We start from the raw sequence: 57,671 nt of genomic DNA on the forward strand, positions 1-57,671 counted from the left end.
ACGTTGCAGGATTATATTGATGGGCAGGGGTTTACGAGTGATGCTGAGGTGGCTTCCGGGCCTGGAGTAGTGAGTAAGCAATAGTCTTTTTTGGAAAAATATGTTTTCTGATCGCGCTGAATCTTTTAGATTCTGAGGCTTGATCATGAAAACATATTTTTCTTGGGTGCAGACCTGGTTGGTGTAATAGCTTGATTTTGCGTTTTGCTATCACCTCTCAACCCGTCATTCTGAATTTTTCAGTAGTCTCTATTGATTTTTTGCCTTCAAGAGTACTACGTAGTTTATTTCAGGATCCCGGATTAGAAAGGCCATAATTTGGGTACAGAAAACCCGCAGCGGGCAGCAATGCTCTGTTCTGCGGGTTTTTATTTTTTAATCAATTTTAAACTTAAATATTAATGAATAACCAATTACGATTGAACATGTATTTGATGAGGAAGAACCGGGCTTGCCTGGTTTTTAAAAAGGGTGGGATACTTTTTAGGGTGAACCGCTTGGTTAAGGCGCTGGAGTTTGTGGCGGAGATGGAGCAGCTGGCTAAGGCGATTGCTGCTGGTGCGGTACAGGAGTGTTATTATGAGTTGCTTGATGATCGGGGTGTGCAACTGGTTTTTGAGTGTGGCTTTGACCTGGAGGTGTTGTCTTTGTGTGTGTGGAGGCCTGATGGTACGCCTTCTGGATTGATGGTTAAGGTGTTTAGCTGGGAAGGCAGTAGTGTAGAATTTAGAAAAGCAGTGCGGGATTTAACCCTGATGGCCAGTTGTGCCAGGACATTTAATGTATACAGAAAGGGGTGAATGTTATGGCAAGGTTGTTTGTGTATACAAAGGACGTGCAGGTTTTGACGGGTAAGGGCAGAACTGCTGCGCATCGGTTAATTATGGCTATCAAGAAGTCACTTGATAAGCAGAAATATCTGCCGCTTACGGTGCAGGAGTTTTGCGAGTATACGGGTTTGCCTTTGGATATGGTGGTAGAGCAGTTGAAATAAAGTACCGGATTGTATCCAATAATACCGGATGATATCCTATTGTACCGCTTTTCTAGGATGCTGTAAGTGGCTGATATACTTTTGTTTCTTAGGCTTTTGAAATCGCCGTGGCGCCGCGGTTGATTTTAGGGATTTATGAATTAACAAGTGTATTTAACAATTTAAAATTTCAAGAAAATGGGAAGATATAAAGACGGAATAAATGGTCCTTTCTCTGGGAAAGTTGGCCGGGTTATCGGATCAAGCTGCAGGGGGATTACTTATTTGCGCAGCATGCCAAATAAATCTAAAAAACGAGCAACGCAGGCGCAAAAGAACCAGCGCTTAAAGCTGGCTATAGTAAGTGGCTGGTTACGGCCAATTCTGCATTTGATTAATATTGGTTATAAAGCTTTAATTAGTGAAAAGACGGCAATGAACAGTGCGGTATCTTATCACATGAAGCAGGTATTAACTGGTATCGGGCCTAACTATAGCTTAGACTTTTCTAAAGCCATTTTTAGCAGGGGGGAGCTATTGGTGTCTTTTGTTAAAGAGGTGGTTGTATTGGCTGATCAGGTTCTGCATGTAAAATGGGATAATGGGCCTGAATCTGCTTTTTGTGCAGGTACTGATCTGGTCACTTTTATCCTTTACAATCCGGAAAAAGAAGAGTTTGTAACTTATGAGAATGCTGTGCTCCGTTCTGCAAAAGAGGTGGATTTAAAAATGCCAAAGAACTTTGCGGGAGATGCTTTACATGCTTGGATGCATTTGACGGATGCACAAGGCGATAAGGTGAGTACTTCGGTTTATTTAGGGCTTGTCCCCCTTTTATAGTTTCAATCGTCATTAGGCAAATAACATTTATTGGCTAATTAATTTGAAACACGAAAACAAATGAAAAACAAACGATTCTATTACTGGCTGTTGACTGGACTGCTGTCTTTTTACATGCTGTTTGCTGCCTGGTTTGCTGAAACACATCAGGCAGAGTTTACCGGGCGTATGGGCTTTCCGGCCTATTTTCGGGTGGAGTTGACTATTGCGAAGGTACTTGGTGCATTGGTATTGTTGTTCCCTCAAACTCCTCAGAGAATCAGGGAATGGGTATATGTTGGCTTTTGCATTTGTATGATCTCTGCATTTATCGCGAAGTGCAATAGTGGCTATGGTTTTATGGAGGCTGCACAGCCAGCATTCTCGCTGCTCTTTTTCCTGGGGGCTATATTTCTGTTGAACAAAGTAAACAAAGTTTAAAGAAAATAGTCTTATTATTACATATATCTATTTATAATTTAAACTTTATACAAGAATTATATGAAAGTAATTAACCTTATACTGGCAGGTGTCGTTTTGTTATCGCTGGCAAGCTGCAATTCTTCTGAAAGAAACAAACAACAAGCGAAGCTTGCAAAAGATAGTTTGGTTTCGGTTAAACCTGGTGTAATTGATTCTACAGGTGGTAACCATGATGCAAATACGGGTGATCAAAAAACAGTAGTTGCCGTAAGGGCTTATTTACAACAGAGTTTTAAAAGTGAACTTGAGAAGGGAATAATTGACTCAACAAGTAGAAAGTTTGGTGTTTTTGAATATGATCTTAATAACGATGGAAAAAATGAAGTCTTTGTAGGGCTAACAGGATCATATTTTTGCGGCTCGGGTGGTTGTACCTGGTTACTTTTAGATGATCATGAAAAATTATTAACCAGATTTACAGTATCGAAATATCCGGTTATCATATCTCAGACAGCAACAAATGGTTGGAAGGATTTAATCATTTATAGTAATGGTAAAAATCACCTTGTGAAGTTCAATGGCAAGAAATATCCTTCCAACCCAAGTATTGAATCGGCAATTGATTCGCTGCCAAAAGATGGTTTGGTAAAGGCTTTAGATGTTTTTGACAAAACGTATTAAGTATTGATGATAGACAGTATTTTGGGACATTGCTTTATCAATTTTTATTTGGTGTGTGTCTCGGTAGTTTGAACTTCAAAATAAAAAAAGCCTGAAATCTTGTGATTTCAGGCTTTAATTTTTCTGGGCGGGGAATCGGATTACCCACTGCAACATCTACAGGAACTTTTCAGAATAATCAGGGAAATTTATAAGAATAAGGAGCGAATGGATAATGAGTAGTAGATTTTTAGAATCTAATTGTTTGATAGTTAACGAATAAGTTGAGATCAATCCCTAGTAGAGATTTTTGGAAATTACCTACTAGGGATATTTTGATTGATGAAATAGGGTTGCCACAGGAATTGTTGTTAAGAGGCCTAAATAAAAATTTAAAAGAATTCTGTTAAAAGTATAATAATGACATGTTATGATTTCTATTGGATAAACCACGCCAAACTGATCCCCCTTCGCCAATTTTGCATTGACCCCCCATTGGCACTAATGATCAGGATATTAAATGCTGTTTGAAAATGGTGGAGAGGGGTCAATTAAAATGGTTTGTCCACAAGACAACGGAACGGCAAATATTTTCATAACCTGCGTGGATTCGGTATCAGCCCGCAAGGAAATTGCCGAAGTATTAATGGGATTTTATAAACAGAATTCACAAGGCAGGTACAGGCCGTTTTACTGGATGGATTACGGAAACAGCAGATATACGGGTCAGGTCATGCTATCTACCATAGGAGAAATTGAACAGCCAAAATCAAAACTATACAGGCCAATAGGGAAATTGCCATTCCTTACCGATGAATTTGCTGACTTGCTTGAATCGTCGGAAGCGCAAGACGATACGCCAAGCTGTTCCCACAGGGAAGCACTGGAAAAACAGGATTTGTTCATCAATGGTGCTTTGGTGCAATTCGGCTCTACCATGCTTTTACACCTGTTCCGCAACATGATGATTTCAAGCAGGGGAGTGTTTATGAATCTTGCCGACTATAAAACACAACCTTTGGCGGTGGGCTGAAGCCCGCAGCCTCCCAATTCCTTCCGCAGGGAGGTAATTGGGAGGCGCCTGAAATCGGTGCGGCCTATTATGAAAACTCCTCAGTTACCATAATAGGCCGCGCTTTTTCATTGTAATTACCCAGGCTAGTTAAAATTTATAGAGGTAGCCTATAGAGGCAAAACCACCTGCTGATAATTTTGATACTGTTACGTTCTCTGGTTTTGCTGAAAGTTCTTCGTCTTCACCAGTATAGGCAGAGCTTAAGCGGTCAACGTAACCGAAAATACCGCCAACATCAAAGGTGAACATATGTTTTACCCCAACTGAGAATCCAATACCTGTAAGCAATCGTGGTTTCACCTTATCAGCTATTGAAATACCAGGGCCTATGCATTAGGGCAATCAGTAACTGTTTCATAAGGGTTAATTTAGAATGAGAGATAAGGTGAATTTTTAAGAATATCACCAATTTAATAAGAATATCCTTAAGTTAATGGGTTGATGATAAGATATTTATATTAAATCTTTTAAAGTGTCAAAAAAATCGATTATTTCGGGTGCAATCCAATTTATGTGTTTGCGGAAATTTTATATAGTATCGTTATATTAGCATTTATGAGAAAGATTTTGATTGGCTTGGCCTTGTCAACCCTAATTTTCATCAGCTGCAATCAAAAGCAGCAGAGCAAAACTGCAGACAAAGCTCACGATGTTCCAACAGCCCGATCTATTTCGGAGAAACAAATTCCTACTGCTGATGAGGTTTCAATGCCTCAAAGCAATGATTCACTATTGTATGAGGGCAAATCTTTTTCCTCGTACATTGACGCTGAGCATAGAGGTGCGGGTGTCGTTTCCTTCACCCTGGAAGTAAATGACAGACTGGATATCTGGAATACTGATGATAGCAAGTTTGGCGAAATCGTCTTAAATGAGGATTTTACCTTTTTTACCTTGAATATGCCGCAAAAAGTGATTGCCCGGAAAGTAGTTCCGGAATACGATTTTGCAGCTTTTGATTTTGATGCTGAAGAAGTCGCAACAAACAAGGATTACCTGATCATTTACGTGAACAAAGAAAAGCGAAAAGTAAAGAAGTCAGAAGCCAAATTTACCTTCAGTCCCTGGAATGTATATTTCACCAAAAGTGGTCACTTTTGGTGAAAACACCTAGTTTGAAATTTATCTTACCTAGCAGACTAGCTTTTAAGTCACCTTTTAGTGAACCAGAATAGTCTCATAATAATGAGAGTTTAATTCTTCACCAAAAGTGAAGAACCACTATCTGCGAAATATACAATTTAACACCTTGCTTGATTTATTATTTTACTTTTTGTTTCGCCTGATGTTTTCTTTAGTTTAGATTTGAAAGTTCGGCGCTGCCTTTGAGGGGTAAGCCATTCTTAATATGCACTAATTATACAAAAATGTTTTTTAAAAATAGCGCTCTTTCTATTCTGGTAATTTTACTTATGAATTGTGCTTTGTTCGCACAAACCGATAAAAGGAAGACGAAAGAAGTTCAGGAAACTATCGATGTTGCGGCTGCAGGTTTGTATTTTCAAATTGCGGATACGATGCAGGCGCAAAAACAACCTTCCAGTGCACTATGGAACAGTTTTTTTAATATGCCAATTAATCAAATGTTAATTTCCGGACAAAGATTGGATAGTGGGAGCTTCAAGAAAGAGATGTATGGGGTCTACAGTTCATTAGACAAAGGTGCTGGTACAATGACGGAGTCTGAGCTTTACCACTTGGAGTACAAAAAGATGTTGCCGGAATTAAAAGCTTATTTGGCCAAATTACAATCGATGGGTATCGCTCAAAAAGTGAAAAAGTATTTATATCCTTACATTCCTGCTGCCTATCGGAACGACCGTTTTTTACCAAAGCAGTATTATATTTTTTATGGAACTGAGGATGCAACTGGTATGAATGGGATGGTGATTAATGACCTGTTGCTTTCTTATAAGCTGGATAGCTATGTGCCTGGTACACTTAGTGCTCATGAAGCTTATCATGCAATTAACAATAAGGAGTTTAATGATAAGATCCGCAAATCTATTGATTGGGGAGATACCAGAAGTCAGGTTTTTATGTTCATTAACCTGCTGGCTGAAGAGGGGGTAGCCGACCAGATAGATAAGAAGTTGATTTTTAGTTCCAGATCCCCGGCAAAAGCAAGCTGGAATGACATTAATGAAAACTATGAAAACAATTCAAAAGCATTCATCGAAAGAACAGATTCGCTGTTTAGGAGACTAAACAGGGATTCAGCTCATCGGGTTTCTCAAAATGATTTTTTTTCGTTGTACAGTAAATTTGGCGGCCACTGGCCTGGAAGACTTATGGGGGAAGTAATCCTCAACAATGGAATGATAAAGGATTTGTTTGTGAATTTTAAGGATCCTTTTCACTTTATACTGGTCTATAATCAGGCAGCAAAAAAAGATCGTTCTAAACCACCATATTTTTCAGACGAAGCTTTGGAATATTTAAAAAAGGTGAAAAAATACTGCCTTAAATAATATTTTAATACTAGTTGACAAGCTCGTGATTAGAAATTTCCCCTAGTTATGCTTGTTTGTTGATTTCACTAAGAAGACAAATGACAGCTTCAATAATTGCTGAGCTATAGGAATCCGGCCATTGTTGGGAATAGCCCTGAAATGCAGGATGTTTATAAACGGCTGGACCGGTTTTCTTCCTCTGATACTACAGGACTGATTCTAGGCGAAACGGGAACAGAAAAGGAGTTAATTGCCAATGCAATCCATAATGAATCTTGAATCGGTGCATTTTGAGAAAAATTTGATTTACCTTAAGTGAATTCTTCAAATTTTCCGCAGGTAGTCAATTAAGATAAATGATTCTTGTAATTCGCCTTTTAAGAAAATGTAAACATTTATTTAATATGTGAAACGGGGACAATTTGGGGATAAAATGGTATATTTAGGAATAGAATTTTAAAAAAAATAAAAGGAAGAATCGGCTCAAATAACCCTGAGGCCATATTTTTATTTGGCTGTCAAAAGTTTTAGAAGATTATTTTTTCGTCGGACATCGTTACTTCGTGTATTAGAGTTGTTTTTATTAAACGGGGACAAAACTGGGATATTTTTTTTATTAACTAAAAAGAAAATCATGTCAAACTTCACACATTCTGAACCCTATATTTACAGCAAAGATAAGAAAGCCACTAAAAAAGTGGTGTATCAGATATTCACTATAGCAAAAGCAGTCATTTAGGCACAGTACTATGCTTTCTCAATCTGATTTTACCATCAAAGATTAATAAAACTATGCAGGATGACTGCTATCAGCAAGTTGTTGAAAACCCGGCCTTATTTGAAGAAAAAAATGACTTTTTGAAATTATGCACTTTAAATGCTTATGATAGCATCATAATATCACGTGAGATTGTTGACATCAGCGAATACAATTTCTTAAAAGTCTTTGAAGAAAAATTTCTAGGAAGAACCAGCAAACTGGCTCGGGTGATTTACAACTTACTTCTAATTTTATTGTTTTGGGGCCTATACAAGGTCTTAATTAAGTACCCTAACATTCAAGAAGCAGTTGGTGATTTTGGTTTAATTGTCGGACTTGCTGGGGTAAGTGCGGCAAATTTTCTAAGTTCAGTCTGTAAAAAGATCGAAATAGTTATTCGAAAGCTATTAGGCTATCGATAGAATCATGACCTGAGCAGGTGCATCAGTAAGTTCGCAGTCTGACCATTAATTAATTAATTAACTTTGGTTACAACCAATTATACCGGAATCACTATATTATAGGGTGCAAGCTAAGCTAAACGGAAATAAAAGAGGAAAGGAATCTAAGCCAAAAGATGAATTTCCACTGAAGGGAATTCTTAAAAGCCCTTGCTGTGGCAGAAACTTAACCGCCGGATGGAGTACGGAAAGGTTAAAAAAATATATGTATTACCGTTGTTGAGATCACTCCAACGTAAATATATCTGGTATGGAGTTGCACGAAAAATTCGAGGAGTTGTTGCGGCATATAAGCTTTACCCAAGCCTTTGTAGATGAAATTGTGGAGTTGGTTTCAGGGAAAGTAAAAGAGATCCTTAAATCAAACGAAAATAGGCTAAAAGTGCTTAGGCAACAATTACAGGGGGTAGAAGTAATGATAGCCAATGTAGAAGAAAAACTTTTTTCTGATGTGATTAATGATGATACCTACAAAAGGAACATGCAAAAATTTAGAGGGGAGCAGGGTAAATTGAATGATGAAATTGAAAGTCTGAATAGCATGGCCGATAACATTCAGCAGGATTTATTGGTATTACCATATATGTTGAACTTGCATCAAGTCTATGTGGATGCGCCACTAGGACAGAAGCATGCGATGATTAGAGAGGTGTTCAAAGATAATCTCACATATAAAAATGGGATGTTTAGAACACCTTCGATTAATCCAGATTTAAAATGTAACTTGTTGTTGTTAAAGCAAATAGGGTTGCTCGATATCGAGCAACCCTATGAGTTTGAGAATAGATTCTCCTACTGCGGAGAGTGGGGGATTCGAACCCGCGGACCTGTAACAGTCAACAGTTTTCAAGACTGCCGCAATCGACCACTCTGCCAACTCTCCGGCGCAAAAGTACAAATACCGTCTGATTTTACAAATTATGATATTAATTTTTTAACGTAAAATTGATAACTAGTTAAAACAGAGTTAGAAAAATTTTATTCTATAGCCGTTTTTAGTCTGTAGAAGAGGTTTTTTTGAACAAATTAAAGTTTGGCCGGATGATCTTGACGCTTCTTTTGGACAGATCAATGCTTGCATTGAGTTCAAAACCCATCAGTAGAATGAAGGAATTTAGATAGAGCCAGATCATAATCACAATTAAAGTACCTATGGAACCATAGACTTTATTGTAAGAACCGAAATGGTTAATGTAAAAAGAGAAACCCCAAATGGTAAGAAAGGCGAGTATGGTGGCCAGCCAGGAGCCGGCACTGAAAAGGCGCCATTTCTTGGCGTGGGCAGGTCCGTAACGATACAGGATGGAAATGGTGACAAAATATAAAATACCCAAAAGCGCCCACCTGGTAAGTTGGATCAGGTAATACATAAAGTTGCCTTTGATATGCAGGCCGCTTTTGATATAGTTCAGGGCAATCTCGCCAATGGTCATTGCACCAATGCAGATAATGATAGAAATAAAAATTACCAGGGTAAGCACAAAGGCAATCAGTCTTCTTTTTAACCAGCTCCTGGTTTCCATAATAAGGGATGATTTGTTAAAAGCGATCATCAGGTTGTGCACGCCGTTGGTGGCGAAGTATACAGAGACTATAAAACCGAAGGAAAGTAATTTTCCATTCTGCTTCTTAATGATCTCGGTTAAAGTTGTTTCAAAGGCATCAAAAGCTTTATGGGGTAGGATCAGTTCAATTAATGACATGAGTTGGTCCTGGAAGCCGTTGGGCAGGAAAGGAATCAGCGTAAACAAGAAGATGATGCCGGGAAATATAGCCAGCATAAAATTATAAGCCAGGGAAGAGGCTTTATTGACTAAAGCCTCTTTTTGTATTTCCTTTAAAAAAAAAGAAGCAACAGTATAAAGTGGGATAGGGCTAAACCCAGGAAGTATATAAACTTTGGTCCATTCAATAAACAAGGCATAAAGCCTTATTTTTAATAAATGCCGGTGTACCCATTCCATTAATTAAAGTTAATATTTCATCATGATCTTACCAATGTACAAAATACATCAGAGATCTGCTCTTGTTGGCTTGCGTTATTACGAAACTATCTGAATATGTTACGTTTGTTTAATGCGTCTCTATACTTCTTCGCATTAATTTCGTGCTGCTCTTTGGTTACCGCGAAATTGTGATAACCGGAGAAATCATCTTTGGCGCACATATATAGGTAATCATTATTTTCTTTGTTTAGCACGGCATCGATGGCATTAATGCTTGGCATCATCACTGGTCCCGGAGGTAATCCGGCATATTTATAGGTGTTGTATTTTGAATCTACTCTTAACAGGGCGCCTGTTACTCTTTTTACTGTAAAATCACCATTGGCAAAGATTACCGTAGGGTCGGCCTGCAGAAGGATTCCTTTGTTTAACCTGTTGATGTATAATCCGGCTATGATGGGCATTTCTTTGTCAAAAATGGCTTCTCCGTCTACAATAGAGGCAAGGATAGTGACCTGGATTGGGGTCATTTTTAGAGCTTCTGCTTTCTTCTTACGTTCAGGATTCCAAAACTTAACGTATTCCTTTTGCATTTTGTCGAAAAACTCAACTGGAGCGGTGTTCCAATACATATCGTAGGTGTTTGGGATAAACATCGTATAGATATTGTCTGTATTGAATCCATATTTTTCAACCAGGGCAGCAGAATCCAGTACATGGATAAAGGCCAGGGAATCTGACTCGAGGTTTTTGGCAAGGTAGCCTGCAAATTCTTCTTTGCGGCGTATGTTTTGGAATTTTAGTTTAACAGGGTCCTGGTTTCCCGATTTAATTTTATTGATCAGGCTCCTGTTGTTCATTCCTTTTGATAATTTATAGCGGCCGGGTTTAATGCGGTCTGTCAAATCCATCTTTGCCGCGGCCTCGCTGAAAGAGTTCAGGTCTGTCAAAATATCTTTTTTCTTGATCTCTGCTACAAGGTTTTCCAGGTTGTCGCCCGTTCTGATGTATAGAAACTTTTCTTTTTCTGTAACGTTAGGGGCGAAGTATACTTTGTAGAATTTTAAGCCAAAAAATCCACCTACTATTATTAAAATTAAAACTACGGCTAAAATAATTTTGGTTTTCGCGGTAGCATTCGTTTTCTCGCTGGTCATATATATTATAAAATGGAGTTCTAGTTTTGTTTATTGGATAGGGTAATGTTTATTGGTGTGCCGATTTTTACTTTGGTTAAGGTATCTGAAAGTATTGGTGTCTGCATCACAATTACGGCATTTGCACTGTCTGTAATGGTGCCTTCGTAGGTGATATTGCCCAGCATAAGCATAGCGCCTTTGAGGGAGAACCTGGCTTCGTCTTTGGTTAAACCCAGGAGGTTGGGAATGTCTACTTCTTCGTTACCTCTGCCATCGCCTAATACCAGGTCTATTCTTGATCCTTTTGGTAAAATATCTCCTGCTTTTAAAGGTCTTCCTCCAAAATTGGCTTGCAATACCACATCTCTGGCCACATCAGCTTTATACGTTGTATCACCAATTTTCAAGCCAAAGCTTTCTAGTGTAGGCTGAACTTCCCGCAGGGATTTGGATTCGATATCCGGGAATTTAACATTAGGGGCCTGGGCGGTATTGATGGTAAGGTAAATGGTCCGGTTGTCTTTAACAAAAGTGTTAGCGTCGGGATCCTGATCGATTACGATTCCCGGAGGTTTATCCATAATGTATACGGAATCTACTTCATAACGCAGTCCAAGGCCTTCCAGTTTACTCACTGCCTGGTTAAAGGAAAGCCCTTTTAAAGCAGGAACATTTAAGCCTTGTCCGTGTTTGGTGTAATATCTTAAGCTGAAGAATGCAATAAATAGAATAGCAACTACTGTGAAAATAGCAGCAATAAGGTTGTTTCTAAAGGATTTTGTTTTTAGATAGGTAATGAACTTGCTCATTGAGTTTTCTTATGTTCGAATGTATTTGTTCCAAAAATAGACTAAAAAAATATTTTATCGGAATTTAAATAACATCTGCATGAACTAATTTATATTTTTGGGTGTCATCTTTAAGCTTTCTGGATTAACTCCAGGACTTTAGGTAAAACGACATAAATGCCGATAAATTGGACGTTGTGGAAGAAATACCTGTGGGTGACTAAGATTTAAAAGAACGATATGAAGAAAATAATAGCATTGCTTACAGGAGGCACTACCGGAGAATGGGTGGTGTCTGTTAAAAGTGCAGCAACAATAGCTCAAAACCTCGATCCAGATAAATTTGAGGTGTATAAGATTATGCTTACCCAGCAGGGCTGGTTTTATGAGCCTGCCGATTCGGTGAAGATAGAAGTGGACCGTAATGATTTTTCTGTGAACATTAAGGGACGGAAAGTGAAATTTGATGGCGTTTTTATTGCGATACATGGATCTCCAGGTGAAGATGGAAAATTACAGGGCTATTTTGATATGCTGGGCTTGCCTTATACGACTTGTGATGCACTGACATCGGCCATTACGATGAATAAAGGCTATACGAAGGCTATTGTTCAAGGTATTGATTCGCTTCATGTGGCCAAGTCTGCGCAGATATTTAAGAATGGTCCGTATCAGCTTGACCAGATTAAGAAAGATCTGGTGCTTCCCTATTTTGTAAAACCGAATAATGGGGGAAGCAGCATTGGTATGAGTAAGGTAACCAATCAGTATGATTTGAAGGATGCATTGGACAAGGCATTTCAGGAAGATTCCCAGATTTTGATTGAAGAGTTTATTGCGGGCAGGGAGTTTACGGTTGGTGTTGTAAAGTTAGATGGAAAAATTACCGTTCTTCCGGTTACGGAAGTGGAAACAGCTAAAGAGTTTTTTGATTTTGAAGCAAAATATACGCCTGGTGTAGCCAAGGAAACTACTCCTGCACCGATCAGAGCGGAGACACGACTGCGTGTGGAAAAAATTGCGGCAGATGTGTATCAGAAGTTGAATTGCAGGGGGGTTGTCCGTATTGATTTTATCCTTAAGGGAGATGAAAGTGATTTCTATTTTATTGAGATCAATACGATTCCAGGTCAAACGGCGACCAGTTTTATACCGCAACAGGTTGCTGCTGCAGGAATGAAGCTGAATGATTTTTATACCAAACTGATTAGGGAAACAATTGGTTGAGGTTTGGTTCTTTATAAAAAAGGCCTTCTATAGTTTTACATAGAAGGCCTTTTTATTGGGCTGGGATTTATACTTTGACCGTTTTCCACTTGCCTCGTTTAAACAAAACGAAACTGGCCAGGGCTATTCCGGTTTCTGCTACTGGAATTGCGATAAAAACGCCTGTTGGCCCAAGTTCAAAATGCTTCGCTAAAACGAAGGCCAGGGGGATCTGAAATAACCAGAACCCGAAAAAGTTGATCCAGGTTGGTGTCCAGGTATCGCCAGCTCCGTTGAAGGTGCTCATGAGTACCATTCCTATACCATAAAATAGATACCCGATGCTCAGGATGTGCAGGGCGTGTATGGCAACGTCCTGAATGAGTGGGTCGTTGGTGAAAAAGTCGACAAAGAATTGCGCGCCTGCAAAAGTGAGGATCATCACTGAACCCATATATATCATACTGTATTTTATGGTTTTTAAAACGGATTGTTGTGCCCTTTGTACTTCTTTTGCACCCAGATTCTGGCCTACAAGTGTTGCAGCAGCATTACTCATTCCCCAGGCCGGGAGCATAAAGAACATCATGAGCCTTAATGCAGTTTGGTATCCGGCCGAGCCGTGGTCTCCTCCGGTAGTAGCCACCAGCTGCGCCAGAAAGATCCAGCTACAGGATGCGATTACAAACTGGAAGATACCAGGGGTTGCTATTTTTAACAGTGCCTTTATTTGTTCCCAATGTGGTTTGAAATAAGAAAGCTTGATTTTAAGGGCACTTTTTCCTCCGGTTAAATGGTAGATCTGGTACAATACGCCAATCCCACGGCCAATAGTAGTGGCCATAGCTGCCCCGGTAAGCCCGAAGGCAGGAACAGGGCCCAGGCCATTGATCAGGATAGGGCAAAGGACAATGTTGGAAAGGTTGGCCAGCCATAAACTTTTCATGGCTATTGCTGCATTTCCGGCTCCTCTGAAAATTCCGTTGATCAGGAACAAGAGCATAATGACTATACTACCGCTCATCATGATTTGCATAAAGGGGGTTCCTTGTCTGGCGGTTTCTGCTGATGCCCCCATGAAAAGTAGCAGGTCTGTAGCAAAGATAAATCCAGCTATGCTAATGGCAATGTTCAGGGCTATGGCGATAATCAGGGCCTGCATACCTGCCTTTGCTGCAGCTGCAGGATCTTTTTCTCCAATTCTCCTGGCTACAACTGCTGTGGCGGCCATACTCATTCCGATGGCCAGCGAATAAATAATAGTGAGTACAGATTCTGTAAGACCAACGGTTTGTATGGCGTGGCTGCTGTTGTGCAGGTGGCCTACAAAATAAAGGTCTACCAGTGCAAAAATGGATTCCATGGCCATTTCCAGCATCATGGGGATGGCCAGTAGAAGGAGGGCTCTTCTGATGCTTCCCTGGGTATAATCTAATTCTTCGCCCTTAAGAGCTTGTTTTAAAAGTGTAAATATTCTGAATAGCTTGCCTTGGGCAGCTGTTTGATGTTCTGGCATAAAAATAAGTAAGATGGATTAAACGCTATAGGTTTTGATCATTTCTTCGCTGACTTTACAGCCTCTGCCAGTACTGATGTCAATCATAACATAGTCGAACCAGCCATCGGAAGCGATCTTTTTGGTGCGTTTGTTCTCTATTTCGAATTGTACCCGGCAGCCTTTTTCGTTGATGGTTAAAATTCCGGTACGGATGGCGATCACATCTCCCAGGATTAAAGGACGTTTGAAATCTACATAAGCTGTTTTTACTACCCAGCCATAACCACTCTTGAGAAAGTCTTCCATGGGCATTTTGTAGAATTTTTCCATTTGTTCGTACCTTGCGGCCAGTACATAATCAAAATACTTGCTGTTGTGCACGTGGTTAAACATATCGATGTCATCGGGTCTCACTTTCAGTTCGCTTTCAAATATGCTGTAGCCGGTCTTTTCCATGAAAAATCTTTTTTGCAAAAGTAACAGAAATGAATGAGTTATTATTGCTTATCATCAAAACTTACACTATCTTTGCATCCAATTAATTAATTTATAAACACTTTAGTATCATTCAAGAAATGTATTTAAGTAAAGAAAAGAAAGCCGAAATCTTTAAACAACACGGCGAAGTAGAAACCAATACTGGTTCTGCAGAAGGTCAGGTAGCGTTATTTACGTATCGTATTGCGCATTTAACAGAGCACTTAAAGAAAAACCGTAAGGATTTTTCTACTCAGCTGGCTCTTCAAAAACTGGTAGGTAAACGCCGTGGTATTTTGGCATATCTATTCAAAAAAGATATTGGTCGCTATCGTGCTATCATCAAGGCTTTACAGCTTAGAGATATCATCAAATAAAAGTACTTATATCATTAAAAGCCATTCTGTAGGGATGGCTTTTTTACTTTAAAAATAAAATAACCACATAAATCCGGTGTGTAGAAAGAGGAAAACACACCACAACAAGTTTTAAATGAATGTAATAAAAAAATCGTTCGATCTGGGTGACGGAAGAACAATTGAAATCGAAACAGGAAAGTTAGCTAAACAGGCAGATGGTTCTGTCGTTGTCAGAATGGGCGACACCATGTTATTGGCCACTGTAGTTTCTACAGTAGGTGCTAAGGCAGGTGTTGATTTTCTACCTTTATCAGTAGATTATCAGGAGAAGTATGCTGCTGCAGGACGTATTCCTGGCGGTTTCTTACGTCGCGAAGCAAGATTATCAGATTACGAGGTATTGATCTCTCGTTTGGTAGACCGTGCTTTGCGTCCAATGTTCCCTGAAGATTACCACTCTGATACCCAGGTGATGATCACGTTGATCTCGTCTGATAAAAATATAATGCCAGATTGTTTGGCTGGTTTGGCAGCTTCTGCTGCTATCGCAGTTTCAGATATTCCTTTTAACGGACCAATCTCGGAAGTGCGTGTAGCTAAAGTTGATGGCAAATTGGTGATTAACCCTTATGTGAGTGATTTAGAGCGTGCAACTTTAGAATTCCTGGTTGCAGGAACTGAAAAAGACATCGTGATGGTTGAAGGTGAATGTGATGAGATCTCTGAAACTGAAATGGTTGAAGCGATTGAATTTGCACACAAAGCAATCATTATCCAGGTTCAGGCGCAAAAAGAATTGGCCGAACTGGTAGGCAAAACTGTAAAACGTACGTATTCTCATGAAGACAGCAACCCTGAATTAAAAGAGAAAGTATATGCTGCAACTTACGATCAGGTTTATGCTGTAGCCAAAAGCCAAACTTCTAAAGGTGAACGCAGTGAGAAATTTGCTTCTATCCTAGCAGATTTTGTAGCTACTTTAGGAGAAGAGGTAGATGATGTAACCAACTTCCTTGCTAAAAAATATTTCCATGATGTACAATATGATGCGATCAGGAATTTAGTATTGGATGAAGGTATGCGTTTAGACGGACGTGATGTACGTACAGTACGTCCTATCTGGAGTGAAGTTGGTTATTTGCCTTCTGCTCACGGTTCTGCAGTATTTACACGTGGTGAAACTCAATCTTTAACTACAGTAACTCTGGGGTCTAAAGATGATGAGCAAATGATTGATGGCGCTTTCATCAATGGTTACAACAAATTTCTGTTGCACTATAACTTCCCTGGTTTCTCTACTGGTGAGGTTCGTCCGAACAGAGGTGCTGGCCGTCGTGAGATTGGACACGGTAACCTTGCAATGCGTTCATTAAAGAAAGTATTACCTGGACTGGAAGAAAATCCATATACAATCCGTATTGTTTCTGATATTCTGGAATCTAATGGTTCATCATCTATGGCAACAGTTTGTGCGGGTACACTTGCACTGATGGATGCCGGTATTAAAATCAAAGCTCCTGTATCAGGTATTGCTATGGGATTGATCACTGATGAGAAAACTGGTAAATATGCCATCCTTTCAGATATCTTAGGAGATGAGGATCACTTAGGAGATATGGACTTTAAAGTAACTGGTACTGAAAAAGGTATTGTTGCTTGTCAAATGGACTTAAAGATCAATGGTTTGAAATGGGAAGTGTTAACTGCTGCCTTACAACAAGCTAATGAAGCCCGTTTGCATATCCTGAATGAAATGAAGAAAACTATTGAGCAGCCTCGTGAAGATTACAAAGATCACGCGCCTCGTATTGTTTCTTTAACTATTGATAAAGAATTTATTGGAGCTGTAATTGGCCCAGGTGGTAAAATCATCCAGGAAATGCAGAGAGAAACCGGTGCTACGATCTCTATTGAAGAGGTTGGAAACAAAGGTATCGTAGAGATCTTTGCTGATAATAAAGCTGCTATTGATGCTGCTGTTGGCCGTATCAATGCCATTGCTGCTAAACCAGAAATTGGTGCTACTTACGAAGGTAAGGTGAAATCAATTATGCCATTTGGTGCTTTCGTGGAAATTATGCCAGGAAAAGATGGTTTACTGCACATTTCTGAGATTGACTGGACACGTTTAGAAACGATGGACGGTGTATTTAAAGAAGGTGATAAAGTAACGGTTAAGTTATTGGATGTAGACAAACAAGGTAAAATGAAGCTTTCCAGAAAAGCTTTAATGCCTCGTCCACCAAAACCAGAGACTACAGAAAACAAACCTGCTTAGTCTTTTGTTGAAATAATCTTTTAAAACCCTGCTTTTTGCAGGGTTTTTTGGTTTAAAACAGGTTTTGATTATCTTTACCTTCATGAACCATTTAATAGCACCTTCTTTACTTGCTGCAGATTTTGGTAATCTTCAGCGGGATATAGAAATGATCAACGCCAGCGAAGCCGACTGGTTTCATGTAGATGTAATGGATGGCGTTTTCGTGCCAAATATCTCTTTTGGTTTTCCGGTTATGGAGGCAATTAAAAAGCATGCGAAGAAACCTTTGGATGTGCATTTGATGATTGTTAACCCGGATCAGTATATTGAGCGTTTTGCAGAAGCGGGTGCTTCAAATATTACCGTACATTACGAGGCTTGTGTACATTTACATCGTACCATTCAGTCAATTCATCTGGCTGGTTGTAAAGCAGGCGTGGCGATCAATCCGCATACGCCTGTTGGTTTGCTGAAAGAGGTTCTTCCGGATCTTGACCTGGTTTTGGTCATGTCGGTTAACCCAGGCTTTGGCGGGCAGAAATTTATTCCAAATACATTGAATAAATTGAGGGAATTACGGGCTATGGCTTTAACTTTAAATCCCGAATTGATTATTGAGGTAGATGGAGGAGTGGGTGCGCATAATCTGGCCAGCCTGGCAGAGGCGGGCGCAAATGCTTTTGTGGCCGGAAATGCAGTGTTTGCTGCAGACTCGCCTGAACAAATGATTTCTGAATTAAAAAACATCAGAACAGACAGCGTTCAGGCTTAAAAGACGATTATTTCTATAGAATAAAGGCTATTTGCCTTTAAATGGGCGTTCCTGCGCCATAATGTGGTTATTTTTAGAGGTTTCGGTTAAAAAAAATGAACTTAAAGTTTGAGTTTTTCAACCAATTACTGATATAAAACTATTACATTTACCGTCAATAAAATTAGTATAAAACATGAGACATAATTTTGGCGCAGGCCCCTGTATTTTACCTCAGGAAGTATTTAAGCAAGCATCCAGGGCGGTTTTAGATTTTAAAGACGGCCTATCAATTTTGGAAATCTCACACCGTACACCTGAATTTGAAGGTGTGGTGGAAGAGGCCGAAAGATTAGTTAAGGAATTGTTAAATGTACCAGAAGGTTATTCGGTTTTGTTTTTGCAGGGAGGTGCCAGTTTGCAGTTTGCAATGGTTCCAATGAACTTGCTTCCAGACGGTAAAACCGCCAGTTACCTGGATTCGGGCGTTTGGGCAAACAAAGCAATTAAAGAAGTATCTACTTTTGGTAAGGCGAATGTTGTGGCTTCTTCGAAAGATGCCAATTATACTTTCATTCCTAAAGACTTCGCTATTCCTGAGGACAGTGCTTATTTCCACTGTACTTCGAACAATACGATCTATGGTACTGAAATGTTTTTCCTGCCGGAAACTAAGGTTCCTGTAGTTTGTGATATGTCTTCAGACATCATGAGCCGAGTAATTGATGTATCTAAATATGATCTGATCTATGCAGGTGCACAAAAAAATATTGGTCCTGCGGGTTTGACTGTTGTGATTGTAAAAGATGAAATTCTGGGCAAATCAGGCAGAAAGATCCCATCTATGTTAGATTTTAAAGTTCATATTGAAGGTGGATCTATGTACAATACACCGCCGGTATTTTCTATATATGTAGCGATGCTTAATCTGAGATGGTTAAAGTCTAAAGGTGGTGTTGCTGAAATTGAAAAAGAAAACATTGCTAAAGCGAATGCTTTATATACTGAAATTGACAGGAATCCATTATTTAAAGGAACTTGTGCTGTTGAGGATCGTTCCAGAATGAATGTTTGTTTTGTAATGAACAATCCTGAGCTGGAAAAACCTTTCCTGAAATTTGCAGAAGAGAATGGTATTGAAGGTATCAAAGGGCACAGAAGTGTTGGTGGTTTCAGGGCGTCTATGTATAACGCTTTGCCAATTACCAGCGTACATACTTTAATTGAATTAATGCAAGTATTTGCAGAAAAACACCAATAAATAGATTAATGACAAAGATATTAGCGAACGACGGGATTGATCCTGTTGGTAAATCATTATTAGAACAGGCAGGTTTTGTAGTAGATACAGAAACAGTGCCTCAGGATAAACTTATAGAAGCCCTTCAGTATTATGATGGTTTAACTGTAAGGAGTGCGACTAAAGTCCGTAAGGATGTTATTGATCAGTGTCCAAATCTAAAGTTAATTGGACGTGGTGGAGTTGGTATGGATAATATTGATGTTGAATATGCCAGAAGTAAAGGCATTGCGGTTGTGAATACACCGGCAGCTTCTTCATTATCTGTTGCTGAACTTGTTTTTGCACACCTGTTTACAGGAATCAGATTTTTGCAGGATTCTAACAGAAAAATGCCTGTTGAAGGTGGCACGAATTTCAACAACCTGAAAAAGGCTTATGCTAAAGGAATAGAACTTAAAGGGAAAACTTTAGGGGTGATTGGTTTTGGCCGCATTGGAAGGGAAACTGCTGCAATTGGTTTGAGACTGGGAATGAACGTGGTGGCTTATGATCTGTATCCGTTTAGCGGAAATATTTCATTGAGTTTTCAGGGAGGTATTTCGGTTGATATTCCTGTTCAGACGGTTTCACTGGAAGAAGTGATCAGTCAAAGTGATTTCATCAGTTTGCATACTCCATTTGCTGACCGACCAATTTTAGGAGAAGAGGAATTTAGCAAAATGAAAAAAGGTGTAGGAATTGTGAACTGCTCAAGAGGCGGAACTATTGATGAAACTGCTTTAATTGCAGCTTTAGACAGTGGTAAAGTAGCCTTTGCAGGACTGGACGTTTTTGATAACGAACCAACTCCTCAGCAGGCAATTTTGCAGCACCCTAAAATCTCTCTTACCCCGCATATTGGTGCTTCGACAAATGAAGCGCAGGAGCGGATAGGTACAGAGCTTGCTACTTTAATCATAGAGCACTTTAATAAATAAGTTTAAACGCATAAAGGAGTCATTTACAGACTCCTTTATGCGTTATTGATCGTCACATGCCAAATATAAAGCCGTTTAATGCATTGATTCCTGCAGTTGATCTACAGGAACAAGTGGTCACACGTCCGCTTGAAAATTACAGCACCGGGGAAGCTAAGCTGATTGCGTCTGAAAATGACTGCAGCTTTTTACATCTGATTAATCCTGAACTGGAAAATCCTTATCTGCGGGGGACCCGGCAGGAATTAATTTTTAAAAAGATTGGTGAAAACCTGGATGTGTTCTTGGAAAGAAAAGTGCTGGTTAGACAGGGAGAGCCAGCGATATTCGTCTATCGCACAACTCATGATGGGCTTGTACAGACAGGAATCTGGACATTAACTCATATTAATGATTATCTGGAAGGTAAGATCAAAAAACATGAGCATACTGTAGAACGCCGGGAAAGATTGCTTGCAGATTATCTTCAGCAAACGGGGCTGGATGCCAATCCTGTCCTGATTACTTATTATCCGGATGCTGTTGTAGATACCGTGATTTCGAAAACAATACAGCAAAAACCGATTCTCGATTTCACTTTCGCGGATAGAACGGTGCATCAGGTTTGGGCTATAACGGATCAGACGGATCTTGAAGCGCTGGTGTCTGCCTTTGCTCAAATCCCTGCGGTGTATATTGCAGACGGCCATCACCGGATTGCCTCTATGGCAAAGATGGGGCTTCATAAAAAAGCATTAAATCAGCATAAGCATACAGGTACCGAAATGTACAATTACTTTACTTCAGTATACATGAATACTAATGAGGTTAAGGTTTTGGAATTTAACCGTATGGTTAGGGATTTGGGTAACTTAACGGAAGCTGAGCTTCTGGAAAAAATCGCGCTTTCTTTCGTCGTGGAGAAATCTGAAGTATTGGTTAAGCCACAAAGCTTACATGAAATTGGCATGTATGTACATCAGCAGTGGTATCGTCTTAAACCTAAAAAAGGGATTTACAGAGAAGATGATGCGGTGGAGCTTCTGGATGTTAGTATTTTGCAGGATCATATCCTGGAGCCTGTTTTGGGGATACACGATCCAAGGACAGATGCAAGGATCACCTTCGAAGGGGGGAGAATTCCTATTTCAGATTTGCAAAAGCAAGTAGATAATGGCTTGTTTGCACTTGCTTTTACGTTGTTTCCAACCTCTGTAGAGCAATTAATTAATGTGGCTGATGCAAATGGTGTCATGCCGCCTAAATCTACGTGGGTAGAGCCTAAATTCCTTGTCGGTTTAATTACGAATTGCTTTAATCTTCCTTAGTAGGATATAGGCCATTCCTGCACATATGATGACAAGCAGTCCGCCAATGTAATAGAATATGTTCTGCCTTAATACTTGTTTCTGGAGTTGCACTTTTAATTCATAATTTCTGTCCTGGAGTTTTTTTATGGCCAGCATATATTTCTGAATGCGCTCATTGTTGATGGCGGCTGTATTTTGTACCTGTTGTACCTGCACGTCTTTATAGTCCATAAGTACTTTGAGCTCTCTGAATATGTTGTTGTCGTTCAAAGCGATTTCTCTTAAGATCTCATTGGAGTTTTTGATGTCGTCTTTGGTCTGAAATCCGAAGATACCCGTTCTTGCCGTGAGGCTTTGTTCGTATTGTCCAAACTTGGCGCTTCTTTGCATGAGCAGCGCATTTATTTTAATGCGTTGCAGCTGGTATGCCGCACTGTCAGTCTGGGCAAAAGTTTGTGCCGAAAGGGCGATAAGGAACAGTAAAAGTGCCTGTTTAATCATTTTTTTCATTGTTTAATAATTAAGCAAATTTGATGCCTTAGCTTATTTTCTGGAATTTTGTCAGATCAGGGATGGAATTCGACCCTTAAGATATCGCCCAGGTGCAGGCCCAGCAAACCGCTTGCTTTTCCCTTGTTTATAGCGATTTCCAGGTGGTTACTGATGCCAAACAGGCACAACTTTTCACCTTCGGGTACTTCATTGTAATGCCAGCTGAGCTGGGTAATGGTTTCACTTTTTCTGAAATACAAAGTGAAGTCGCGGTTGCGCTGTACTTTGGTGAATAGATCTTTGGTAATGTTTGTGATAACGTTGCAGAAGGTGTCAATATAAATGACACTTCCTCTGATGATATCTCTTTCTATAACAGGGTGCAGGAGCATCCTTTCTTCTATGTTTTCTGTAGGAACGCCAATGTCTTTAAGCTTACCACCTTTAGCCAGATGGATCGCAGCTTTAACGAAAATATCTACGAGTGGAAAGTGTAGATATTTGAGATCCTGCATAATATTGAGCTCTACAAGTTCTTCAGGTTTTTCATCAAACAGTAAAGAGAAAATACCATTATCTGCGCCTACAAAATAATGATCTCTGAATTTCATGGCCACGTATTTTGTGTTTTCACTGAAAACAGAATCAATTCCAACCAGGTGTACAGTGCCTTTTGGAAAGTAGGGATAGGCGTTCTTTAGAACGAATGCGGCGTAAGAAATATTGAAAGAAGGAACATCATGGGTAATATCAACAATATTGGCAGTAGGCAAGATCGTCAGGATACTGCCTTTTAAGGCAGCCTGATAGAAATCTTTAGAACCTAAATCTGTTGTTAAAGTGATAATAGCCATTAAAAATTGAATATTTATTCTTAATCTTGCGTAAGCGGCAAATCGCGTACAAATATTCAATTTTTATATCAAAATATACACCTCAATCTAAAAAACAATATTTTGAACGAATTAAAACTAACACTAGAATCGGTAGATCCGGCACAACTTTGGGGAACCAACAACGAGCATTATGAAATATTAAAGCATGCTTTCCCAAAGCTTAAAATTGTAGCCAGAGGCAATGAAGTTAAGGTATTGGGTGATGAGCAGGAGCTGGGGGTCTTTGAATCTAAGTTTAATTTGCTGGTAGCCCACCTTGAAAAGTACAGTTCTTTGAACCCGAATGAAGTAGAATCTGTATTGTCTGTAAAAGCTAAGGCAGGAGCCGTGGAACCGGTAGCTGAAAAAGTAATTTCAGGTGGCGGAGGAGAGGTGATTGTTTTTGGCACCAACGGATTGATGGTAAAGGCCAGAACGGCCAACCAGCGCCGTATGGTAGATAGCATTGTAAAGAATGATGTGTTGTTTGCCATTGGACCAGCCGGAACCGGAAAAACTTATACTGCAGTGGCTTTAGCGGTACGGGCTTTAAAGAATAAAGAAATTAAGAGGATTATATTAACCAGGCCAGCTGTTGAGGCAGGGGAGAACCTGGGGTTTTTACCGGGGGATCTGAAAGAGAAGGTTGATCCTTATCTGCGTCCTTTGTATGATGCCCTGGATGATATGATTCCTGCTGAAAAATTAAAATTGTATCTGGAGAACAGGACAATAGAAATTGCTCCGCTTGCTTTTATGCGGGGAAGAACGTTAGACAATTGTTTTGTGATTCTTGATGAAGCGCAAAATGCAACGGATCTGCAGTTGAAAATGTTTTTGACCCGTATGGGACCAAGTGCAAAATTTATAGTAACCGGAGATGTTACTCAGGTGGATCTTCCAAAAAAGCAGATGTCTGGCTTACACAATGCCTTGAGGATTTTGGATGATATTCCTGGAATAGAGATCATTTACTTAACCGGCGAAGATGTAGTGAGACATAAATTAGTAAAACGAATCCTTAAAGCCTACGGCGATATTCAATAATTAATAACATATGCGATTTGCATAACCATGAAAGCAATAAAAGAAACAAAATTTAATTTTCCAAAGCAAACCAGCTTCTATAAAGGTAAGGTGAGAGATGTGTATACCATAGACGAACGTTTTATGGCAATGGTGGTTACAGACAGGATCTCTGCATTTGATGTGGTATTGCCTGAAGCGATTCCTTTTAAAGGGCAGGTCTTAAATCAGATCGCTGCTAAGTTTTTATCTGGAACAAAAGATATTGTACCTAACTGGGTCGTTGAAGTTCCGGATGAGATGGTTACTGTGGGAAGGATCTGTGAGCCGTTTAAAGTGGAGATGGTGATCAGAGGATACCTTGCCGGACATGCCTGGAGAGAATATAGTGCAGGAAAAAGAAGTGTGTGCGGTGTTTCTTTGCCCGAAGGTTTGAAAGAAAACGACAAACTGCCTGAACCGATTATTACACCAACTACAAAGGCGTCTGTTGGGCATGATGAAGATATTTCCAGAGAAGATATTCTTTCTAAAGGAATTGTGTCTATTACTGATTATGATGCTTTGGAGAATTACACCAGGGCTTTATATCAGCGGGGAACGGAAATGGCTGCAGAACGCGGATTAATCCTGGTGGATACGAAGTATGAGTTTGGTAAAGTTGGAGACACCATCTATTTAATTGATGAGATCCATACACCAGATTCCTCGCGTTATTTCTATGCTGATGGTTATCAGGAAAGACAAAATAGCGGAGAGGCTCAAAAACAGCTTTCTAAGGAGTTTGTTAGAAGGTGGCTGATTGAAAATGGTTTCCAGGGAAAAGACGGACAGTCTGTGCCAGAAATGACACCTGCAATTGTGGAGTCGATCTCTGAGCGTTATATCGAGTTGTACGAACAAATCACCGGAGATAAATTTGTGAAAAACGAGGCTGAAAACGTAGTTGTAAGGATTGAGCAGAATGTTTCTGCTTGCATAGAACGGCTTCTGGGTTAATTTCGGATTTTCAGGTAATAGATTAATATTAAGTAGATTAGAAACAAATACGAATAAAAATATTATTTTCGTATCATATAAAAACCAATACTATGAAGTTTTCGATAGATAAACATGAAAAGTATGTCGTTATTTCATTAAATGAAGTAAAATTCAGTAATGAGATAACGCCAAAGTTGAAGTCTGAGTTTATTTTATTGAACGCAGAAGGATATTGCAATATTGTGCTGGACTTGTCCATGGTTGAAGAGTGTACAGATTGCCAGGATTTAAGTAGTTTACTGGTGGGAGACAGGCTTTGCAAAAATGCAAACGGCTTGTTTATTGTAACGGGTATTAACCAACAGATTGCGCAGATTATAGAGATTTCAAATTTAAATCAATCGCTGAATATTGTTTCAAAACTTGATGAAGCTACAGACCTGATCTTCATGGAAGAGATAGAGAAAGAGTTATTGGGAAGTTTTGATCAGAAGGATTAATGAAGTTTGAAGTTACCATTTTAGGAAGCAGTTCTGCAACCCCTGTTTACAACCGGAATCCAACAGCACAGCTTTTAAATTGCAATGAGAAATTTTATTTAATTGATTGTGGTGAAGGTACGCAACAGCAATTGATTCGATATGGCATAAAGGCAAGTAAAATTGACTATGTGTTTATCAGTCATTTACATGGCGATCATTATTTCGGTTTAATTGGCTTGCTGTCTAGCATGCATTTGAATGGAAGGGTAAAACCTATTGTAATTTTTGGCCCTCAGCCTTTATTGGAAATTCTGGAATTGCAGTTTAAATATTCGGAAACGGTAATCCGTTATCCTATTGAATTTACTGCTGTTGAGGCTGATACCTCAGTGAAAATATTCGAAAATAATGATTTAACAGTAGAGACCATTATTTTGAATCACAGGATACCTTGTACGGGATATCAGTTTAAGCAAAAGAAAAGACTACGAAAATTAATCATTGATAAGCTTGAAGAGGATAATATTCCGCATGAGTATTTTCCTTTATTGAAAAGGGGAATTGATTTAAATTTACCTGATGGAAGGGTTTTTCTTAACAAAGATTATACCCTGGATTCTGATGCACCTAAAAGCTATTGTTATTGCTCGGATACTTTAGCAGATGGAACTTATATGGAACAGATTAAAGGCTGTACCATGTTGTATCATGAGTCTACGTTCTTGCAGGAAATGTTGGATCGGGCAAATCAAACACATCATACGACCGCTTTGCAGGCTGGTCAGATTGCTGCAGAAGCAGGGGTGGAGAAATTGCTTATTGGGCATTTTTCTTCAAGATATAAAGTACTTCAGCCACTGCTGGAAGAAGCGCTTAGTGTTTTTGAACATACAGAACTGGCTATAGAGGGAAATACTTATACGATTTAGTGTTGTTTATACCTCATAAAAAAAGGAGTGTCACACCTAGTGACACTCCTTTTTTTATGATCTTATTGTTGAAGGTTATTTGTCTTTTTTATTTCCTCCGCCAAATACAGAGAAGTGTACATAACGTTTAGGATTTTCTTTAAGGTCAATCAACAGATTGTCTAGATTTTTGGAAGCATTATTTAAATTGTCGTACATTTTGGTGTCATTGATTAACAAGCCAAGGCTACCATTGCCATTGTTAATTTTACTGACTACACCTTGAAGTTCGAGCATGGCCTTATTCGCATTGTCTACCGTTTGTTTAAAGTTAGCTGCAGCAACCTGATCTGTCACGCTGTGGAGATTGGTCATAATGGCATTGATTTGCTGGTTGTTGTTTTTAAAGTTGCTGGATATGGCTTCTACATTGGCCAGAATTGCAGAAATTCTTGATCCTTCGGATCCCACCAGGTTATCTACTTTTTTAGAGGTGTTTTCCAGAGAGCCTAAAGTAGCTGCAATGCTATTGAAACTTTTATTGACATTCTTTTGGAAGTCTGGGTTCATGATTGCATTTACGCTTGTTAAAATGGAGTCCATTTTATTAATAATAAGTTCGGCCTTTTTTTGTACTGGTTGTACGGCCTCCATCAAATTCTTTTCTACATTGGCATTTAAGGTATCTCCATCTTTAGCGTAAATTTTTCCGTTTCCAAGTGCCATTACGATAGCTTTGCTTCCCAAAAGATCTGTGCTTTCCAAACGGGCAATACTGTTTGTAGGGATTTCATATTTACCTTTAATCTTTAGTGTTGCCAGGATTGATCCATCAGGCTGGAGTTGTAATTTATCTACCCGGCCAATCTGGTAACCATTGATCAGAACTGGTTTAGACACATTAAGCCCATCAACACGTGAATATCTCGCATAAAGAACAGTTTCATTAGAAAATATTGCATTCCCCTTTAGGAAATTGTAGCCGATAATGAGTAAGGCTATGGAAAAGGCAGCCAGTATGCCTACTTTGGTTTCGTTTGCTATCTTCACGTATGTATTGTTTACTTAATTTAATTCGTTTTCTTTCTTATAAGTTTTAACAGCATTGAATATGGAATGTACAATTTCTGCCTGTCCTTTCGCCGAATTCATATAACGTTCCTCTTCCGGGTTGCTTATAAAACCAATTTCTGTCAAAACCGCCGGCATGCCGCATCTTTGTAAAATCAAAATACCCTGCTCTTTTATTCCTCTGCTTAGTCTATGGTCAACTTTGGAATAATTGTGCTGGATCAATTTGGCCAGTTCCATACTTTTATCCCTGAACTTATTTTTAAACAAAGATAATATAATAAATGTTTCGGGATCACCGGGATCATATCCATCATAATTTTGTTTATAGTTCTTTTCAAGCTTAATATCGGCATTTTCCCGGATCGCCACATCTTGTTCATTGATCCGGTGCATACCTGCCACAAAGGTTTCTGTTCCTCTGGTTGATGTATTTTTAGATGATTTGTATATGGGCACTTTTTTTCCACGTTTCTTGCTGTACCCTGTAATGACACGATGATCTGGCATTGAATTGCAGTGGATAGAAATAAAGATATCGGCCTTGGCGTCATTTGCAATTTCAGCCCTTTTATAGAAGTCTACATCTACATCTTTCTTTCTGGTGTAGAGTACTTTTACTCCAGGCATATCTTCTTCAAATTTTTTCCCCAATTTTAAGGCGACTTCTAAAGCGATATCCTTCTCATAAGAAATGGCACCTCTGGCACCAGGCTTGCGGCCACCATGACCGGCATCAATCACGATGGTCCTAACTTTATAATGACTTTGAGAAAAAGCAACAGAGGTATAGATAAGTGATACTAAAAGAACTATAGATGTCTTTACGCGTTGGCTCATTTCTAATTTGCTTTTTTTAATTGATGAGTGAATTAACGCTCAACAGAAGCCTTATAATTTTGTATTGCCTTTAACAGACAATTGGTAATTTCAATCTGGCCAGCTTCTGAATTCATATAATCTTCTTCAGTTGGGTTACTGATAAAACCAATTTCGGTCAGAATTGCAGGCATCCCGGCGCGTGCTAAAACGGCAAGGCTCTTTTCTTGTACACCACGGTCTATACGTCCCACATTAATATATTGATCCTGGACCATTTTTGCGAGTTTAAGACTTTGGGTACGATATGCATTTTTCATCAGGGATAGAATGATGTAGTTCTCTGGATTGTTCGGATCAAAACCTTCATAGTTTTCTTTATAGTTATCCTCTAACAATATGGCTTCGTTCTCCCTTTTGATCACTTCGTCCTGTTCGTTCATTCGTCCCATACCTGAAACGAAGGTTTCTGTACCTCGTGTTGAGGTGCTTTTTCTGCTTACTGTTTCTGTGATCGGAATCTTCTTGCCCCTTTTTCCTTTTCTATAACCAGTAACTACACTAGATCTGTATACCGGCATGTCGTTGCAATGTATGGAAATGAAAAGGTCGGCCTTAACTTTATTGGCAAGGCCAATTCTATCATATAGCGGAATAAAGACATCTTCAGATCTGGTATAGACCACTTTAACATCTGGTAAGCTTTGCTCTATCGCTTTTCCAAGCCGTAAAGCAGTTTTTAAAGCTACATCTTTCTCTGTGGAATAAAGACCTCTCGTACTCCCGTCTTTACCTCCGTGACCTGCATCGATAACGATAGTTTTTATTTTATAATCTTGCGTAAAGGCTTGATAGCCAGTTGATGTGATGATAAATATAGAAATAAATGCGATCAATATTACATTTGGTCTAACCAATGCTATATTTTTCATTAATTTTGGACGTTTTGGATTAAACATTAATGCAAAAATAACATTCACAGACGAATTTGAAACTTTTACGCCACATCATTTTATTTAATTCCATTCTTTTACTGTCTGTCGCCAGTAGTAGTGCTGCTGCTTTTTCCGGTTTTTCAGCCTTCCAGGTGCGCCAGCAGACCGATACAACGAAAAGAGATACCACAAAAAATAAAGTTAAAAATAATAAAGACGTTGATTCAAAAATAGAATATTCGGCTCAGGACTCTACAAAATATAGCAAAGACAAGAGTATTATCTACCTGTATGGTAAGGCTCGTGTTATTTATCAGACCTTTGAGCTGGATGCGGATTACATTCGTTATAACTCTAAAACCAATGTTGTTTTTGCCAGTGGACGTAAGGATGCTAAAGGAAAATACATAGGAAAACCCATTATTAAAATGGATAAAGACGGTTCGTCCATTGCCGATTCTCTATATTATAATACAAAATCGGGTAAGGGGACTATATTCAATACCTTTACGGAGCAGGAGGGCGGCTTTTTCTCCGGAGGGCAGAGTAAAAAGCAACCGGATGATGAGATTCATGTTAAGAACATGATCTATAGTACATGTAACCTGCCTCATCCCCATTTTGGGTTTTTTATTACCAAGGGTATTGTAACCAAGAATCAGGTAATTACCGGGCCGGTATATCTGGAAATTGAAGATATCCCTTTGCCATTGGCGCTTCCTTTTGCCTTTTTTCCAAAACCCAATAAAAAATCATCCGGGGTTATTGTACCAAATATTGGTGAAGACGGGACGCTTGGTTTCTTTTTAAGGGACGGAGGATATTATATAGGGATCAGTGATTACTGGGATGCCAAAATCCTGGGAACGATCTATACCAGGGGATCGTATGTTTTAAATACGTATACCAATTATATGAAGCGGTATAAGTATAACGGAAGTATTAACCTGAGTTATACCAGTACCAAACAAGGGGTAGAGGGAACGATAAGCAATTCTGCCAACAAGGATTTTCATATTTATTGGTCACATTCACAAAATCCAAATGCAAATCCGGGAACTACCTTCAGTGCACATGTGGATGCGGGTACAGGATCTTATTTTGTAAATTCCAGGAATAATGGAAATTATAATCCAGGAGGGATCTCAAGAAATGCTTTGGCATCCTCGGTCAATTATGGTAAAACCGGTACTTGGTATAATTACAACGTTACTTTAAGTTCCAGCCAGGAGTTACAAGCCAAAACAATCAGTTTAACTGCGCCGAGTTTCACCTTTAACGTTCAGAGTTTCAATCCTTTTGATTCCAAGACGAGGGTAGGTGAGCAAAAATGGTATCAAAAACTGAATGTTGGTTATGCCATGCAGGCTTCAAATACGATTAATACGACCGAAAGTGAGTTGTTTAAGCCAGATGCTTTCAAGAAATTTCAAAGTGGTATGAGCCATGACATGACGGCTTCTCTGCCTTTTACATTGGCTAAATATTTCAACCTGAGCATCAGTTCTGGTTATACGGAGCAGTGGAATTTTCAGACTTATCGTCAAACGATGCTGAAGATCATTAACCGTTCAGATTCGCTGGTATATGATACTATAGCTGGATTTAAGCGTTTTGGGGTGATTAAGCCGATCTCGTTTAGTGCTTCAACTAAGATCTACAATACCGCGCAGTTTAAAAATCTTGGAAAAATACAAGCCATAAGACATGTGATGACGCCTAGCGTGAGCATGAGCTATACGCCGGCAAATTCAAGCGGCATGAAGGATTTGCTCTATCAGGATGGAACGAATGTTTATGATCCGATATACAAACAAAACAGGACCTACTCCATTTTTCAGGGCTCCCGATTTTCGGGGTCTTCAGGAGCGAAGTCGGCCACGATGGGATTCAGTTTGAATAACGATGTTGAATTAAAGGTGGCTAACCCCAAAGATACAACCGGAACGGGAACCAAGAAAATTCCAATCATTCAGGGGTTGAATTTCTCGAGTGGTTATGATTTCTTACGACCGGCGTTTAAACTTTCCAATATTTCCTTTTCTGGAAGGTCGCAGTTTACGGAAAAAATCGGTATCAATTTTAGTGGCTCCTTTTCTCCTTATGCAACGATGCCGGACACATTGAATACCGGAAAAAAAATATTACAGGATAAATATACCTGGTCAAATGCACAACTGCCTCGTCTTACGCAGTTTGGTTTTTCTTTTGACTATAGCTTTAATCCAACCACTTTTCAAAAAAGGCAGGATAATATGGATAAGTTAAACCAGGCTTCGCAGATTAAAGGCATTACACCAGAACAAGCCAATGCGCTTGCTGCGATCAGCAGGGATCCAAATGCTTTTGTCGATTTTAATGTGCCATGGAATCTTTCCTTTTCTTATTCCTTCAATTACAATACCGATGATGCTGGAAATACACCAACAAGGAATAGTAATTTGACTTTCAGGGGGGATTTTAGTCCAACCAATAAATGGAAAGTTACTTACGAATCTGGTTATAACTTCCAAACCAATAAGCTTGCATTAACTACTTTTACCATTTACAGGGATCTTCATTGCTGGGATCTTCACTTTACATGGGTGCCATTTGGTGCTTTTAAAATGTATCAGATGACGCTGAAAGTTAAAGCATCTATTCTTCAAGATTTAAAATTAAGTAAACAGGCAAGTTCATACTACAATAACTAATCATCATCAACTATGTTAGCTGAAATTATTACTATAGGCGACGAAATCCTTATCGGGCAAATCGTTGATACGAATTCTGCATGGATGGCGAAGCAGCTTAATCTGATCGGGATTAAAGTGAAACAAATTACTTCTGTTTCAGATGATGTAGATCATATTATTGAAGCGCTGGACGAAGCAAGGAAAAGAGCTCAGATTATCCTGATTACAGGGGGCTTAGGGCCTACAAAAGATGATATTACTAAAATAACACTGGCCAGGTATTTTAAAATGGGTTTCAGAAGAGATGAAGAAACCTTAAAGCATGTGGAAGGTATTTTTGAGCGGTTTAAACGGCCTATGCTGGAAGTGAACAGAAAGCAGGCTGATGTTCCGGATGGTTGTACGGTGATCAAAAATAAAAATGGAACTGCACCCTGTATGTGGTTTGAAGATCATGGAGACATATTTGTGTCTATGCCTGGTGTACCTTTTGAGATGATGTATTTAATGGAGGATGAAATCCTTCCCAGGTTAAAGAAATCGTTTAAATTGCCGGTGATCTACCATAAAACAATTTTAACAGCCAACATAGGGGAGTCTTTTCTGGCGCAGGAGATAGAAGAGATAGAGGATAGCCTTCCAGCCGCGATTAAACTGGCCTATTTGCCGAGATTAGGACAGGTTCGCTTAAGACTTAGTGCTTCAGGGGAAAATGAATCGGCTTTAAAACATGAGGTTGATCATTATGCTGATCTGATTATACAAAAAGTTAAGCCTTTTGTTGTTATTGATGAGGACGTACCCTTGGAAAAAGCTTTGCTTGATCTTATGGAGGCTAAGAAACTTACCTTATCCACAGCAGAAAGTTGTACTGGCGGTTATATTGCTCATCTGATTACCCAACACCCCGGTTGTTCAAAGGTATATGAGGGGGGCGCAGTTACCTATTCTTATGAATTAAAGGAATCTGTACTAGGAGTTCAGAAAACAACCTTAAATGATTTTGGAGCGGTGAGTGAGCAGACCGTAAAAGAAATGGCTGAAGGAGCTGTAAAACACTTTAAAACGGATTATGCTGTTGCTGTGAGTGGCATAGCTGGTCCTGATGGAGGTACGCCCGATAAACCGGTTGGTACCGTATGGATTGCAGTGGCAAGTAAGAATGGTGCAGAGGCTAAAGTTTTCAATTTTGGAAATAAACGGGCGCAAAATATAGAGCGGTCTGCCATTGCAGCATTGAACATGCTGTTTACTCGGGTAAAGGCAGAATCTTCCAAATAAAAGTCTGCATTGGGTCTGATTTGTAGAATAAATGAGATTGAATTCAAAGTTAACTATCATTAAGTGTTCAAAAAGATTTACTTTTGCAGCGGATACCGAATTTTAAATTTACTGTAAACCAAAATGGCTCAATACGAATTACTGTTACCCAAAATGGGGGAGAGCGTTGCAGAAGCAACCATTATTAAATGGGTTAAACAACCCGGTGATATGATACAGCTGGATGACACAATATTGGAAATTGCTACCGATAAAGTAGATTCAGAGGTACCGTCGCCAGTTGCAGGTAAACTGGTTAAACAGTTGTTTAAGGAGGATGAGGTTGTACAGGTGGGTGCAGTTATTGCTATTATCGAAACCGATACTGCTGCAGTTGCATCTTCCCCGGCAGAAGAAAAAATTGCAGAAGATACTCAAGAAGAGATAATAGAGAATATTCCGGGAACAGAACAATTACCATCTGCACCTTCGGTTGTTGATTACCAAAGTTCTGATCGTTTTTATTCTCCTCTTGTGAAGAGCATAGCCTCACAGGAAAACATTAGCCTCGATGAATTAAATACAATTAAAGGCAGCGGTGCTGACGGGCGTTTAACAAAAGACGACCTGTTAAACTATATTCAAACCAATAGAGGTGGTGTACAGCAGCAGACTTCTGCACCAGCAGTTCCTTTATCAAAAACTGAAATTACACCTGCAGTTACAGCGGCTAAACCTGCACCTGCAGCGGTGAATAGTGTGAGTGGCGGCGACGAGATCCTGGAAATGGACAGGATGCGCAAACTTATCGCAGAGCATATGGTGATGAGTAAACAAACTTCACCTCACGTTACCTCCTTTGTGGAGGCGGATGTGACCAATATGGTACTCTGGAGAGAAAAAGTGAAAAAGAATTTTGAAAAACGGGAGAACGAAAAGATCACTTTTACACCAATTTTTGTAGAAGCTGTAGCTAAGGCCATTAAAGATTTTCCGATGATCAATGTAACCGTTAACGGAAATCAGATCATTAAAAAAAGAGATATTAATATTGGAATGGCAGCCGCTCTTCCAAGCGGTAACCTTATCGTTCCTGTGATCAAAAATGCGGACCAGCTGAACCTGGTTGGATTAACTAAATCTGTAAATGATCTGGCCAATCGTGCGCGTATTTCAAAGCTGAAACCAGATGAAACTCAAAATGGAACATTTACTTTAACCAATGTTGGTTCATTCGGTAATGTAATGGGTACGCCCATTATTAACCAGCCTCAGGTTGCCATATTGGCCGTAGGTGCGATTAAAAAGAAACCTGCCGTATTGGAAACGGAATTTGGTGATGTGATTGCGATCCGTCATATGATGTTCTTATCCTTATCCTATGACCATAGAGTTGTAGACGGTGCATTAGGTGGTTCATTTGTGAGACGCGTTGCTGATTATCTGGAAAACTGGGACGTGAACCGTGAAATATAAGAAATAGCCATAATCAAAAAGGCCCTTCATGTGTGAAGGGCCTTTTTTTTATCAAAACAAAAACTAAAAATGTAATTAACTTAATGCACAGCGGCTTCTTCTTCAGCAACAGCTTTGATTTGCTGCTCTGTATAGTTGTATTTTCCTGTATGTGCAATAAAGATGTCTTTTTGCTGTAGCAATTCTCTGTTTGCTAATAAATCTTTAAGACTCACACTTCCGATGACATATTTATAATCCTCGCGTGAGAAACGTTCCACAATATTTTCGATTTTCAGCTTTTCGATAGTGTATTCATGTACATAACGGATATAGACTTCTATATTTACATTATCTGTGTGGCTTAAACCATTGTGCTGGTTGTACTTTTTATATTCGTACTTATAACCATAACGTAAAGCAGCAATATCCGACAAGACCGCAGCACCGGTAGGATGACCACCAGCTCCCTTGCCAAAAAAGAATTGTTTATCTGCAAATGCTGCCTGTACAGTTACTCCGTTGTATTCATTCTCTACGTTAAACAGGAAATCGTCAGACTTTACAAATTTTGGCAATACATAAGTAATGATCTGGCGTGTGCTGATCTTTCTTGCTGTAGGCACTAATTTTATCTTGAAATTCTTTTCCCTTGCGTAATTAATGTCATTGGCAGAAAGGTGCTGAATACCCACATTTAAGATTTTATCCGGATCAATGAATAAACCATAAGCATGTGCTGTGGCAATGGCCAGTTTAAACTTAGGATCATAACCTCCTACGTCCAGAATAGGATCGGTTTCAGCGAAACCAAGATCCTGAGCTTGCTTTAAAGCAACGTTGTAATCCAATCCTTCATTAAAGATCTTAGACAGGATATAGTTAGAAGAGCCATTGAAAATACCACTGATGCCATGTAGTAATTCATTGTCATAATATTCTTCCAGGTTTCTGATGATTGGAATACTTCCACATACAGCACCTTCATACAATAAAGATGCACCATATTTTTCCTGTAGTTCAACCAGTTCCGCCAGATTATTGGCAATCATTTTTTTATTGGCTGAAACGACGTGTTTTCCGGAGGTTAAGGCTCTCTTTACAATATTGAAAGCAACTTCTGCATCATCAATTAATTCAACTATAGTATTGATTTCCGGATTGTCCAGTAATTCATTATGGTCTGTTGTAAACAGGCGGGCATCCAGATTCCTTTTTTTGTCCGGGTTTTTAATGGCAATCTTTATAATTTCCAGATTAAGGTCTTGTCCTTTAATAATGTCGTGCAGTCCCTGTCCAACCACTCCAAAACCAAATAATCCAATTTTAAGCTTCTTACTCATCTATGCTGTTTTATGTAGTTTAATTATTTTTTTATTTATACTTTCTTTTAAAAAATTGCCAATAACATTTGTTAAAGTATCGGTCTCTATTAAAAAGCCATCATGGCCATATGCTGAATTGATGCTATGAAACTCTGCTCCTTTAATATGGTCGCCAAGGAACTTCTGTTCATTGATCGGAAACAGTACATCATTTTCTACACCAATAACCAGTGTATTTGCCTTTACATCATTTAAGGCATCGGTAATGCTCTTTCTGCCACGGCCAACATTATGGCTGTCCATGGCTTTGCTCAGGTACCAGTAACTATAGGCATTGAAACGTTTACAAAGTTTTTCTCCCTGATAGTTTTGGTAAGAAGAGGCCCTGAAGCCAGTTGTTTTGTCATTTACGCTTTCTAATTGAGTAGAAGCGTATGCATCATAAGTCCTGTAAGACAATAAAGCAATACTTCTTGCTACTTTGAGGCCTTTTAGTCCACCTTCTGGCTGCTGTGCATAAAAAGTACGGTCTGCACTAATGGCCAGGCGCTGACTTTCATTAAAGGCGATTCCCCATGGAGAATGCACGGCATTGGTAGCTACAAGGATCAGGTTTTCTATTTTATTAGGTTCTGAAATTGCCCACTCCAATGCTTGCTGTCCACCCAATGAACCACCAATCAGTACTTTCAGTTCATGAATTCCCAGATGATCAGCCAGAAGCTGGTGAGCTTTTACGAAATCCCGTATGGTAAATTCCGGAAAGGCCAGATAATAGGGCCGGCCGGTTGCAGGATTGGTACTTAAAGGGTTTGTAGTGCCGTAATGAGAGCCGATTACATTTGCACAAACTATAAAGTGTTCTTCAGGATTAAATAGTGCGTTACTTCCAAATAAACCTTTCCACCAGTCCAGCACATCTGCATTCGCAGTAAGGGCATGGCAAGCCCAGATCACATTATCTTTCTTTGCATTTAATTTGCCGTAAGTATGATAGGCGATCTGTAAACCGCGGAGCTTTTTACCACTCTCCAGTTTAAAAAGCTTTGTATAATTATAGGTGTTCGTCGTACTCATTTTGTTTTGTTTGTTGATTTTAAGCAGGTATTATTAAGGATTAATTTTACTAAAAGCCTGCTCAAAATCGGCTTTGATATCATCGATGTGTTCTATACCTACAGAAACACGTAAAAGCGTAGCGCTTACACCTGCTGCTTCCTGCTCAGCTTCACTCAATTGCTGATGGGTGGTTGCTGAAGGTTGTATGATCAATGTTTTTGCATCTCCAACATTTGCCAGATGACTCACTAATTTAAGGTTGTCTACCACTGCTGTTACATCCTCTTTACTGCCTTTTAGTTCGAAAGAAAGTACTGCGCCAAACCCATGTTTAAGGTATTTTTTTGCATTGGCATGATAAGGGCTGCTTTCCAGCCCTGGGTAATTCACCTTGGCAACAGAAGGGTGGTTTTCCAACCAGGCAGCTAAGGCTAAGGTATTGTCTACGTGGCGTTGTACGCGGAGGGATAAAGTTTCCAATCCCTGAATTAATAGAAATGAATTGAAAGGGGATTGGGCCGGACCAAAGTCTCTTAATCCTTCTACCCGGGCACGGATGGCAAACTGGATATTTCCGAAAGGACCATTGCTGCCAAATACATCGTTAAATACAAGTCCGTGGTAACCTTCAGAAGGTTCTGTAAACTGGGGGAATTTTCCATTGCCCCAATTGTAATTTCCTCCGTCAACTATTACACCACCAATACTGGTACCGTGGCCACCAATCCATTTTGTTGCAGATTCGACAACAACATGAGCTCCATGTTCCAAAGGACGGAACAGATAGCCGGCAGCTCCAAAGGTATTGTCTACAATCAGCGGAAGATCGTGTTTGCTTGCAATACCTGCAATCTTTTCAAAATCCGGAATGCTGAAAGAAGGATTGCCTATGGTTTCCAGATAAATGGCTTTTGTATTCTTGTCAATCAAGGGAACAAATTCTTCAGGGTGATCTACATTTGCAAAGCGGACCTCTATACCTAATCGTTTAAAGGCTACCTTGAACTGGTTGTAGGATCCTCCATATAAATGCGAAGAAGATACAAAGTTGTCTCCGGCCTGTAATATATTATTCAAAGCAATAAATTGCGCTGCTTGTCCCGAAGCTACAGCCACGGCAGCTACTCCGCCTTCCAATGCCGCCACACGTTTTTCAAAAACATCTGTTGTTGGATTCATGATCCGGGTATAGATGTTCCCAAATTCTTTCAGGGCAAAAAGATTGGCCCCGTGTTCAGAGTTTTTAAAACCGTATGAAGTAGTTTGATAAATAGGGACTGCTCTGGAACCAGTTGTCGGATCTATCTCTTGTCCAGCGTGTAATTGTAGGGTTTCAAATTTATATGATGTTGACATGTAATCTTAAGTTAAGTGTATTGCTATTGTTTGTTGAATAGACTTTAGGAATTTCTAAAGTACAGGATTAAAGCGTACCTTCTGTTGGAAGGCCTTCCGGATTTGATAGAGCTACAAAAAGGAAGATTTTTTGATTTAGTATATGCAGCAGCACATACAAATAGCAGGCATTACATAACAACAAATAGAAGCTCTGGTTGAATTTAATTCAACAGTTGGATTGGGAGACTTCTGATATTCGCTATTGCGGATTTTAATGTTGTTAATGTTCATCTTAGTTCAAATTTATCTTTCCATAATAACACCTGTTATTTGGTCAGGAATTGGCACCTTCTTCCATTAGGTAGGGTTGCCAGTGGGTCAGGGAGCCTGTCTCTCGCCACTTCTTTATAAATCAAACCTTCACTTAGAGAGGTATTGACTTTGTCAGCTATTCGCTGATTATGCGTCAAATGTAGTAATAAAAAATTATAAGCAAAATAAAATTCTGAAAATTTTATAAATAACACCAGTATGTGCAATTAAATTAGGTTAATATTAATTAGGCAACTTAATATTATTCCTTAGGTCAATGCCTGTTCTAAATCTGCGATTAAATCATCAATATGTTCAAGCCCGGCAGAGATGCGCACCAGGTTTTGCGGGGTCTTGGTGTCTGGTCCCTCTACAGACGCGCGGTGCTCAATTAAGCTCTCTACACCGCCTAAACTTGTGGCCTGAGCAAACAACTGGACTTTGTTCACCAGGGCTCTGGCTTGTTCTGCTCCCCCTTTTACAAGAACAGATAACATTCCTCCAAAAGCACTCATTTGTTTACTGGCAATCTTGTGATCCGGATGAGAGGAAAGACCAGGATAATAAACGGCTTCAACGTTTGGATGTTTCTCCAGAAATCTGGCCAATGCCAGCCCATTGGACGAATGGCCCTGCATACGATAAGCCAGGGTTTTAAGACTTCTGAGCAGCAGGAAGCAATCAAATGGTGAGGGAACCGCACCGCCTATTTGCTGGATATTTCTGATTTTTTCCCAAAAAGCATCTTTTTTTGCAGTAATTAAGGCACCACCAAGAACATCACTGTGGCCGCCAATATATTTTGTAGTCGAGTGCATCACCAGATCAGCACCAAGTAACAGTGGGTTTTGCAAGGAGGGCGACGCAAAGGTACTGTCGCAGGCAAAAATTAACCCGTGCTTTGTTGAGATCTCGGCCAGGACCGCAATGTCTGTAATTTTAAGCAGAGGATTTGAAGGCGTTTCTGCCCAGATCAGTACAGTACTTGGCTTTATATAAGTTTCGATTTGCGCTGTGTCAGTCAAATCGATAAAATCAAAGGTCAGAGTGTCTGCAAAAATGGACTGTAATTGTTTCTTAAAACCCCAGTACATATCATCAGGTGCAATAATGTGGCTTCCAGGCTTTAAGGCCTGGAAAACGGCCATTCCTGCGGTATTTCCAGAAGAAAATGTACATGCATCCTGACCTTTTTCCAATTCAGTGAGCACTTTTTCCAGTGCATTTCTGTTTGGATTGCTGACACGACTGTACATATGGCCACCAGGATAATTGCCATGCTCATCCCGAAGAAAGGTTGTAGATAAGCTGATTGGAGAAGTAACATCGCCAGTTGCGCTTTTTATGAGGTTTCCACTATGTATAGCCAGGGTTTCAGGTTTCATTGGGTGCAGAATTTAGGTTGATTGATATAGATACAACAAATTTATAGGATAAAATGAGAACTGCAGTTTTTTTGGCAAGATTTATGCATTGTTCCAGTCAAAATAAAGAACATGAAAAGAATATTAGTTATAGCAGCCATTTTATGCAGTTCATTAATGGTTTTGCAAAGTTGCTCAACCCCTAAAGGCAGTTCTGCTTCTGCTAATCTGAAAAGAGGAAACGTAACAGGTAACTGGGTATTAAATGATATAACTTTTGAAGGTATTCCTTCTATTGCAGTAAGGTCTCTGTTTGATGAGCCTTCTTATAAATGCTTTATTGGAAGTACGTGGCGCTTAACCAATAGTGGTAATGGAAGTTATTCTTTACCGGGAGGGAATGAATGTGCAGCGAAGATACAAACCATATTCTGGTCAGTAAGTACTGGTGATCAGACTTTTCAGTTCAAAAAAATATATGAAGGCGATAAAGCAAAAAATGTGACTTCAGGTTACAGGATGGTACTGGCTTCGACATCAGATAACAATTTAGTGATAAAATCACCTATAGAGTATGGAAATACCACCGCTTATGTGGTCATGAATTTCTCTAAGGCAGCAAAATAATTTTGGTTAGTATATTTGGTTTAGGTTGAAAAGGGGCTCTGGTTAAGCCCCTTTTTTTGTACCCGTAAATTTGTCTTACTTTTACCGTATGGAAAACGAGGATAGAAACCCTTATGTACTCTTTACGGCGCAAATACTAAAAGACTGGAAGGATAACGGCGTGAACTATGTAAAAGTAGTAGAACTGGATGCAGGAATGGCGGTTAAATTTTTTGAACTCATTCCCAATTCGGAAATACCAGATGCAGCAGAAACGATTTACAGCATTCATTCAGAAGATGTAACTGAACTACTTGAACCGAGCAATAAGGTTAAATTCCTTGTGCACGAAATTTATCTGGAAGAAGAAGACTAAAAATCAAAAAAGGGGTTTATGAATATTTTCATAAACCCCTTTGGTATAAATTTAATAGATTTCTTAGGCCTGGTTTTCTTCCACCCACTTACGGGCATTAACAAATGCTTCCATCCATGGAGATACTTCGTCTTTACGACCTGCAGGATAGTTTGCCCAGTGCCACTGGAATAATGAACGTTCAATATGCGGCATCATCACGAGATGTCTTCCTGTGTTGTCGCACATCATTGCCGTATTGTAATCAGATCCATTCGGGTTGGCCGGATAAGTTTGATAAGCATATTTCGCCACGATTGCGTATTGATCTTCAGCATAAGGTAAATGGAATTTACCTTCACCATGTGATACCCACACCCCTAAGGTGCTGCCTGCCAGCGTAGAAAGCATCACCGAGTGGTTTTCCTGTACTGTCAGGGAAGTGAAAATGCTCTCATGTTTATGACTTTCGTTGTGAAGCATTTTAGGTTTGTCTGTATGATCTGGATTGATCAGGCCAAGTTCTACAAACAATTGGCAACCATTACAGATTCCAACAGATAAAGTATCCGGGCGTTTGAAGAAATTTTCGAGGGCTATTTTTGCTTTCTCATTGTACATAAATGCACCTGCCCAGCCTTTAGCGGATCCCAGAACATCTGAATTGGAGAAGCCACCTACAGCACCAATGAACTGAATATCTTCTAAGGTTTCTCTTCCGGAGATCAGGTCAGTCATGTGAACATCCTTTACATCAAAACCAGCAAGATACATTGCGTTGGCCAATTCCCGCTCTGAGTTACTTCCTTTTTCACGGATCACTGCAGCTTTAGGTCTTGGTTTAGAAACATCAATTGTTGGTTTTTTTCCATCAAAATGTAATGGGAAGGTATAGTTTAGAACGTGATTTTTATAATTGTCAAAGCGTTCTTTCGCTTTAACCGGACCGCTTTGTTTCTTGTCCAGTAAATACGAGGTTTTAAACCATACATCCCGAAGATGATCAATGTCAAGATTCAATTTTTCACCTTGGTTCGTCACCTTAAGCGTTGCCGAAGAGGTTACTGTACCTATTTTATGGAAAGCAATATTGTTTGCTGCAAGAATAGTTTCGACATCACTGTTTGCCTGGAATACCACACCAATATTTTCTGCAAAAAGAACTTTAATGCTGTCTGTCTCTTTCAAAGGAGAGAGGTCTATTGATGCGCCAAGATTACGGTCTGCAAAGCAAAGCTCTAATAAAGTAGTAATTAAACCTCCACTGCCAATATCATGTCCGGCCTGGATCTTCCCTGTTTTGATGAGTTCCTGTAAAGTATCGAAAGTGACTTTAAATTGGGCCGCGTCTTTTACATCTGGTGTTTCATTACCTATCCGGTTGAGAATTTGGGCAAAAGAAGAACCACCCAGTTTGTAATCGTCGTTAGACAAATTAATATAATAAATGTCACCTCCATCTTTTTGAAGTACAGGCTCCACTACCTGGGTAATGTCACTGCAATTTCCAGCTGCTGAAATGATGACTGTACCCGGGGCAATCACCTCATCATTTTTATATTTTTGTTTCATTGACAGGGAATCTTTACCCGTTGGGATATTGATTCCAAGTTCAATCGCAAAGTCAGAACAAGCTTTAACCGCTGCATATAATCTGGCATCCTCACCTTCATTTTTACAAGCCCACATCCAGTTTGCAGAAAGTGAAATACTTTTTAAGCCATCTTTCAGAGGTGCCCAGAGAATATTCGACAAGGATTCTGCAATTGCGATACGGCTTCCTGCTGCAGGGTCGATTAAAGCGGATAAGGGAGCATGTCCAACGGAAGTTGCGATGCCTTCTTTACCCTGGAAATCCAGTGCCATAACACCGCAGTTGTTCAAAGGTAATTGTAAAGGACCTGCACATTGCTGTTTGGCAACGCGGCCACCCACACAACGGTCAACTTTATTGGTCAGCCAGTCTTTGGAGGCTACTGCCTCCAATTGAAGAACCTGCTCCAGGTAGGTGTTAAAATCTGCTGCATGATAGGTTACCGGCTGATATTTACGATCTACAGTTTTATCTTCCATCACCACTTTAGGCGAACTTCCAAACATGTCCTTTAATTCCAGGTCCATTGGTTTGGCGCCAGTAGTTGCAGATTCAAAAGTAAAACGGTGGTCACCGGTAACTGTACCAACGGTATACATTGGTGAACGCTCCCGGTCGGCAATTTTCTGCAGTGTAGAAATATGTTCCTGACTAATCACCAGTCCCATACGCTCCTGAGATTCATTGCCAATGATTTCTTTAGCCGAAAGGGTAGGATCGCCAACTGGTAATTTATCCAGGTCAATTTTGCCACCAGTTTCTTCCACCAGTTCAGAAAGACAGTTCAGGTGGCCACCTGCGCCATGGTCATGTATAGAAACAATAGTATTGTGTTCACTCTCCACCATTCCACGAACGGCATTGGCTGCTCTTTTCTGCATTTCAGGGTTAGAGCGCTGGATGGCATTTAATTCTATACCAGAACCCAATGCACCAGTGTCGGCAGAGGATACAGCTGCACCTCCCATACCAATTCTATAGTTTTCACCACCAAGGATGACAATTTTATCGCCCGTTTCTGGTTTGTGCTTTTGGCTTTGGCTTGCTTTACCATAACCCACACCGCCGGCGAGCATAATCACTTTGTCGAAGCCAAGTTTACGGTCTTCCTCTTCATGTTCAAAAGTGAGAACAGATCCTGTGATCAGTGGCTGACCAAATTTATTTCCAAAATCGGAAGCACCGTTAGAAGCCTTGATCAGAATATCCATTGGTGTCTGATACAGCCATTGTCTTTCTTCCACGCCTTGTTCCCAGGGACGGTTTTCTTCCAGTCTGGAGAGCGCAGTCATATATACTGCAGTACCTGCCAGTGGAAGAGATCCTTGTCCACCTGCCAGCCTGTCTCTTATTTCACCACCAGATCCTGTAGCTGCGCCATTAAATGGCTCTACAGTGGTTGGGAAATTATGGGTTTCGGCTTTGATAGAGATGACCGATTCAAAATCACTTATTTTATAATAATCAGGTTCATCTGCACGTTTCGGTGCAAATTGCTGAACTTTTGGCCCTTTAATAAAGGCCACATTATCTTTGTAGGCAGAAACAATATCGTTTGGATTTTTTTCAGATGTCTTGCGGATCAATTTAAAAAGAGAAGAAGGTTGTTCAACTCCATCGATCACAAATTTGCCATTAAAGATTTTATGGCGGCAATGCTCTGAATTGACCTGCGAAAAACCAAAGACTTCGGAATCTGTTAAGGCTCTGCCAAGTCTCTGTGATAATTCGTTTAAATAATTTACTTCTTCGTCACTTAGAGATAGTCCTTCTTGTTTGTTGTAGGCTGCAATATCATTGATTTCCAAAATTGGTTCAGGCTGGATATTGATGTTGAATAAATCCTGATTAAGTTCACTGAACTTTTGCGAAAGCATTGGGTCGAAATCAGTAAAATTACTTTCTACCCGTTGAAATTCCTCAATTCTAATAATATCCTTAATATCCATGTTCTGGGTAATCTCTACGGCATTGGTACTCCAGGGGGTCACCATCGCTGCACGAGGTCCAACAAAATAATCTGTCAGAACGTTTTCCTTGCAGATTTGTGCGCCGCCAAAGAGCCATTGTAATTTCGTAATATCATCAGGGGAAAGGTTTCGTTCTATTTGTAAAGCGAAAACCGTTTTGGATTGGCTTGAGAAGAAATAAATCATGCTTTTTTTTTGAAGATGCAAATTTAGGTTAAAAAAACAGGATAAGCCATTTTTTGCGACTTGTTTTTACATATCTTCTTTGGAAGAGCTGGTTTTCAGAAAAGAACTCATGTTCCTGCTAAAATCCCGATGCTGTTTTAACCACCCCTCAACCGCAGTTCTTTCCTCATTTGTTCCTTCTAAAGCTGCCATCAGCGAACCAAGTTCTTCTTCATCGAGCCGGAAGTTTCTAAAAAAGGAAGCAAGCACAGGGTTTGTAGCTACAAATTTCTTGTTGCTTATGGTTTGTATCGTTTCTATATTTCCAAATGCAGCTTTAGGATCCTTTAGAAATTTCAGTTTAAAATTGCTGAACATATAATGTGGCGACCAGCCTGTTATTACAACAGCCTGCTTTTTGTCTATGCTTTTCTTTAGAATGGCGAGCATTGCTGCCTCACTTGAGGATTGAAGTTCCAGTTTCAAGTTGTAGTTTTTTAAAGCAAGTTCAGCTTTATTCATGATTCCAGCTCCAGCATCAATGCCGATGATTTTATGATCAAATAAAGAAGCATTAGCGTCCAAATCGTCAATACTATTAACGTTTACGTAATCGGGAACTACGAAGCCAATCTGGGCATGACTAAAATTGGTTCCTAAAACTTCAAGTTCCGAGCCATATTTTTGCATATAGTCTTTGTGTGTAACAGGCATCCAGGTATCCAAAAATACATCCGCATCTCCACGGGCCACAGCGGCGAAAACAGGCGCAACATCTGCATTTTTCAATTCTACAGCGTAGCCTTCTCTTTCCAGCAGTACCTTAGACAGTTGAGTCATTGCATTGCCTTCTGCCCAATTGACATAAGCTATGGTCACTTTCTTTTTCGTACTGGTATTCGTGCAGGAAAAGAGAAGTCCAGCCACAATGAACAGTAATAACCTGTTGATGAATTTATATAACATATCTTTTAATTTAATGTTTAATATCTTTATGAATTGAGTGCCCTCTTTCGGGTTGTTCCAAAAGATTGAGTGATGCGGTCCAGGATAATGGCCAGGATCACCACAGAAATACCACCCTCAAAGCCGAGCCCTATTTTTAGTTGGGTGATGCCTTTAAGTACGGTTTCTCCTAGTCCGCCCGCTGCAATCATTGCAGAAATGACCACCATAGAGAGTGCCATCATAATGGTTTGATTAACGCCAGCCAATATGGTCGGTAAGGCGAGAGGTAATTCTACTTTGAACAACAACTGTCTGGGGCTTGCTCCAAAGGAACGTGTTGCTTCAACGATGTCTTCAGGAACCTGACTAATGCGGAGTGTGGTTAAGCGAACGGCAGGAGGCATAGCAAATATAATGGTTGCAAAGGCACCGGGTACTTTTCCCAGCCCGAAAAACAATACTGCAGGAATCAGATAGACAAAGGCAGGCATAGTTTGCATAAAGTCAAGGATCGGCCGGATAATCTTCTTAGCCAACGGTTTCTTTGCGGCCCAAATGCCCAGGGGAATGCCCAATATTAAAGCCATAAAGGCGGAGGATAGAATCAGCGCCAAGGTGGCCATCGTTTGTTCCCAATAGCCCATTGCCCAGATCAGGGTCAGGCCGGCTAAAGTTAGTATCGTTACACCCAGACCGGTCCTTTTCCAGGCCAGAAATGCAATGAGCAGTATAACCACGAAAAAAGGGGGGGACATGAGTATCCATTCCACAGAATTTACTACAGACTCTACCACTACTTTGATCATATCGAATAAGGGCGCAAAATGCCTGGTTAGCCAGTTTATAAAATCTTCTATATAATTTCCTATATGTATCATATGATTTCGTTTTGAAGGTGATCAATAGCGTTTCCGGTTACATTCTCCCAGGAGGTTCCGGTTGTTTCAATGAGTAGTGAGGTTTGTGCAACAATACCTAGTAATTTGTTGTTGTCTCTATCTACAATGGGTACTGCACGGCCATTCTCTGCAATAAAGGGAAGCATTTGCTCCACTGTCGTTTCAGGGTAGGCCACGGGGATATCACTCCTAATGGCTTTTGCAATCACATGGTGGCCTTTGGATTTGATTTCCAGCAGGTCCCTTAGATAAACAAAGCCAAGAAATTCTTTGTCAACAGAAACTGCAGGTAAGGTCGTAAGGCCGGAAACACGCATTTTTCTCAAACTTCCTTCAACACCGTCTTTGCCTGCTATAGCCACTGTCGGTTTTTCAAACATCAGACTGGCCGCAGTGATGATCGATTTCCGGTCTACTTTTTCTACAAAAGAAGATACATAATCAGTCGCCGGATTGGTTAAAATCTCTTCGGGTGTACCAATCTGTATAATTTCCCCATCTTTCATTATGGCAATTCGGTCGCCCAGTCGTATGGCTTCATCGAGGTCATGTGTAATAAAAACGATGGTTTTATGCATGGTTTTCTGCAGATCGATCAATTCTTCCTGCATTTGTGTACGGATCAGCGGATCCAATGCAGAAAAGGCTTCATCCATCAATAATATCTCCGGCTCATTGGCCAGTGCACGAGCCAGGCCCACACGCTGTTGCATACCACCTGATAGCGCTTCTGTGGGTTGATTTTCGTAGCCCTTAAGTCCTACAAGTTCAATAACAGTCTTGGCTTTCTCTTCCCGTTCGGCTTCTGGTACTTGCTGAAGTTCCAGGCCAAAGGCTACATTTTCTACAACAGAACGATGGGGCAGGAGACCGAATTTTTGAAATACCATAGCCATTTCCTTGCGCCGTACTTCCTGAAGCTCTTTATCTGTTAGGCTGGTGATGTTCAGCTGGTCAAGGACTACTTTGCCGGATGTAGGCTCTATAAGCCTGTTCAGGCAGCGGAGCAAACTGGATTTACCACTTCCTGATAAGCCCATTATGACAAAGAATTCACCTTTTTCGATTTCAAAATTGGCTTCTTTAACTGCAATAGTGCATCCTGTCTGTTCAAGGATTTCTGCTTTGGATTTTCCCTCTTTTAAAAGTGAAAGTGCCTCTTCTTTTTCTTTTCCGAAGATAAGGGTGAGGTCTTCTATTTTAAGTTTGGACATATTTAAAAAATTTACATATGATGGCTTAATGGCCACATATCTTAAATGCTTTAAAAAAACATTAGTATTGAAAAAATGAGGGTGAAATACCCAATGACATTTAAGCAGCTGTTACTTTACGAATAGACGCACGAAGGGCGTATTTAACGGCGCTGTTTAAATTAAAAACGCTACAAAGGTAATAAAAAATAACGAATAGTCAAATTGTTATCTCAAAAGGATGGATTTAAGGAGGGGGCTTTAGTTGAAAACTGCTGTGTTCTACTCCATGGCTGTACACCTCTTTTACACTCCACTGACACCTTAAAACTGTTAAATAAACACCATTTTCTCAATTTTATGTTACTTTTGCCTCTATCAGATCAGAGATCAAAATATGGATACTACCGCAAAACTAACTTTACTTTTGAACGATCCGGATTTAGCGCAGCCCTTAAAGGCTATCGCACAGAAAGTTCAGAACAAAGAAAGAATAACTTTTGACGAAGGCGTTTATTTATACGAACATGCCGAACTGGGTTATCTTGGTGTACTTGCCAACCACATCAGAGAGGAAAAACACGGAGATAAAACTTTTTTTAACCGCAATTTTCATATAGAGCCCACTAATGTTTGTGTGTACGACTGTAAATTCTGTTCTTATTCCCGCTTAATTAAACAGCGTGAAGAGGGATGGGAGATGAGCGTAGACGGAATGATAGACATTCTGAAAAAGTATGACAACGAGCCCGTAACAGAAGTACATGTTACCGGAGGTGTAGTGCCAAAACAGAACCTTGAATTCTATGCCGACTTTTTCAAAAGAACAAAGGCGCATCGTCCCGATCTCCATATCAAAGCTTTAACACCTGTAGAATACTATTATATATTCAAAAAGGCAAAATTGAGCCATTATGATGGCATGAAATACCTTAAAGAAGCCGGTTTAGATTCCATGCCTGGCGGTGGCGCAGAAATCTTTCATCCTGAAGTCAGAGAAAAGATCGCGCATGATAAATGTAATGCCGAACAATGGCTGGACATTCATGAGCAAGCCCATAAATTGGGTATGCGTAGCAATGCAACCATGTTATACGGACATATTGAGGAATTCTGGCACCGCGTAGACCACATGCAACGTCTTCGCGAGTTACAGGACAAAACCGGAGGTTTTCAAGCCTTCATCCCATTGAAATTCAGGAATCAGAACAACCAGATGGATCATGTTCCGGAAGTTTCTGTGATTGAAGATCTGAGGAATTATGCTATTGCAAGAATCTACATGGATAACTTTGATCATATTAAAGCTTATTGGGCAATGATCAGTCGTCAAACTGCACAGTTATCCCTTAATTTTGGTGTTGATGATATTGATGGCACTCTGGACGATACGACCAAAATCTATTCTATGGCCGGAGCAGAAGAACAGACACCAGGAATGAGCACACAAGAACTGGTCGATCTGATCAAGCAGGTAGGCAGGCAACCTATAGAAAGAGATACATTATACAAGGTCGTAACCGATTATACAGATTTTGTGTTTGAGAATGAAGTCAAGCCTCAATATTATAAACTGCCAGTAATTAACTAATGGATAAAGAGTTATATATTATAAGGCACGGAGAAACAGAGTTAAATAAACATGGAATTGTACAAGGACGCGGCATTAACAGCGACCTGAATGATACGGGCAGAGCACAGGCTGAAGCTTTTTATCAGATGTATAAAAACATTCCTTTTGATAAGATTTATACTTCAAGCTTAAAGCGGACCCATCAAACCGTTCATAAATTCATCGCATCCGGACTGCCCTGGGAACAATTGAGTGGATTGGATGAGCTGGCCTGGGGAGAATGGGAAGGAAAGCCCAGTTCAGAGCATGCACTTGCCGTATTTCGGGACATAGTAGAAAAATGGCAGAGCGGAGATTACGACGCCAAATTTGAAGGTGGAGAAAGCCCGGCCGAAGTTGCTGTAAGACTAACAGAAGCAGTTGACCATATCAAAAGCCATCCCAAAGAAAAACTGGTTCTGGTTTGTATGCATGGCAGGGCAATGCGCTTGCTGTTGTGTTTACTTACCGGTAAGCCGATGTCAGATATGGGAGAATTTCCGCACCAAAATACCACACTCTATAAGGTTGCCCTTACTGGGGATACTTTTGAGATTACCGACTTTAACAATACAGATCATTTAAAGGAATTAAATAACCTTGGACAAGATTAAAATATCAGCAGTAGCTTATACCAATACTAAACCGTTCATTTACGGAATCGAACATTCAGACGTTAAAAACAAGATAGACCTTAGTTTAGATATTCCTTCGGATTGTGCCGCTAAATTAATAGATGGGCAGGTGGATATTGGCCTTATACCCATAGCTGCTTTCCCTCATGTACCCAATGCAAACATTGTGGCAGACTATTGCATCGGTTCCATCGGAGCCGTAAATTCTGTCTTTATTTTTAGTGATGTTCCAGCCAAAGAAATCAAAAGCCTAAAGTTGGACAGCCACTCCAGAACATCCAATAACCTGGCAAGGGTACTATTGAAATTCTACTGGAAACTGGATGTTGAGTTCACTACAGATCCAACTGTAAAAACAGATGCCATTGTTCTGATCGGCGACAGGACCTTTGGAAAAAAAAGCGATTACGCCTATGCCTATGATATGGGAGAGGAATGGATGAACTTTACCGGACTGCCTTTTATGTACGCCGCCTGGGTAGCCAACAAGGAAATTCCGAAGGAATTTATAGAGGAATTCAATGTTGCTCTGAAATCCGGACTTGACCATAGAAAAGAACTGCTCAAAGAACTTCCTGAAAACCCAGCTTTTGATCTGGACGACTATCTGATGCATAAGCTTGATTTTGAGCTGACCACGCAAAAAAGAGAAGCGATGACCTTATTTCTTTCCTACATCAAGGAACTGGGATAAAAGCGATATATTCACATTATTTAAATTTTCAACAAAACGTAAAGGCTAAATTTCAAGATAGTATATTTACGATTTTGTAAATAGAATCATTTTGGCCAAAGATAAGACTAAAGAAACACCATTAATGCAGCAGTACAATGCAATTAAAGCAAAGTACCCGGGCGCATTATTATTGTTTAGAGTAGGAGATTTTTACGAGACATTTGGAGAAGATGCAGTAAAGACTGCACAGATATTAGGAATCGTACTCACCAGGAGAGGAAACGGGCCGGGAGGCCATATAGAGCTTGCGGGTTTTCCGCATCATTCCCTGGAAAACTATTTGTCCAAGCTGGTTAGGGCTGGACAGCGTGTGGCCATATGTGATCAGCTGGAAGATCCAAAGACAACCAAAACTATTGTAAAACGTGGGGTTACAGAACTGGTTACACCAGGGGTGGCTTACAACGACAATATTTTAAGTCAGAAATCCAACAATTATCTCGCTGCCATCTATTTTGATAAAAATCAGATTGGCGTATCGCTGCTGGATATTTCTACAGGAGAATTCCTTGTAGCACAAGGCAACGCAGAATATATTGACAAAGTGATGCAGGGCTTTAAGCCTACAGAAGTTGTTTTTCAAAAAAACAGAAGACTGGACTTTCTGGAGTTGTTCGGCGATAAATTCTATACCTATACACTGGACGACTGGGCTTTTACCACCGATTATGCAAACGAAACCTTAACCAAGCATTTCGAAGTGGCTTCACTAAAAGGCTTTGGTGTAGATAAATTGCAAACTGGTATCGTAGCGGCAGGGGTAATCCTCCATTATCTGAATGAAACGGAACACCGCAATCTCAAACATATCACCTCCATCTCCAGGCTGGAAGAAGATCGCTTTATGTGGCTGGACCGTTTCACAGTCAGAAATCTGGAATTGGTCAGCTCTGCCAATGACAATGCCGTAACCTTATTTGATGTGCTGGATGAGACCAGTACACCTATGGGGGCAAGATTGCTCCACAAGTGGATCATTATGCCACTGAAGGAATTGAAACCTATACAGGAGCGTTTAGGTATGGTGGAGTACCTGGTTGCAAATGAAGATCTTTCGGTGGAGTTGCTTTCACATATTAAACAGATAGGAGATCTGGAACGACTGATCTCTAAAGTGGGCCTGTTGAAAGTAGGACCGAGGGAACTTTGTCAGTTGAAACGTGCTTTACACCATATAGAAGAAGTAAAGAAATTGACAGAAGCATCCGGAAATCCATTTTTGGGGCTTATTGCCGAGCAATTAAATCCCTGTCTGTCTATCCGGGAAAAACTGGAAAGAGAACTTTTTCCAGACCCACCCGCATTGCTGATTAAAGGAAATGTGATTGCAGATGGTATAGATGAAGAGTTGGACAGGTTGAGAAAGATCTCTTATGGAGGTAAAGATTACTTGATTGAAATCCAGAAAAGAGAGGCTGCGGCAACGGGCATTCCTTCACTCAAAATAGCCTTTAACAATGTATTTGGCTATTATCTGGAAGTTACGCATACACACAAAGATAAAGTGCCATCAGAATGGTTGCGTAAACAAACCTTAGTTAATGCAGAGCGTTATATTACCCCTGAACTGAAAGAATACGAAGAACAGATTCTGGGAGCAGAAGAGAAAATCCAGGAAATAGAAGTCCGCTTGTACAATGAATTGATGTACCAGGTCAGTACCTGTATTAAACCTATACAGCTCAATGCTTATATGATTGCACAGCTGGATGTGATGTTGTGCTTTGCTCAACTGGCGGTGAAGAACCATTATGTGAAGCCTGTGCTCAATACAAAGAAAGTTCTGGACATCAAAGGCGGGCGTCACCCGGTCATAGAAAAGCGTCTTGCAGCAGGAGAGGAATATATTACCAACGATGTTTTGCTCGATAACAATACGCAGCAAATCATCATCATAACCGGTCCCAATATGTCGGGTAAATCTGCTATTCTGAGGCAAACCGGATTAATTGTTTTAATGGCTCAAATGGGCTGCTTTGTTCCGGCTAAAGCTGCAACTATCGGACTGGTAGATAAAATCTTTACGCGTGTTGGTGCTTCAGACAATTTATCGTCGGGCGAAAGTACATTTATGGTGGAAATGAATGAGACCGCCAGTATTCTGAACAATATTTCAGACAACAGTCTTATTCTCCTCGACGAAATAGGCCGGGGAACAAGTACTTACGATGGAATCTCTATTGCCTGGGCAATTGCAGAATTCCTGCATACCCATCCCAGTGCCAAACCTAAAACCTTATTTGCTACACACTATCATGAATTGAATGAACTGGCCAACACCATGGCCCGCATCAAGAATTTTAATGTGTCTGTAAAGGAAATAGGAAACAAGGTCATCTTTTTAAGGAAACTGGTGCCAGGTGGAAGTGAGCATAGTTTTGGTATTCACGTAGCTAAAATGGCAGGAATGCCTCCTAAGCTGATTGCCAGGGCCAATGAAATCCTGAAGAAGCTTGAAATTGACCGCACCGAAGGCCAAAGTATAAAAGACAGTATTAAAAAAGTACAAAACCAGGCTTATCAGCTGCATATGTTTGCTGTGGATGACCCTGTCCTTGTGAAAATAAGGGATATGTTGAATAACCTCGATGTGAATGTATTAACCCCCGTTGAAGCCTTACTCAAGCTAGATGAGATTCAACGTCTAATCAAGCAGTAAATGAAAAGAAACTTAGGATTGCTCGTCATTTTAATGGTATTTCTAACGGCCTGCGGCTCCAGAAGACATACCGTCACCAATAGTAACGCAGCCAATGCTGCCGCTGCTGCAAATGCGATGTCCAATCTTAAGAACAAATCCCTTTACCGGTTCATTAACGACTGGACTGGGGTAAGATACCGTTTAGGAGGGCTTGATAAAAACGGTATAGATTGTTCTGGTTTTGCCTTTCTGCTGGAAAAGGAAATTTACGGCATACAACTTCCGCGCAGATCAAGGGACCAGGCGCAGACAGTCAGGAACAAAAACCTTGGCCAGTTGAAAGAAGGAGACCTCATTTTCTTTTCTTTTGGGGGAAACGAAGTAGACCATGTCGGTATCTATCTCAATGATGACTATTTTGTACATGCCTCTACCACCAGAGGTGTTGTGGTAGACAATATTACCCTGCCCGCTTATCAGAAAGCATTTGTTAAGGCGGGACCCGTAAAATAATTTAAAGCATTATAAAGGAATGTCAGAACCAAAACACGACTATTCATTCTGGACGAAATACAAAAGGTTCGCCACTACGGAAATCATCATGTATCTGATCATGATCATAGGCATAGGCCTGGGAATCGTCATTCTCAGTTGAGCTTAAAGACAGCTTTTGACTGGTCGTAGCGCTGTACCCTGTTGATAAAATCAACCAGATCCTTATAACGTTCAGCGGGATAATTACCTTCTTTCAATAAGAAATACCGGCTGTAGGTAAGCAGCTTTCCTGTTAAAGCTGTTTTAACAATAAAAGTTCCAAAATCATTCTTAATCTGGATGTTTTCCATTTCTGATTCTATTTTGAAGTTTTCAGGCAGTGTATACTGTATGGTGTCCAGTTCCATAAAACCTCTGTTAACCACAACGGGCCTGGTACGGTTGGTCACCTCGTTGATGATTTTCGCTTTATTAAAAGCATTTAAAACCAAATAAGCACGGCTTTGTGTTTGAGGAACATAACTTCTGATGCGTAAATCAAGATGCTCCGTTGTTGCCGGCTTGCTCGTCTTTAACTGATTGAACGTTACTTTGTCAAACTCAATATTGTCCAGATCGTATTTCGATTTTAATGATTTGACCTGTTCCTCCGGCGAATCGCTGATCAAACCTTCACAATTGTCATACTCAGCCCCCTCAAACCGGGTCAGCATATTGCCTTTTACATTGCCTTCCTCGTCGATGTTCAGTGAAGCCGTCCGGATGGTTTTATTCTCCGTTGCAGACAAAACAGGAGTATGAAGTAACTTTCCGCCACTTTCCGTACAGGCCAATACAGTCCTGTCATCGGTAAAGTCTCCTAAAAAGCCAAAAGGTACGGTCTGACTGGTGCATTCCAGCCAGGTCGTATCCCTTTCAAAGGGAACACAGAGGATAATATGATTCGCCTGATCCATACTGGCAAAGTCCGGATCCATGCTTCTTTTTTGATTTCCGGCATAAACAATGCAATATTCAGAATAGATATCAGCTGCCTTTAAAAGACTTTGCATATAGTTTACAAGACCTTTACAATCTCCATAACCCATGCGGTCTACCTCTGCAGCCGAAATCGGTTGAAACCCACCAATGCCAATCTGAACACTCACATAACGGGTCTTTTCCTGCATGTAAGTGTATATCTTTTTAGCCTTTTCCTTAGGGTCATTTATACCGTTCACCAATGATTTTACCATCTGTATCGTTTCAGGTGCCAGATTCTGCCGTTTTGAAAGAAGGTCGGTATAAATCCACTTACCTAAATCATTCCAGTTATTGTAACTTCCTGAAAAAGCATAATAATTGAATTTTTCCGGTGCTATTTTAACCCTTGTCAGGTAATTTTCAGGCGAAGGCGCATAGGGTTCTGTTTGGAAGGAAGGAATATTGGTCATCTCCCAGCTGTAACTCGACAGTTTTTCTTCCTTTGTTTCTTTCGTTTGCCCAGGATAATTGTAGGTCTTTATATGCAATTTGTCGCCTGGCAGACAAAGGAATCTATAGCTGTTCTTTTCTACAGAAACATCTGGAGAAGGTGAGGCATACCAGTCTGGAATAATCAGGTTCTGTTTGTTTTTTAATTCGTATTCATAAACTATCGTATAAGGATACTCGGTAACAGCCGGTTTAAAATGCTTTACACGGTCGTCTTCGAAGAGAGAAAAATCACTGATTGCACTTTCATCTGTAAAATTGCTTTGGTTAAATTTGCTGATCGGTTTACCCTGAGCGTCATACACTATACCCTTTATACTTTTTATACTGTTGTTTTTATTGTAAAAAAGGACCAGTTCCGCACGTGCATCACCATTCTTATTCAATACAGAAATGGCTTGTCTCACCTTAATAGATACATTGTCTGGCGCTCTCATATCTACAACTGTTTCCATGTCGCGAATCACCGCGTTTGATCGGTTTTTCAATGCTAAAGGAATATCTTCAGTCTTATAGGTGTTTTGTGCAGCTGCGGGAAGGACAACGGGAATCAATAAGAGAAAAAGAAGCTTGCGGAACATATTATTTAGCTTTTTTTAAGATAAGATCTGTTTTTTGTTGCTGTATGATCCTGCTGAAGAATTCTTTCAAAGACAAATATTCCTCAGGTGTATAGATGGCCTTATTGAGCTGGAAGACCTGGCTAAAGTTAATCGTATCGTTCATAAAGGAAATCTGGCTAAGATATTTTCCGCCTCCATCTGGAAGGGCGATATTCAGATCTTTTGGCTGGTCATTCAGTGTATAGCCTGCTGGCAATCTGAGCAATATATTTACACGCTTTTCATTTGCAGCAGCCAAATCCACCGGGTAATTCCTTTCACTTAAATTGAAAGGATTTTTTGTCGTATGGTCTATAAAGAAAGGGTTAAAGTAAAACTGCTGTGCATTCATACGATCGAAAACCTTCATTTCAATATCATAATCTTCAATCAGAGGAAGATCAAGACTGTCCAGGTTGGAAATCTTATGTTTAAGGATGCTGATCTCCGGCATTTGTTCATCCAGCTTTTCTACATACTGATCTACAGAAGAAGACTTCAGAATTTTATTCCTTTTATTTAATGCACTGTATCCGTTGGAATAGGTGATGAGCTTACCTTTAATCTTTCCGTCCTCACCAAGTGCACCGTCAAATGTATACCTGGAGATGTCTTTTTGGCTTGCTTTTAAATCATACCAGTAAGATTCCTTCTTAAGATTAACCACCCGGCCCCTGTCATTAATACAATGCATCGGAAGCAGACCAAAGGGGAGCAAGGGATCTGAAGCATCCAGAAGATAACTTTGACCATCTATATTGACCTTAGCAACCACATAGTCGAAATCGCTGATGACTGGATATAGATTATTGACTATTCCATTTTCCCTGGTGGAAAGCATTACTGCTTCCGCATCGAGATTGGCAGCAGAAAGGGCAGCAACCAAAGCCAGGTTAATGTCACCTATATTTCCACTATGTGTGTCAAGTGCTTTTTTGATGGTATTTTCACTGTACTTTCCTCTGTAGCCGTTCCATACTATAGATTTCTTTACATAAGCATAAATGGCTTTTGCCTTACTCAGATCGTCACTCGTATTCTTAAGCACAGCCGGAAGAAGATCTTTAAAAACATCCTTCCTTTTCATCTGGCCACCAAAAGACTTATCGCTGGTCAGTTCGTAATCTACATCCTTCCAGGTCTTTGTAATATTGTTTTTGTAGCCGTTGAGGTGCTGGACATCAGAAAGTTCAAAATAAATAGCCGATTTGAAATTAGCAGCAGCGGTCATATAGCTTTCCTCTATAAAAGGCGGGATATCTTTCATAATATAGGTCATCCTGGAACAATCAATGTTTTGTCCCTGGATCCTCAGGCAATCTTTACTAACATCACCCTTTTGAGAGCTCAATTTAAGATAGCCCCTGATCGAAGCGTTAAAATTATAAATAGCCGGAATAAAACCAACGAATTCACTGTAGAGTTTCGGTATGCCAGATTGATACGCCCAGGTCACAAAATTAAAAATATTTCTCCGGTTGATTCTGTAAGTGAATTCAATAATACTGCCTTCCTTAATATTGGGAAGGGTAAATTTTTTGATTTTCAGATATTTGCTTCTGTTATCTGTAAATACCTGCTTTTTGTCCAGATCCGTTCTTACATATTGACCATTGATAAAATTAAAGGTAGCGGCAGTCAGTTCGGTCATCTCATCTTCTTTATCGTTGTTATAGACCCAGAGGGGGACCTCGATATTCGACTGATTAAACCCTTGCTTATTCAGTATTTTAATCTTGACATGGTACCTGTAATCCACATAGCTGTGGCCATCATTGTCATCTATTTGAATAGAAGCAGTACCAAATTCTTT

Annotated in this window: 54 protein-coding genes, 1 tRNA gene and 1 riboswitch (2 of these 56 running past the window's edge); of the genes, 33 read left to right on the top strand and 22 right to left on the bottom strand. The window is 40.0% G+C overall.

Annotated elements, in window-relative coordinates; all coding sequences use genetic code 11:
* The 7 genes from R2S08_RS08485 to R2S08_RS08515 all read left to right on the top strand — a co-directional run.
* Nucleotides 1-84, top strand: the final stretch of a protein-coding gene (locus R2S08_RS08485) for a hypothetical protein (RefSeq protein WP_316834754.1). 246 nt of this gene lie to the left of the window's left edge; 84 of the gene's 330 nt are visible here — the last part of the coding sequence; its start codon lies off the left edge, out of view; its stop codon occupies nt 82-84.
* A gap of 317 nt (nt 85-401) precedes the next feature.
* A complete protein-coding gene (locus R2S08_RS08490; RefSeq protein WP_316834755.1) occupies nt 402-800 on the top strand; it encodes a hypothetical protein in 399 nt (132 codons plus the stop codon).
* Between the two features lie 5 nt (nt 801-805).
* Entirely contained in the window at nt 806-994 is a 189-nt protein-coding gene (locus R2S08_RS08495) for a hypothetical protein (protein ID WP_316834756.1), read from the top strand.
* Between the two features lie 177 nt (nt 995-1,171).
* Nucleotides 1,172-1,813 (top strand): DUF6266 family protein, encoded by a 642-nt coding sequence (locus R2S08_RS08500; RefSeq protein ID WP_316834757.1) that lies wholly within the window; start codon nt 1,172-1,174, stop codon nt 1,811-1,813.
* Nucleotides 1,814-1,873: 60 nt separating this feature from the next.
* Nucleotides 1,874-2,233 carry a DoxX family protein gene (locus tag R2S08_RS08505; protein ID WP_316834758.1) on the top strand — a complete coding sequence of 120 codons (360 nt, stop codon included), beginning with the start codon at nt 1,874-1,876 and terminating at the stop codon, nt 2,231-2,233.
* Nucleotides 2,234-2,293: 60 nt separating this feature from the next.
* Nucleotides 2,294-2,896, top strand: coding sequence for a hypothetical protein (locus R2S08_RS08510; protein WP_316834759.1), 603 nt, complete (start codon nt 2,294-2,296; stop codon nt 2,894-2,896).
* Nucleotides 2,897-3,395: 499 nt separating this feature from the next.
* Nucleotides 3,396-3,908, top strand: a complete 513-nt coding sequence (locus R2S08_RS08515; RefSeq protein WP_316834760.1) for a hypothetical protein — start codon at nt 3,396-3,398, stop codon at nt 3,906-3,908.
* 129 nt (nt 3,909-4,037) lie between these two features.
* Here the strand turns inward: R2S08_RS08515 and R2S08_RS08520 are convergent, their stop codons facing one another.
* Nucleotides 4,038-4,250, bottom strand: a complete 213-nt coding sequence (locus R2S08_RS08520; protein ID WP_316834761.1) for a hypothetical protein — start codon at nt 4,248-4,250, stop codon at nt 4,038-4,040.
* A gap of 255 nt (nt 4,251-4,505) precedes the next feature.
* Between R2S08_RS08520 and R2S08_RS08525 the strand changes: the two genes are divergently transcribed.
* The 4 genes from R2S08_RS08525 to R2S08_RS08535 all read left to right on the top strand — a co-directional run bounded on the left by R2S08_RS08525 (nt 4,506) and on the right by R2S08_RS08535 (nt 7,585).
* Nucleotides 4,506-5,054 (top strand): hypothetical protein, encoded by a 549-nt coding sequence (locus R2S08_RS08525; RefSeq protein ID WP_316834762.1) that lies wholly within the window; start codon nt 4,506-4,508, stop codon nt 5,052-5,054.
* Between the two features lie 308 nt (nt 5,055-5,362).
* Entirely contained in the window at nt 5,363-6,421 is a 1,059-nt protein-coding gene (locus R2S08_RS08530) for a DUF5700 domain-containing putative Zn-dependent protease (RefSeq protein WP_316834763.1), read from the top strand.
* A 96-nt stretch (nt 6,422-6,517) separates the two neighbouring features.
* Nucleotides 6,518-6,682: a sigma 54-interacting transcriptional regulator gene (locus tag R2S08_RS28870; RefSeq protein ID WP_410479517.1), complete on the top strand. Its 165-nt coding sequence runs from the start codon at nt 6,518-6,520 to the stop codon at nt 6,680-6,682.
* A 513-nt stretch (nt 6,683-7,195) separates the two neighbouring features.
* Nucleotides 7,196-7,585: a hypothetical protein gene (locus R2S08_RS08535; protein ID WP_316834764.1), complete on the top strand. Its 390-nt coding sequence runs from the start codon at nt 7,196-7,198 to the stop codon at nt 7,583-7,585.
* 837 nt (nt 7,586-8,422) lie between these two features.
* Here R2S08_RS08535 and R2S08_RS08540 read toward each other — a convergent pair.
* The 4 genes from R2S08_RS08540 to R2S08_RS08555 all read right to left on the bottom strand — a co-directional run bounded on the left by R2S08_RS08540 (nt 8,423) and on the right by R2S08_RS08555 (nt 11,518).
* Nucleotides 8,423-8,507 (bottom strand) — tRNA-Ser (locus R2S08_RS08540).
* A 112-nt stretch (nt 8,508-8,619) separates the two neighbouring features.
* Entirely contained in the window at nt 8,620-9,588 is a 969-nt protein-coding gene (locus tag R2S08_RS08545; RefSeq protein ID WP_316834765.1) for a YihY/virulence factor BrkB family protein, read from the bottom strand.
* A gap of 86 nt (nt 9,589-9,674) precedes the next feature.
* A complete protein-coding gene (gene mltG / locus R2S08_RS08550) occupies nt 9,675-10,727 on the bottom strand; it encodes an endolytic transglycosylase MltG (RefSeq protein ID WP_316834766.1) in 1,053 nt (350 codons plus the stop codon).
* A gap of 20 nt (nt 10,728-10,747) precedes the next feature.
* Nucleotides 10,748-11,518 (bottom strand): PASTA domain-containing protein, encoded by a 771-nt coding sequence (locus R2S08_RS08555; RefSeq protein ID WP_133779815.1) that lies wholly within the window; start codon nt 11,516-11,518, stop codon nt 10,748-10,750.
* Between the two features lie 219 nt (nt 11,519-11,737).
* On the opposite strand from R2S08_RS08555, the gene R2S08_RS08560 reads away from it, so the two are divergent.
* Nucleotides 11,738-12,724, top strand: coding sequence for a D-alanine--D-alanine ligase (locus R2S08_RS08560; protein WP_316834767.1), 987 nt, complete (start codon nt 11,738-11,740; stop codon nt 12,722-12,724).
* A 67-nt stretch (nt 12,725-12,791) separates the two neighbouring features.
* On the opposite strand, the gene R2S08_RS08565 is transcribed toward R2S08_RS08560, so the two are convergent.
* Together R2S08_RS08565 and R2S08_RS08570 are read right to left on the bottom strand one after the other, a co-directional pair.
* Nucleotides 12,792-14,219: an MATE family efflux transporter gene (locus tag R2S08_RS08565; protein WP_316834768.1), complete on the bottom strand. Its 1,428-nt coding sequence runs from the start codon at nt 14,217-14,219 to the stop codon at nt 12,792-12,794.
* An 18-nt stretch (nt 14,220-14,237) separates the two neighbouring features.
* Nucleotides 14,238-14,657, bottom strand: coding sequence for an acyl-CoA thioesterase (locus tag R2S08_RS08570; RefSeq protein WP_133779812.1), 420 nt, complete (start codon nt 14,655-14,657; stop codon nt 14,238-14,240).
* 119 nt (nt 14,658-14,776) lie between these two features.
* On the opposite strand from R2S08_RS08570, the gene rpsO reads away from it, so the two are divergent.
* The 6 genes from rpsO to R2S08_RS08600 all read left to right on the top strand — a co-directional run bounded on the left by rpsO (nt 14,777) and on the right by R2S08_RS08600 (nt 21,575).
* Nucleotides 14,777-15,055 carry a 30S ribosomal protein S15 gene (gene rpsO / locus R2S08_RS08575; protein ID WP_108554609.1) on the top strand — a complete coding sequence of 93 codons (279 nt, stop codon included), beginning with the start codon at nt 14,777-14,779 and terminating at the stop codon, nt 15,053-15,055.
* Nucleotides 15,056-15,170: 115 nt separating this feature from the next.
* The gene (pnp, locus tag R2S08_RS08580) at nt 15,171-17,315 is read left to right on the top strand and encodes a polyribonucleotide nucleotidyltransferase (RefSeq protein ID WP_316834770.1); all 2,145 of its coding nucleotides are present in this window, start codon (nt 15,171-15,173) and stop codon (nt 17,313-17,315) included.
* A gap of 82 nt (nt 17,316-17,397) precedes the next feature.
* Nucleotides 17,398-18,069, top strand: a complete 672-nt coding sequence (rpe, locus tag R2S08_RS08585; protein ID WP_316834771.1) for a ribulose-phosphate 3-epimerase — start codon at nt 17,398-17,400, stop codon at nt 18,067-18,069.
* Nucleotides 18,070-18,244: 175 nt separating this feature from the next.
* On the top strand, nt 18,245-19,309 hold the full coding sequence (serC, locus tag R2S08_RS08590) for a 3-phosphoserine/phosphohydroxythreonine transaminase (RefSeq protein WP_316834772.1): 1,065 nt from the start codon (nt 18,245-18,247) through the stop codon (nt 19,307-19,309).
* An 8-nt stretch (nt 19,310-19,317) separates the two neighbouring features.
* Entirely contained in the window at nt 19,318-20,268 is a 951-nt protein-coding gene (locus tag R2S08_RS08595) for a D-2-hydroxyacid dehydrogenase (protein WP_316834773.1), read from the top strand.
* A gap of 56 nt (nt 20,269-20,324) precedes the next feature.
* Nucleotides 20,325-21,575 (top strand): DUF1015 domain-containing protein, encoded by a 1,251-nt coding sequence (locus R2S08_RS08600; RefSeq protein WP_316834774.1) that lies wholly within the window; start codon nt 20,325-20,327, stop codon nt 21,573-21,575.
* Here the strand turns inward: R2S08_RS08600 and R2S08_RS08605 are convergent.
* Both R2S08_RS08605 and R2S08_RS08610 read right to left on the bottom strand, forming a co-directional pair.
* Nucleotides 21,546-22,067 carry a hypothetical protein gene (locus tag R2S08_RS08605; protein ID WP_316834775.1) on the bottom strand — a complete coding sequence of 174 codons (522 nt, stop codon included), beginning with the start codon at nt 22,065-22,067 and terminating at the stop codon, nt 21,546-21,548. The genes R2S08_RS08600 and R2S08_RS08605 overlap by 30 nt on opposite strands.
* 56 nt (nt 22,068-22,123) lie before the next feature.
* Nucleotides 22,124-22,903 carry an S-adenosyl-l-methionine hydroxide adenosyltransferase family protein gene (locus tag R2S08_RS08610; RefSeq protein ID WP_108553142.1) on the bottom strand — a complete coding sequence of 260 codons (780 nt, stop codon included), beginning with the start codon at nt 22,901-22,903 and terminating at the stop codon, nt 22,124-22,126.
* A gap of 102 nt (nt 22,904-23,005) precedes the next feature.
* On the opposite strand from R2S08_RS08610, the gene R2S08_RS08615 reads away from it, so the two are divergent.
* The 4 genes from R2S08_RS08615 (at nt 23,006) to R2S08_RS08630 (ending at nt 26,342) form a co-directional block, all read left to right on the top strand.
* Nucleotides 23,006-23,971 (top strand): PhoH family protein, encoded by a 966-nt coding sequence (locus tag R2S08_RS08615; RefSeq protein ID WP_316834776.1) that lies wholly within the window; start codon nt 23,006-23,008, stop codon nt 23,969-23,971.
* Nucleotides 23,972-23,998: 27 nt separating this feature from the next.
* Nucleotides 23,999-24,949, top strand: a complete 951-nt coding sequence (locus tag R2S08_RS08620) for a phosphoribosylaminoimidazolesuccinocarboxamide synthase (RefSeq protein WP_316834778.1) — start codon at nt 23,999-24,001, stop codon at nt 24,947-24,949.
* 92 nt (nt 24,950-25,041) lie between these two features.
* Nucleotides 25,042-25,431, top strand: coding sequence for an STAS domain-containing protein (locus tag R2S08_RS08625; protein WP_316834779.1), 390 nt, complete (start codon nt 25,042-25,044; stop codon nt 25,429-25,431).
* Nucleotides 25,431-26,342, top strand: a complete 912-nt coding sequence (locus R2S08_RS08630; RefSeq protein ID WP_316834780.1) for a ribonuclease Z — start codon at nt 25,431-25,433, stop codon at nt 26,340-26,342. Before R2S08_RS08625 ends, R2S08_RS08630 begins: the two co-directional genes overlap by 1 nt.
* A gap of 75 nt (nt 26,343-26,417) precedes the next feature.
* Here the strand turns inward: R2S08_RS08630 and R2S08_RS08635 are convergent, their stop codons facing one another.
* Genes R2S08_RS08635 through R2S08_RS08645 form a run of 3 tightly spaced genes read right to left on the bottom strand, consistent with a single transcriptional unit; the run spans nt 26,418 to nt 29,143 of the window.
* Entirely contained in the window at nt 26,418-27,371 is a 954-nt protein-coding gene (locus R2S08_RS08635) for an MlaD family protein (RefSeq protein WP_133779801.1), read from the bottom strand.
* Nucleotides 27,372-27,386: 15 nt separating this feature from the next.
* Nucleotides 27,387-28,232, bottom strand: a complete 846-nt coding sequence (locus R2S08_RS08640) for an N-acetylmuramoyl-L-alanine amidase (protein ID WP_316834781.1) — start codon at nt 28,230-28,232, stop codon at nt 27,387-27,389.
* A 32-nt stretch (nt 28,233-28,264) separates the two neighbouring features.
* Entirely contained in the window at nt 28,265-29,143 is an 879-nt protein-coding gene (locus R2S08_RS08645; protein WP_410479518.1) for an N-acetylmuramoyl-L-alanine amidase family protein, read from the bottom strand.
* Nucleotides 29,144-29,199: 56 nt separating this feature from the next.
* Between R2S08_RS08645 and R2S08_RS08650 the strand changes: the two genes are divergently transcribed.
* From R2S08_RS08650 to R2S08_RS08660, 3 genes are all read left to right on the top strand, one after another.
* Nucleotides 29,200-31,839, top strand: coding sequence for a putative LPS assembly protein LptD (locus R2S08_RS08650; RefSeq protein ID WP_316834783.1), 2,640 nt, complete (start codon nt 29,200-29,202; stop codon nt 31,837-31,839).
* A gap of 12 nt (nt 31,840-31,851) precedes the next feature.
* Complete coding sequence (locus R2S08_RS08655) at nt 31,852-33,102, top strand: competence/damage-inducible protein A (protein WP_316834784.1); 1,251 nt, start codon at nt 31,852-31,854, stop codon at nt 33,100-33,102.
* A gap of 123 nt (nt 33,103-33,225) precedes the next feature.
* A complete protein-coding gene (locus R2S08_RS08660; RefSeq protein WP_316834785.1) occupies nt 33,226-34,557 on the top strand; it encodes a dihydrolipoamide acetyltransferase family protein in 1,332 nt (443 codons plus the stop codon).
* Nucleotides 34,558-34,637: 80 nt separating this feature from the next.
* On the opposite strand, the gene R2S08_RS08665 is transcribed toward R2S08_RS08660, so the two are convergent.
* From R2S08_RS08665 to R2S08_RS08680, 4 genes are all read right to left on the bottom strand, one after another.
* A complete protein-coding gene (locus tag R2S08_RS08665; protein WP_199075310.1) occupies nt 34,638-35,879 on the bottom strand; it encodes a homoserine dehydrogenase in 1,242 nt (413 codons plus the stop codon).
* Complete coding sequence (gene metX / locus R2S08_RS08670; protein ID WP_316834786.1) at nt 35,880-36,938, bottom strand: alpha/beta fold hydrolase; 1,059 nt, start codon at nt 36,936-36,938, stop codon at nt 35,880-35,882.
* Between the two features lie 33 nt (nt 36,939-36,971).
* Nucleotides 36,972-38,276 (bottom strand): O-acetylhomoserine aminocarboxypropyltransferase/cysteine synthase, encoded by a 1,305-nt coding sequence (locus R2S08_RS08675; protein WP_316834787.1) that lies wholly within the window; start codon nt 38,274-38,276, stop codon nt 36,972-36,974.
* Between the two features lie 282 nt (nt 38,277-38,558).
* Nucleotides 38,559-38,672, bottom strand: a riboswitch (SAM riboswitch).
* A 167-nt stretch (nt 38,673-38,839) separates the two neighbouring features.
* Entirely contained in the window at nt 38,840-39,955 is a 1,116-nt protein-coding gene (locus R2S08_RS08680; RefSeq protein WP_316834788.1) for a trans-sulfuration enzyme family protein, read from the bottom strand.
* A 111-nt stretch (nt 39,956-40,066) separates the two neighbouring features.
* On the opposite strand from R2S08_RS08680, the gene R2S08_RS08685 reads away from it, so the two are divergent.
* Entirely contained in the window at nt 40,067-40,561 is a 495-nt protein-coding gene (locus tag R2S08_RS08685) for a lipocalin family protein (RefSeq protein ID WP_316834789.1), read from the top strand.
* Nucleotides 40,562-40,649: 88 nt separating this feature from the next.
* Nucleotides 40,650-40,916 (top strand): hypothetical protein, encoded by a 267-nt coding sequence (locus tag R2S08_RS08690; protein WP_133779790.1) that lies wholly within the window; start codon nt 40,650-40,652, stop codon nt 40,914-40,916.
* A gap of 63 nt (nt 40,917-40,979) precedes the next feature.
* Here R2S08_RS08690 and purL read toward each other — a convergent pair whose 3' ends face one another.
* The 4 genes from purL to R2S08_RS08710 all read right to left on the bottom strand — a co-directional run bounded on the left by purL (nt 40,980) and on the right by R2S08_RS08710 (nt 47,685).
* Nucleotides 40,980-44,645, bottom strand: coding sequence for a phosphoribosylformylglycinamidine synthase (gene purL, locus R2S08_RS08695; RefSeq protein WP_316834790.1), 3,666 nt, complete (start codon nt 44,643-44,645; stop codon nt 40,980-40,982).
* A 66-nt stretch (nt 44,646-44,711) separates the two neighbouring features.
* Nucleotides 44,712-45,590: a glycine betaine ABC transporter substrate-binding protein gene (locus R2S08_RS08700; protein ID WP_316834791.1), complete on the bottom strand. Its 879-nt coding sequence runs from the start codon at nt 45,588-45,590 to the stop codon at nt 44,712-44,714.
* A gap of 26 nt (nt 45,591-45,616) precedes the next feature.
* Nucleotides 45,617-46,450 (bottom strand): proline/glycine betaine ABC transporter permease, encoded by an 834-nt coding sequence (locus R2S08_RS08705; protein WP_316834792.1) that lies wholly within the window; start codon nt 46,448-46,450, stop codon nt 45,617-45,619.
* Entirely contained in the window at nt 46,447-47,685 is a 1,239-nt protein-coding gene (locus R2S08_RS08710) for a glycine betaine/L-proline ABC transporter ATP-binding protein (protein WP_316834793.1), read from the bottom strand. Before R2S08_RS08710 ends, R2S08_RS08705 begins: the two co-directional genes overlap by 4 nt.
* Nucleotides 47,686-48,061: 376 nt before the next feature.
* On the opposite strand from R2S08_RS08710, the gene mqnE reads away from it, so the two are divergent.
* From mqnE to R2S08_RS08740, 6 genes are all read left to right on the top strand, one after another.
* The gene (gene mqnE, locus R2S08_RS08715) at nt 48,062-49,255 is read left to right on the top strand and encodes an aminofutalosine synthase MqnE (protein WP_316834794.1); all 1,194 of its coding nucleotides are present in this window, start codon (nt 48,062-48,064) and stop codon (nt 49,253-49,255) included.
* Entirely contained in the window at nt 49,255-49,890 is a 636-nt protein-coding gene (locus R2S08_RS08720) for a histidine phosphatase family protein (RefSeq protein WP_316834795.1), read from the top strand. Before mqnE ends, R2S08_RS08720 begins: the two co-directional genes overlap by 1 nt.
* The gene (locus R2S08_RS08725) at nt 49,877-50,605 is read left to right on the top strand and encodes a menaquinone biosynthesis protein (RefSeq protein WP_316834796.1); all 729 of its coding nucleotides are present in this window, start codon (nt 49,877-49,879) and stop codon (nt 50,603-50,605) included. Before R2S08_RS08720 ends, R2S08_RS08725 begins: the two co-directional genes overlap by 14 nt.
* 91 nt (nt 50,606-50,696) lie before the next feature.
* Complete coding sequence (gene mutS, locus R2S08_RS08730) at nt 50,697-53,306, top strand: DNA mismatch repair protein MutS (RefSeq protein ID WP_316834797.1); 2,610 nt, start codon at nt 50,697-50,699, stop codon at nt 53,304-53,306.
* Nucleotides 53,307-53,801 carry a C40 family peptidase gene (locus R2S08_RS08735; protein ID WP_316834798.1) on the top strand — a complete coding sequence of 165 codons (495 nt, stop codon included), beginning with the start codon at nt 53,307-53,309 and terminating at the stop codon, nt 53,799-53,801. It abuts the gene before it with no gap.
* 19 nt (nt 53,802-53,820) lie between these two features.
* Nucleotides 53,821-53,943 carry a hypothetical protein gene (locus R2S08_RS08740; RefSeq protein ID WP_316834799.1) on the top strand — a complete coding sequence of 41 codons (123 nt, stop codon included), beginning with the start codon at nt 53,821-53,823 and terminating at the stop codon, nt 53,941-53,943.
* On the opposite strand, the gene R2S08_RS08745 is transcribed toward R2S08_RS08740, so the two are convergent.
* A complete protein-coding gene (locus R2S08_RS08745) occupies nt 53,936-55,837 on the bottom strand; it encodes a DUF3857 domain-containing protein (protein ID WP_316834800.1) in 1,902 nt (633 codons plus the stop codon). The two genes, R2S08_RS08740 and R2S08_RS08745, sit on opposite strands and share 8 nt — an antisense overlap.
* A 1-nt stretch (nt 55,838) precedes the next feature.
* A protein-coding gene (locus R2S08_RS08750) for a transglutaminase domain-containing protein (RefSeq protein ID WP_316834801.1) crosses the window boundary here: on the bottom strand, nt 55,839-57,671 show its 3' portion. 150 nt of this gene lie beyond the right edge of the window; only the last 1,833 of its 1,983 coding nucleotides appear in the window; its start codon lies off the right edge, out of view; it ends in the stop codon at nt 55,839-55,841.

It is taken from the genome of Pedobacter nutrimenti, from assembly GCF_032678445.1.
GTDB classification, from domain to species: domain Bacteria; phylum Bacteroidota; class Bacteroidia; order Sphingobacteriales; family Sphingobacteriaceae; genus Pedobacter; species Pedobacter nutrimenti_A.

Bases quoted from the DNA above. Each gene is read 5' to 3' on its own strand.
- R2S08_RS08490 (WP_316834755.1), top strand. From the start codon at position 402: ATGAATAACCAATTACGATTGAACATGTATTTGATGAGGAAGAACCGG.
- R2S08_RS08495 (WP_316834756.1), top strand. From the start codon at position 806: ATGGCAAGGTTGTTTGTGTATACAAAGGACGTGCAGGTTTTGACGGGT.
- R2S08_RS08500 (WP_316834757.1), top strand. From the start codon at position 1,172: ATGGGAAGATATAAAGACGGAATAAATGGTCCTTTCTCTGGGAAAGTT.
- R2S08_RS08505 (WP_316834758.1), top strand. From the start codon at position 1,874: ATGAAAAACAAACGATTCTATTACTGGCTGTTGACTGGACTGCTGTCT.
- R2S08_RS08510 (WP_316834759.1), top strand. From the start codon at position 2,294: ATGAAAGTAATTAACCTTATACTGGCAGGTGTCGTTTTGTTATCGCTG.
- R2S08_RS08515 (WP_316834760.1), top strand. From the start codon at position 3,396: ATGCTGTTTGAAAATGGTGGAGAGGGGTCAATTAAAATGGTTTGTCCA.
- R2S08_RS08525 (WP_316834762.1), top strand. From the start codon at position 4,506: ATGAGAAAGATTTTGATTGGCTTGGCCTTGTCAACCCTAATTTTCATC.
- R2S08_RS08530 (WP_316834763.1), top strand. From the start codon at position 5,363: ATGAATTGTGCTTTGTTCGCACAAACCGATAAAAGGAAGACGAAAGAA.
- R2S08_RS08535 (WP_316834764.1), top strand. From the start codon at position 7,196: ATGCAGGATGACTGCTATCAGCAAGTTGTTGAAAACCCGGCCTTATTT.
- R2S08_RS08545 (WP_316834765.1), bottom strand. From the start codon at position 9,588: ATGGAATGGGTACACCGGCATTTATTAAAAATAAGGCTTTATGCCTTG.
- mltG (WP_316834766.1), bottom strand. From the start codon at position 10,727: ATGACCAGCGAGAAAACGAATGCTACCGCGAAAACCAAAATTATTTTA.
- R2S08_RS08555 (WP_133779815.1), bottom strand. From the start codon at position 11,518: ATGAGCAAGTTCATTACCTATCTAAAAACAAAATCCTTTAGAAACAAC.
- R2S08_RS08560 (WP_316834767.1), top strand. From the start codon at position 11,738: ATGAAGAAAATAATAGCATTGCTTACAGGAGGCACTACCGGAGAATGG.
- R2S08_RS08565 (WP_316834768.1), bottom strand. From the start codon at position 14,219: ATGCCAGAACATCAAACAGCTGCCCAAGGCAAGCTATTCAGAATATTT.
- R2S08_RS08570 (WP_133779812.1), bottom strand. From the start codon at position 14,657: ATGGAAAAGACCGGCTACAGCATATTTGAAAGCGAACTGAAAGTGAGA.
- rpsO (WP_108554609.1), top strand. From the start codon at position 14,777: ATGTATTTAAGTAAAGAAAAGAAAGCCGAAATCTTTAAACAACACGGC.
- pnp (WP_316834770.1), top strand. From the start codon at position 15,171: ATGAATGTAATAAAAAAATCGTTCGATCTGGGTGACGGAAGAACAATT.
- rpe (WP_316834771.1), top strand. From the start codon at position 17,398: ATGAACCATTTAATAGCACCTTCTTTACTTGCTGCAGATTTTGGTAAT.
- serC (WP_316834772.1), top strand. From the start codon at position 18,245: ATGAGACATAATTTTGGCGCAGGCCCCTGTATTTTACCTCAGGAAGTA.
- R2S08_RS08595 (WP_316834773.1), top strand. From the start codon at position 19,318: ATGACAAAGATATTAGCGAACGACGGGATTGATCCTGTTGGTAAATCA.
- R2S08_RS08600 (WP_316834774.1), top strand. From the start codon at position 20,325: ATGCCAAATATAAAGCCGTTTAATGCATTGATTCCTGCAGTTGATCTA.
- R2S08_RS08605 (WP_316834775.1), bottom strand. From the start codon at position 22,067: ATGAAAAAAATGATTAAACAGGCACTTTTACTGTTCCTTATCGCCCTT.
- R2S08_RS08610 (WP_108553142.1), bottom strand. From the start codon at position 22,903: ATGGCTATTATCACTTTAACAACAGATTTAGGTTCTAAAGATTTCTAT.
- R2S08_RS08620 (WP_316834778.1), top strand. From the start codon at position 23,999: ATGAAAGCAATAAAAGAAACAAAATTTAATTTTCCAAAGCAAACCAGC.
- R2S08_RS08625 (WP_316834779.1), top strand. From the start codon at position 25,042: ATGAAGTTTTCGATAGATAAACATGAAAAGTATGTCGTTATTTCATTA.
- R2S08_RS08630 (WP_316834780.1), top strand. From the start codon at position 25,431: ATGAAGTTTGAAGTTACCATTTTAGGAAGCAGTTCTGCAACCCCTGTT.
- R2S08_RS08640 (WP_316834781.1), bottom strand. From the start codon at position 28,232: ATGAGCCAACGCGTAAAGACATCTATAGTTCTTTTAGTATCACTTATC.
- R2S08_RS08645 (WP_410479518.1), bottom strand. From the start codon at position 29,143: ATGAAAAATATAGCATTGGTTAGACCAAATGTAATATTGATCGCATTT.
- R2S08_RS08655 (WP_316834784.1), top strand. From the start codon at position 31,852: ATGTTAGCTGAAATTATTACTATAGGCGACGAAATCCTTATCGGGCAA.
- R2S08_RS08660 (WP_316834785.1), top strand. From the start codon at position 33,226: ATGGCTCAATACGAATTACTGTTACCCAAAATGGGGGAGAGCGTTGCA.
- R2S08_RS08665 (WP_199075310.1), bottom strand. From the start codon at position 35,879: ATGAGTAAGAAGCTTAAAATTGGATTATTTGGTTTTGGAGTGGTTGGA.
- metX (WP_316834786.1), bottom strand. From the start codon at position 36,938: ATGAGTACGACGAACACCTATAATTATACAAAGCTTTTTAAACTGGAG.
- R2S08_RS08675 (WP_316834787.1), bottom strand. From the start codon at position 38,276: ATGTCAACATCATATAAATTTGAAACCCTACAATTACACGCTGGACAA.
- R2S08_RS08680 (WP_316834788.1), bottom strand. From the start codon at position 39,955: ATGAAACCTGAAACCCTGGCTATACATAGTGGAAACCTCATAAAAAGC.
- R2S08_RS08685 (WP_316834789.1), top strand. From the start codon at position 40,067: ATGAAAAGAATATTAGTTATAGCAGCCATTTTATGCAGTTCATTAATG.
- R2S08_RS08690 (WP_133779790.1), top strand. From the start codon at position 40,650: ATGGAAAACGAGGATAGAAACCCTTATGTACTCTTTACGGCGCAAATA.
- purL (WP_316834790.1), bottom strand. From the start codon at position 44,645: ATGATTTATTTCTTCTCAAGCCAATCCAAAACGGTTTTCGCTTTACAA.
- R2S08_RS08700 (WP_316834791.1), bottom strand. From the start codon at position 45,590: ATGTTATATAAATTCATCAACAGGTTATTACTGTTCATTGTGGCTGGA.
- R2S08_RS08705 (WP_316834792.1), bottom strand. From the start codon at position 46,450: ATGATACATATAGGAAATTATATAGAAGATTTTATAAACTGGCTAACC.
- R2S08_RS08710 (WP_316834793.1), bottom strand. From the start codon at position 47,685: ATGTCCAAACTTAAAATAGAAGACCTCACCCTTATCTTCGGAAAAGAA.
- mqnE (WP_316834794.1), top strand. From the start codon at position 48,062: ATGGATACTACCGCAAAACTAACTTTACTTTTGAACGATCCGGATTTA.
- R2S08_RS08720 (WP_316834795.1), top strand. From the start codon at position 49,255: ATGGATAAAGAGTTATATATTATAAGGCACGGAGAAACAGAGTTAAAT.
- R2S08_RS08735 (WP_316834798.1), top strand. From the start codon at position 53,307: ATGAAAAGAAACTTAGGATTGCTCGTCATTTTAATGGTATTTCTAACG.
- R2S08_RS08740 (WP_316834799.1), top strand. From the start codon at position 53,821: ATGTCAGAACCAAAACACGACTATTCATTCTGGACGAAATACAAAAGG.
- R2S08_RS08745 (WP_316834800.1), bottom strand. From the start codon at position 55,837: ATGTTCCGCAAGCTTCTTTTTCTCTTATTGATTCCCGTTGTCCTTCCC.